At 61.3% G+C, this 57,671-nt stretch carries 51 protein-coding genes (2 of these 51 cut by a window edge); 20 read left to right on the plus strand and 31 right to left on the minus strand.

Going from position 1 to position 57,671, the window contains the following annotated elements; translation table 11 throughout:
• The 3 genes from ctaC to CXQ88_RS09945 form a co-directional block, all read right to left on the minus strand.
• A protein-coding gene (gene ctaC, locus CXQ88_RS09935) for an aa3-type cytochrome oxidase subunit II (RefSeq protein ID WP_104044001.1) crosses the window boundary here: on the minus strand, positions 1-802 show its 5' portion. 71 nt of this gene lie to the left of the window's left edge; only the first 802 of its 873 coding nucleotides appear in the window; the start codon lies at positions 800-802; its stop codon lies off the left edge, out of view.
• Between the two features lie 188 nt (positions 803-990).
• Positions 991-1,380: a HesB/IscA family protein gene (locus tag CXQ88_RS09940; RefSeq protein ID WP_104044002.1), complete on the minus strand. Its 390-nt coding sequence runs from the start codon at positions 1,378-1,380 to the stop codon at positions 991-993.
• Positions 1,381-1,594: 214 nt separating this feature from the next.
• Positions 1,595-3,034, minus strand: a complete 1,440-nt coding sequence (locus CXQ88_RS09945; protein ID WP_104044003.1) for a dipeptidase — start codon at positions 3,032-3,034, stop codon at positions 1,595-1,597.
• A 91-nt stretch (positions 3,035-3,125) separates the two neighbouring features.
• Here CXQ88_RS09945 and CXQ88_RS09950 point away from each other — a divergent pair, with 91 nt between their 5' ends.
• Entirely contained in the window at positions 3,126-3,728 is a 603-nt protein-coding gene (locus CXQ88_RS09950; RefSeq protein ID WP_104044004.1) for a DUF3043 domain-containing protein, read from the plus strand.
• Between the two features lie 126 nt (positions 3,729-3,854).
• On the opposite strand, the gene CXQ88_RS09955 is transcribed toward CXQ88_RS09950, so the two are convergent.
• Complete coding sequence (locus CXQ88_RS09955; RefSeq protein ID WP_104044005.1) at positions 3,855-4,925, minus strand: quinone-dependent dihydroorotate dehydrogenase; 1,071 nt, start codon at positions 4,923-4,925, stop codon at positions 3,855-3,857.
• Positions 4,926-5,016: 91 nt separating this feature from the next.
• On the opposite strand from CXQ88_RS09955, the gene CXQ88_RS09960 reads away from it, so the two are divergent.
• On the plus strand, positions 5,017-6,012 hold the full coding sequence (locus CXQ88_RS09960) for an alpha/beta hydrolase (protein WP_104044006.1): 996 nt from the start codon (positions 5,017-5,019) through the stop codon (positions 6,010-6,012).
• Positions 6,013-6,034: 22 nt separating this feature from the next.
• Here the strand turns inward: CXQ88_RS09960 and CXQ88_RS09965 are convergent, their stop codons facing one another.
• The 3 genes from CXQ88_RS09965 to leuA all read right to left on the minus strand — a co-directional run bounded on the left by CXQ88_RS09965 (position 6,035) and on the right by leuA (position 9,470).
• Entirely contained in the window at positions 6,035-6,877 is an 843-nt protein-coding gene (locus CXQ88_RS09965) for an isoprenyl transferase (RefSeq protein ID WP_104044007.1), read from the minus strand.
• A gap of 2 nt (positions 6,878-6,879) precedes the next feature.
• The gene (recO, locus tag CXQ88_RS09970) at positions 6,880-7,632 is read right to left on the minus strand and encodes a DNA repair protein RecO (RefSeq protein ID WP_104044075.1); all 753 of its coding nucleotides are present in this window, start codon (positions 7,630-7,632) and stop codon (positions 6,880-6,882) included.
• Between the two features lie 98 nt (positions 7,633-7,730).
• Positions 7,731-9,470 carry a 2-isopropylmalate synthase gene (gene leuA, locus CXQ88_RS09975; protein WP_104044008.1) on the minus strand — a complete coding sequence of 580 codons (1,740 nt, stop codon included), beginning with the start codon at positions 9,468-9,470 and terminating at the stop codon, positions 7,731-7,733.
• Between the two features lie 250 nt (positions 9,471-9,720).
• On the opposite strand from leuA, the gene CXQ88_RS09980 reads away from it, so the two are divergent.
• Positions 9,721-11,673, plus strand: coding sequence for a M13 family metallopeptidase (locus CXQ88_RS09980; RefSeq protein ID WP_104044009.1), 1,953 nt, complete (start codon positions 9,721-9,723; stop codon positions 11,671-11,673).
• A 73-nt stretch (positions 11,674-11,746) separates the two neighbouring features.
• Here CXQ88_RS09980 and CXQ88_RS09985 read toward each other — a convergent pair whose 3' ends face one another.
• The 5 genes from CXQ88_RS09985 to CXQ88_RS10005 all read right to left on the minus strand — a co-directional run bounded on the left by CXQ88_RS09985 (position 11,747) and on the right by CXQ88_RS10005 (position 17,247).
• Entirely contained in the window at positions 11,747-13,201 is a 1,455-nt protein-coding gene (locus CXQ88_RS09985; RefSeq protein ID WP_104044010.1) for an LCP family protein, read from the minus strand.
• Between the two features lie 216 nt (positions 13,202-13,417).
• Positions 13,418-14,377, minus strand: a complete 960-nt coding sequence (era, locus tag CXQ88_RS09990) for a GTPase Era (RefSeq protein WP_104044011.1) — start codon at positions 14,375-14,377, stop codon at positions 13,418-13,420.
• Positions 14,361-15,692 (minus strand): hemolysin family protein, encoded by a 1,332-nt coding sequence (locus CXQ88_RS09995; RefSeq protein ID WP_104044012.1) that lies wholly within the window; start codon positions 15,690-15,692, stop codon positions 14,361-14,363. The genes era and CXQ88_RS09995 overlap by 17 nt, the downstream gene beginning before the upstream one ends.
• Complete coding sequence (gene ybeY, locus CXQ88_RS10000) at positions 15,689-16,162, minus strand: rRNA maturation RNase YbeY (RefSeq protein ID WP_104044013.1); 474 nt, start codon at positions 16,160-16,162, stop codon at positions 15,689-15,691. Before ybeY ends, CXQ88_RS09995 begins: the two co-directional genes overlap by 4 nt.
• Entirely contained in the window at positions 16,159-17,247 is a 1,089-nt protein-coding gene (locus CXQ88_RS10005) for a PhoH family protein (protein WP_104044076.1), read from the minus strand. The genes ybeY and CXQ88_RS10005 overlap by 4 nt, the downstream gene beginning before the upstream one ends.
• A 360-nt stretch (positions 17,248-17,607) precedes the next feature.
• Between CXQ88_RS10005 and CXQ88_RS10010 the strand changes: the two genes are divergently transcribed.
• Entirely contained in the window at positions 17,608-18,567 is a 960-nt protein-coding gene (locus tag CXQ88_RS10010) for a GerMN domain-containing protein (protein WP_258061801.1), read from the plus strand.
• Between the two features lie 17 nt (positions 18,568-18,584).
• Here the strand turns inward: CXQ88_RS10010 and CXQ88_RS10015 are convergent, their stop codons facing one another.
• The 3 genes from CXQ88_RS10015 to hrcA all read right to left on the minus strand — a co-directional run bounded on the left by CXQ88_RS10015 (position 18,585) and on the right by hrcA (position 21,590).
• Entirely contained in the window at positions 18,585-19,367 is a 783-nt protein-coding gene (locus tag CXQ88_RS10015; protein WP_104044015.1) for a 16S rRNA (uracil(1498)-N(3))-methyltransferase, read from the minus strand.
• A 2-nt stretch (positions 19,368-19,369) separates the two neighbouring features.
• Positions 19,370-20,497 carry a molecular chaperone DnaJ gene (gene dnaJ, locus CXQ88_RS10020; protein ID WP_104044016.1) on the minus strand — a complete coding sequence of 376 codons (1,128 nt, stop codon included), beginning with the start codon at positions 20,495-20,497 and terminating at the stop codon, positions 19,370-19,372.
• Positions 20,498-20,576: 79 nt separating this feature from the next.
• The gene (hrcA, locus tag CXQ88_RS10025) at positions 20,577-21,590 is read right to left on the minus strand and encodes a heat-inducible transcriptional repressor HrcA (RefSeq protein WP_104044017.1); all 1,014 of its coding nucleotides are present in this window, start codon (positions 21,588-21,590) and stop codon (positions 20,577-20,579) included.
• A gap of 177 nt (positions 21,591-21,767) precedes the next feature.
• Here hrcA and CXQ88_RS10030 point away from each other — a divergent pair, with 177 nt between their 5' ends.
• From CXQ88_RS10030 to CXQ88_RS10040, 3 genes are all read left to right on the plus strand, one after another.
• Complete coding sequence (locus CXQ88_RS10030) at positions 21,768-22,622, plus strand: DUF3097 domain-containing protein (protein WP_104044077.1); 855 nt, start codon at positions 21,768-21,770, stop codon at positions 22,620-22,622.
• A gap of 160 nt (positions 22,623-22,782) precedes the next feature.
• Positions 22,783-23,202, plus strand: a complete 420-nt coding sequence (locus tag CXQ88_RS10035; RefSeq protein WP_104044018.1) for a DUF4870 domain-containing protein — start codon at positions 22,783-22,785, stop codon at positions 23,200-23,202.
• A 60-nt stretch (positions 23,203-23,262) separates the two neighbouring features.
• A complete protein-coding gene (locus CXQ88_RS10040) occupies positions 23,263-23,823 on the plus strand; it encodes a 2'-5' RNA ligase family protein (RefSeq protein WP_104044019.1) in 561 nt (186 codons plus the stop codon).
• Here the strand turns inward: CXQ88_RS10040 and hemW are convergent.
• Together hemW and lepA are read right to left on the minus strand one after the other, a co-directional pair.
• On the minus strand, positions 23,771-25,000 hold the full coding sequence (gene hemW, locus CXQ88_RS10045) for a radical SAM family heme chaperone HemW (RefSeq protein ID WP_104044020.1): 1,230 nt from the start codon (positions 24,998-25,000) through the stop codon (positions 23,771-23,773). The genes CXQ88_RS10040 and hemW overlap by 53 nt on opposite strands.
• A gap of 36 nt (positions 25,001-25,036) precedes the next feature.
• The gene (lepA, locus tag CXQ88_RS10050; protein WP_104044021.1) at positions 25,037-26,890 is read right to left on the minus strand and encodes a translation elongation factor 4; all 1,854 of its coding nucleotides are present in this window, start codon (positions 26,888-26,890) and stop codon (positions 25,037-25,039) included.
• A gap of 173 nt (positions 26,891-27,063) precedes the next feature.
• Here lepA and CXQ88_RS10055 point away from each other — a divergent pair, with 173 nt between their 5' ends.
• Together CXQ88_RS10055 and rpsT are read left to right on the plus strand one after the other, a co-directional pair.
• Positions 27,064-27,600 carry a type II toxin-antitoxin system PemK/MazF family toxin gene (locus CXQ88_RS10055; RefSeq protein WP_104044022.1) on the plus strand — a complete coding sequence of 179 codons (537 nt, stop codon included), beginning with the start codon at positions 27,064-27,066 and terminating at the stop codon, positions 27,598-27,600.
• A 169-nt stretch (positions 27,601-27,769) separates the two neighbouring features.
• Positions 27,770-28,030 (plus strand): 30S ribosomal protein S20, encoded by a 261-nt coding sequence (rpsT, locus tag CXQ88_RS10060; protein ID WP_104044023.1) that lies wholly within the window; start codon positions 27,770-27,772, stop codon positions 28,028-28,030.
• Positions 28,031-28,157: 127 nt separating this feature from the next.
• Here the strand turns inward: rpsT and holA are convergent, their stop codons facing one another.
• From holA to CXQ88_RS10080, 4 genes are all read right to left on the minus strand, one after another.
• Positions 28,158-29,174 (minus strand): DNA polymerase III subunit delta, encoded by a 1,017-nt coding sequence (holA, locus tag CXQ88_RS10065; RefSeq protein ID WP_104044024.1) that lies wholly within the window; start codon positions 29,172-29,174, stop codon positions 28,158-28,160.
• Positions 29,108-30,220, minus strand: coding sequence for a ComEC/Rec2 family competence protein (locus CXQ88_RS10070; RefSeq protein ID WP_104044025.1), 1,113 nt, complete (start codon positions 30,218-30,220; stop codon positions 29,108-29,110). The genes holA and CXQ88_RS10070 overlap by 67 nt, the downstream gene beginning before the upstream one ends.
• Positions 30,221-30,329: 109 nt before the next feature.
• Positions 30,330-30,989: a hypothetical protein gene (locus tag CXQ88_RS10075; RefSeq protein ID WP_104044026.1), complete on the minus strand. Its 660-nt coding sequence runs from the start codon at positions 30,987-30,989 to the stop codon at positions 30,330-30,332.
• Positions 30,990-31,772: 783 nt separating this feature from the next.
• Positions 31,773-32,655 (minus strand): IS5 family transposase gene (locus CXQ88_RS10080; RefSeq protein ID WP_181037464.1). Its coding sequence is split into 2 segments (ribosomal slippage): positions 31,773-32,294 and positions 32,296-32,655, totalling 882 coding nucleotides; the frame shifts between segments, so codons are not numbered across the junction.
• A gap of 797 nt (positions 32,656-33,452) precedes the next feature.
• Between CXQ88_RS10080 and CXQ88_RS10090 the strand changes: the two genes are divergently transcribed.
• Complete coding sequence (locus CXQ88_RS10090) at positions 33,453-34,472, plus strand: nucleoid-associated protein (protein WP_104044028.1); 1,020 nt, start codon at positions 33,453-33,455, stop codon at positions 34,470-34,472.
• Entirely contained in the window at positions 34,469-35,476 is a 1,008-nt protein-coding gene (locus CXQ88_RS10095) for a GTP pyrophosphokinase (protein WP_104044029.1), read from the plus strand. The genes CXQ88_RS10090 and CXQ88_RS10095 overlap by 4 nt, the downstream gene beginning before the upstream one ends.
• 577 nt (positions 35,477-36,053) lie before the next feature.
• Here the strand turns inward: CXQ88_RS10095 and CXQ88_RS21545 are convergent.
• Together CXQ88_RS21545 and CXQ88_RS10100 are read right to left on the minus strand one after the other, a co-directional pair.
• A complete protein-coding gene (locus CXQ88_RS21545) occupies positions 36,054-37,292 on the minus strand; it encodes an MBL fold metallo-hydrolase (protein WP_258061808.1) in 1,239 nt (412 codons plus the stop codon).
• Between the two features lie 42 nt (positions 37,293-37,334).
• Entirely contained in the window at positions 37,335-39,170 is a 1,836-nt protein-coding gene (locus tag CXQ88_RS10100) for a hypothetical protein (protein ID WP_146069184.1), read from the minus strand.
• A gap of 1,356 nt (positions 39,171-40,526) precedes the next feature.
• Here CXQ88_RS10100 and CXQ88_RS21760 point away from each other — a divergent pair.
• Positions 40,527-40,820 (plus strand): helix-turn-helix domain-containing protein, encoded by a 294-nt coding sequence (locus CXQ88_RS21760; RefSeq protein ID WP_181037466.1) that lies wholly within the window; start codon positions 40,527-40,529, stop codon positions 40,818-40,820.
• Between the two features lie 3 nt (positions 40,821-40,823).
• Positions 40,824-42,596, plus strand: a complete 1,773-nt coding sequence (locus tag CXQ88_RS10115) for a DNA primase family protein (protein WP_146069185.1) — start codon at positions 40,824-40,826, stop codon at positions 42,594-42,596.
• A 509-nt stretch (positions 42,597-43,105) separates the two neighbouring features.
• On the opposite strand, the gene CXQ88_RS10120 is transcribed toward CXQ88_RS10115, so the two are convergent.
• A complete protein-coding gene (locus CXQ88_RS10120) occupies positions 43,106-43,357 on the minus strand; it encodes a hypothetical protein (protein WP_146069186.1) in 252 nt (83 codons plus the stop codon).
• 541 nt (positions 43,358-43,898) lie between these two features.
• Here CXQ88_RS10120 and CXQ88_RS10125 point away from each other — a divergent pair.
• Complete coding sequence (locus CXQ88_RS10125) at positions 43,899-45,587, plus strand: hypothetical protein (RefSeq protein WP_146069187.1); 1,689 nt, start codon at positions 43,899-43,901, stop codon at positions 45,585-45,587.
• A gap of 2,385 nt (positions 45,588-47,972) precedes the next feature.
• Complete coding sequence (locus tag CXQ88_RS10130) at positions 47,973-48,950, plus strand: hypothetical protein (RefSeq protein WP_219816312.1); 978 nt, start codon at positions 47,973-47,975, stop codon at positions 48,948-48,950.
• Between the two features lie 365 nt (positions 48,951-49,315).
• Here the strand turns inward: CXQ88_RS10130 and CXQ88_RS10140 are convergent, their stop codons facing one another.
• The 3 genes from CXQ88_RS10140 to CXQ88_RS10150 form a co-directional block, all read right to left on the minus strand.
• Positions 49,316-49,789, minus strand: a complete 474-nt coding sequence (locus CXQ88_RS10140; RefSeq protein WP_104044037.1) for a hypothetical protein — start codon at positions 49,787-49,789, stop codon at positions 49,316-49,318.
• Positions 49,790-50,026: 237 nt separating this feature from the next.
• Entirely contained in the window at positions 50,027-50,449 is a 423-nt protein-coding gene (locus CXQ88_RS10145; protein WP_104044038.1) for a hypothetical protein, read from the minus strand.
• 152 nt (positions 50,450-50,601) lie between these two features.
• Complete coding sequence (locus CXQ88_RS10150) at positions 50,602-51,462, minus strand: hypothetical protein (RefSeq protein ID WP_258061802.1); 861 nt, start codon at positions 51,460-51,462, stop codon at positions 50,602-50,604.
• Positions 51,463-51,715: 253 nt separating this feature from the next.
• On the opposite strand from CXQ88_RS10150, the gene CXQ88_RS10155 reads away from it, so the two are divergent.
• Positions 51,716-52,069, plus strand: coding sequence for a PadR family transcriptional regulator (locus tag CXQ88_RS10155; protein WP_104044039.1), 354 nt, complete (start codon positions 51,716-51,718; stop codon positions 52,067-52,069).
• Positions 52,066-52,470, plus strand: a complete 405-nt coding sequence (locus tag CXQ88_RS10160; protein ID WP_104044040.1) for a hypothetical protein — start codon at positions 52,066-52,068, stop codon at positions 52,468-52,470. The genes CXQ88_RS10155 and CXQ88_RS10160 overlap by 4 nt, the downstream gene beginning before the upstream one ends.
• Positions 52,471-52,523: 53 nt before the next feature.
• Here the strand turns inward: CXQ88_RS10160 and CXQ88_RS10165 are convergent, their stop codons facing one another.
• The 4 genes from CXQ88_RS10165 to CXQ88_RS10180 form a co-directional block, all read right to left on the minus strand.
• The gene (locus CXQ88_RS10165) at positions 52,524-53,327 is read right to left on the minus strand and encodes a hypothetical protein (RefSeq protein WP_104044041.1); all 804 of its coding nucleotides are present in this window, start codon (positions 53,325-53,327) and stop codon (positions 52,524-52,526) included.
• Positions 53,324-54,157 (minus strand): hypothetical protein, encoded by an 834-nt coding sequence (locus tag CXQ88_RS10170; protein WP_104044042.1) that lies wholly within the window; start codon positions 54,155-54,157, stop codon positions 53,324-53,326. Before CXQ88_RS10170 ends, CXQ88_RS10165 begins: the two co-directional genes overlap by 4 nt.
• Complete coding sequence (locus CXQ88_RS10175) at positions 54,154-54,840, minus strand: DUF6308 family protein (protein ID WP_104044043.1); 687 nt, start codon at positions 54,838-54,840, stop codon at positions 54,154-54,156. Before CXQ88_RS10175 ends, CXQ88_RS10170 begins: the two co-directional genes overlap by 4 nt.
• A 190-nt stretch (positions 54,841-55,030) precedes the next feature.
• Positions 55,031-55,363: a hypothetical protein gene (locus CXQ88_RS10180; RefSeq protein ID WP_104044044.1), complete on the minus strand. Its 333-nt coding sequence runs from the start codon at positions 55,361-55,363 to the stop codon at positions 55,031-55,033.
• A 127-nt stretch (positions 55,364-55,490) separates the two neighbouring features.
• On the opposite strand from CXQ88_RS10180, the gene CXQ88_RS10185 reads away from it, so the two are divergent.
• The 3 genes from CXQ88_RS10185 to CXQ88_RS10195 form a co-directional block, all read left to right on the plus strand.
• Positions 55,491-55,823: a helix-turn-helix domain-containing protein gene (locus CXQ88_RS10185; protein ID WP_104044045.1), complete on the plus strand. Its 333-nt coding sequence runs from the start codon at positions 55,491-55,493 to the stop codon at positions 55,821-55,823.
• A 295-nt stretch (positions 55,824-56,118) separates the two neighbouring features.
• Positions 56,119-56,346: a hypothetical protein gene (locus CXQ88_RS10190; protein WP_146069188.1), complete on the plus strand. Its 228-nt coding sequence runs from the start codon at positions 56,119-56,121 to the stop codon at positions 56,344-56,346.
• Between the two features lie 358 nt (positions 56,347-56,704).
• Positions 56,705-57,671: the 5' portion of a DUF4238 domain-containing protein gene (locus CXQ88_RS10195; protein WP_104044047.1), read on the plus strand. Its footprint extends 20 nt past the window's final position; only the first 967 of its 987 coding nucleotides appear in the window; it begins with the start codon at positions 56,705-56,707; its stop codon lies beyond the right edge, outside the window.

A 57,671-nucleotide genomic window follows, 5' to 3' on the forward strand; every position in this document is an offset into this window, starting at 1 on the left:
TGAGCTCATCCAGGTGTGCCTGGAATTCAGCTTCCGACACCACCTTGACGCGGAACAGCATTTCCGAGTGGTACTCGCCGCAGAGCTCGGCGCACTTGCCGTCGTAGGTGCCCTCTGCAGTGGGGGTAAACCGGATGTAGTTGGTCTTGCCCGGGATCATGTCGCGCTTCTGCAGGAAGGCAGGAACCCAGAAGGAGTGGATCACGTCGCGTGAGTTGAGCTCGAGGTCCACTGACTTGTTGACGGGCAAGTACAGCGTGGGGAGCTGTTCCTTGTCGATCGTGTTGCCAGTCAGGTGCGCCTGGACACCAGCCTCGTGGACGTCTTCTTCGATGACGTCGCCGGCCTTGTAGTTGAAGTCCCAGGCCCACTGCTTGCCGCGGACATCGACAACGACGTCGGCGGGCTGTGACCGGTCATCAATGGCCTGCTGGTCACGGTCCGTGAAGTAGAAGAACACCAGAACCATAAAGAGCGGAATGGTCAGGTAGAACACTTCGAGCGGAAGGTTGAAGCTTGTCTGGCGCGGGAAGCCCACGGTGCCCTTACGGCGCCGGTAGGCCACGAGGCACCAAACGATCAGGCCCCAGGTAATGATGCCCACAACCAAGGCGGCGATCCATGAGTTGACCCAGAGGTCCATGATGCGGTCGCTGTTGCTGGTGGTGCCACGTTCCGTGGGCAGCCACCCTTTCTCTACCTCTGGCGAACATCCGGTCAAAACCAACGCGCCGGCAATTGCCAAGCTTGTGATCGTGGTGATCGTTTTGCGTCGGCTGCCGGTTCGGTTCTGCGAACTCACAGACGGCCCTTCCTACTTGTTGCTGCTGTTGTCCGGGCAGCCATCGGCGCCGCGGGCACACTAAAAGTTTTACTACTCGGTGTAGAGCTTACCGCTCCCCCGGGCGTTTCGCCCACACGTCGGCGCCGTGCCTGTCTCCGTTTTGAACGGCAGGAAGCGCGGCGCCGGCGTCGGGCGAAATAACCGGCTTAGTGGAAGGAGTCTCCACAGGCGCAGGAGCCGCCGGCGTTCGGGTTGTCGATGGTGAAGCCCTGCTTGGCGATGGTGTCCTCAAAGTCGATGCTGGCACCGCTGAGGTAGGGAACGCTCATTTTGTCCACAACAACTTCGACGCCGTCGTAATCCCGGACAGCGTCTCCGTCCAGGAGCCTCTCGTCGAAGTAGAGCTGGTAGATCAGTCCTGAGCAGCCGCCAGGCTGCACAGCAACCCGGAGCCGCAGATCCGTGCGGCCTTCCTGCTCGAGAAGACTGCGGACCTTGCCTGCCGCGACGTCGGTCAGGTTGACCTCGTGGACGGGCAGTTCTTCACTGGCCGCGCTGGTGGTCTGGGTGCTGTTCTCATTGGTTGCGGTGCTCATTGGCCTACCTTCTTAGGACGGTCTGGCGGCTCCGCGCCAGCGGTGCCTGCCCCTACGGATTCGGTATGGGCTATAGCTACATGCTACGCGTGGCGCACCTGTAGCTCTAACTCCTGACGTAACCATGGAAGGCCCTTCCTTGTTCCCGCCGTGCCACTTCCGGGCCACTTCCGGGCCACCGCTTCAAGCGCCGCCGTTTGAGTACCGCCGGTTCCTAGAGGCCGTCGTTCAGGCGGGACAGCAACAATGCTTCCGCGAGGATGGCTTTCCGGAAATCGCCAAGGTGCAGTGACTCGTTGGCGCTGTGCGCCCTGGAGTCCGGGTCTTCCACACCCGTCACCAGGATCTGCACGTCCGGGTAGACCTCCGTGAGGTCGGCAATAAACGGAATGGAGCCGCCGATTCCTGTCTCCACTGCCTGAACGCCCCAAGCCTCTCCCAGGGCCCACATTGCCAGCCCGGCGGCGGCCGAAGAAGTGTCCGTTTGGAAGGGGTTGCCGCTTTCTCCAGGCGTGAAGGTGACTTTGGCTCCGAAGGGAGCGTGCATCTCCACGTGCCTGCGGACGGCCTCCATCGCTTCTTCGGGGATCTGCCCCGGCGCCAGCCGCAGGCTGAACTTGGCCCGCGCCCTCGGCAGCAGCGTATTTGAAGCCACGTCCACGGCAGGTGCGTCAAAACCGATGATGGACAGCGCCGGCTTGGTCCAGAGCCGCGATGCAATGCTGCCCGAGCCGGCGAGGCGGACGCCGTCGAGCACTGAAGCATCTGCGCGGTAGTCGGCCTCCGGGAACTCCACCGTCGCATTGTCGAAGGCGACGAGCCCCTGGATGGCGACGTTTCCGTCGTCGTCATGGAGGGTGGCGATCAGGCGGGACAACAGGGTGGGGGCATCCAAAACAGGTCCCCCGAACATTCCTGAATGGACCGCGTGCTCCAGGACCTGGACTTCGATTGTCCCGTCCACCAGCCCCCGCAGGCTTGTTGTCAGGGCCGGAACGCCAACCTTCCAGTTGCTGGAATCGGCGACGACGATGACATCAGCGCGGAGCAGGTCCCGGTGGGCCTCCAGGAAAGGACGGAACGTGGGAGAACCTGCTTCCTCCTCGCCCTCGATAAAGAACGTCACACCGAGGCCCAGGCCGGCTCCCAAAACCTCAGAGGCCGCTGCATAGGCAGCGATGTGGGCCATGATGCCGGCTTTGTCATCCGCGGCGCCGCGGCCATAGAGGCGCCCGTCCTTCTCAACAGCGGTGAAGGGTGCGCTCCCCCACAACCCCTCGTCCCCCGCGGGCTGGACATCATGGTGCGCATAGAGCAGGATGGTCGGCTTGCCGTCCGCGGCAGGCCGGCGGGCGACGACGGCGGGGCCGCCCGGAGTGCCGTCCGGCTTGTCGCAGCCCAGGATTTGCACCTCCTCAAGGCCCGTGGCGCGGAGGAGCTCTGCCACGGCTTCGGCGCTGCGTTCGAGCGGCGCACGGTCGAAACTGGGCCAGGCGATCCCCGGAATTGCGACCAGTTCTTTAAGGTGGGCCAGCGTGGCGTCATATGAGCGATCGATTGCTGCCCGGAGGTCGTCCGTGACGGAATTTGAGTTGAGGCCCAAAGGTGTGGGGCCGTCAATGTTGTCGGGGGTAGTTGTTGCAGATGAGGTCATGGCAAAAACATTACCCTCGTCACATTAAAGGCCATGGCCGCCCCGGCCGCGGGCAGGAGGGCCGGGCCGTCCCGCAAGGTATTCTGGTCAGGTGTTCGGACGTAAAAAGGAAGCGCCCTCGGCGCAGGAAATATCAGACCAGCTGGCTGCGGAAGCTGCGGCACGGCAGAACGGCATAGCCGGCAAAGGAGCCCCCACGCCAACCCGCAAGGCCCAGGAAGCTGCGCGCCGGCGCCCGTTGGTGCCGGAGGACCGCAAAGCGTCGAAGGCTGCCGAGCGCCAGGTCATCCAGGACCAGCGGCTCAAAATGCGCCAGGCCCTGGACACCGGTGATGAGAAGTTCCTGCCCCTGCGCGACAAGGGCCCCCAGAAGCGGTTTACCCGTGACTATGTGGACGCCAGGTTCAGCCTCGGGGAATACCTGATGTTCGGCGCCCTGGTATTTGTCCTGGTATCCCTGGTGGTGCCGGCGTCCAGCGACCTGATGATTTATGTTTTGGGCGGTTTTTGGGTGATGTTCCTGGCCGTCTTCGTAGACGTTTTCATCCTGTCCCGCAAGCTCCGCAAGCGGTTGACCGAAAAGTTCGGTGAGGTGGAGCGCGGCACCGTCTGGTACGGCTCCATGCGCTCCCTGCAGTTCCGGAAGCTGCGGCTGCCCAAGCCGCAGGTCAAGCGCGGACAGTACCCGGCCTGACGTCTTCCTGCGTCCCCCTTCAACAGATAACGAAACCCCGGCGGAATTTCCGCCGGGGTTTCGTTGCAGCTGGCTGGGTGCTGGCTGCAAGCTACGGGCGTGGCCGCTCCAGCGCGCCGGCGCCGCCTAGGGACGCCGGTTCTTTGCCAACTGCCGGTTGATGCGGGATGCCCAGAACGGTCCCTGGTAGAGGAAAGCGGTATAGCCCTGAACCAGGGTTGCCCCGGCATCCAGCCTGTCCTGGACATCCTGCGCTGTTTCCACGCCGCCCACAGCCACCAGGGTAAGGGCGTCCCCGGTCACCTGTTTGAGCCTGCGCAGCACTTCAAGGGACCGCCGTTTGAGCGGAGCGCCGGAGAGCCCGCCCGCACCGCATTTTTCCACCTGCTCCGCCGGGGAAGCCAGCCCCGTCCTGCCGATGGTGGTGTTGGTGGCGATGATGCCGTCCAGCTTCAGGTCGAGGGCAAGACGGGCGACGTCGTCGATGTCCTCGTCGCTCAGGTCCGGGGCGATTTTCACCAGCAGTGGGACGTGGCGGCCCGCTGCCCGGTCCGCTTCCTGTCCGACGGCGGTCAGCAGCGGCCGAAGCGTTTCCACGTCCTGCAGGAGCCGAAGGCCGGGTGTGTTGGGCGAACTGACATTGACCACGAGGTAGTCAGCGGCCGGCGCGAGGCTGCGTGCACTCACGAGGTAGTCCTCCACCGCATCTGCCAGGTCAACCACCTTCGTCTTGCCGATGTTGACGCCGATCACGGGACGCACCGCGGGGTGCCTGCGCTGTAGCCCCGCACGGGCTGCCTTGAGGCGCGGCGCAACGGCGGTGGCGCCGTCGTTATTGAATCCCATCCTGTTGATCACGGCACGGTCCTGCACCAGGCGGAAGAGGCGCGGCTTTTCGTTTCCCGGCTGGGCCTGCCCGGTGATGGTACCCACCTCGACATGGCCGAACCCGAGTTGGCTTAGTGCCTCTATGCCATGGCCTTCCTTGTCGAAGCCGGCCGCAAGCCCGAAGGGCGACGGAAAGGTCAGGCCGAAGGCTGTTGTCTGTAGCGACGGTGCGGGTGCCGTCAGTTTCTCAAGGGCCCTCCCTGCCCCGGAACGGTGCGCCAACCTGATGGCCTTGAAGCCGATCTTGTGGGCGCGCTCGGCGTCCATCCATGAAAAGGCCAGCCTGAAGAATGTGGGATAAACGCGCATGCCTCCAGTCTTCCGTCTTGGCGGGCACACACCAAAATGAGCACGCACCAAAATGACGCACACTGTTCCGCTGGCGGAATAGCATAAAGCCATGGAATGGCAGCGGGACATCTTGGGCGAGGAATTCGAGTCCCATGCCTTCACCGCCGCCGGAGATGACGGTGTGGAGCGGACCGCCACCCTAGTACGGTTCCGGCCTGCCGTAGCTGAAGTCTTCCCCTCGTCCGGGCTCCGCAGGGCGGTCCTCTTCCTGCACGGCTGGAGTGACTATTTCTTCAACGTGGACCTTGCCCGCTTCTGGTCCTCGGCCGGCTATGACTTCTACGCACTGGACATGCACAACCACGGCCGCAGCCTGCGTCCGGAGTCTCCGGGCGGTTACGTCTCGAACCTCGCCGACTATGACGCCGAGATTGACATGGCGGGCCGCCTGATCCGCCAGGGGGGTGTTACCCGTCCGCTCACCCTGATGGGGCATTCAACAGGAGGGCTGGTGGCGGCCCTGTGGGCCAGCAGGCATCCCGGGGCGGTGTCGCAGCTCATCCTCAACAGCCCATGGCTGGAAATGCATGGAAGCGCGCTGGTCCGGCGCGCGGCCTCAAGCATGGTGGGACCGGTGGCCCGCTTCCGGCCCGAGGCTGTGCTGAGGCTTCCGGAACGGGGTTTCTACTGGCGCACCATCAGCAATTCTGCGGACGGGGAATGGTCGCTGGATGACCGCTACCGTCCACCCATGGCGTTCCCGGTGCGCGCCGGTTGGCTCAGCGCGGTACTCGCGGGCCACACCAAGGTGGCACGGGGCCTCAACATCGAGGTGCCCATCCTGGTGCTGCTCTCCCGGGGAAGTGCGAACGGGCTCTTCTGGTCCGAAGAGATGCGGCGGACGGACGCTGTCCTTGACGTCAACGTTATTGCTGCCCGTGCCCTCACCTTGGGGCGCACAGTGACGGTCGAACGGATCGAGGGTGCCCTGCACGATGTGTTCCTCTCCCCCGCCGCCGTGCGCGCCGACGCCTACGCGCGGCTGGCGCGCTGGCTCCGCGCCTACGGGGACCTGGCAGAGGGAGAAAGTCCGCAACAGCCCTGAACGGGCCATGTTCCTGACCGTGCTACTGCGCCGGGCCCGCCCCGTTGACAGGCTTCGCCGCGTCCACTGCGCCGCCATACCTGCGGTCCCGCTGGGCGTATTCTTCCACTGCCGCCCACAGCGTCCTGCGGTCGACGTCAGGCCAGAGGGTGTCCATAAAGACGAACTCGGCATAGGCGGACTGCCAGAGCAGGAAGTTGGAGAGCCGCTGCTCCCCCGAGCTGCGCAGGAAAAGGTCCACGTCCGGAAGGTCCGGCTCATCGAGGTACTTTTGGATGGTGCGTTCGCTGATGGCACCGGGCTTGAGCCTGCCGGCAGCAACTTCGGCGGCAATGGCTGAGACGGCGTCCGTGATTTCCGCCCTGCCGCCGTAATTAACACACATGGTCAACGTGCAGGTGCTGTTGCCGGCGGTGAACTCTTCAGCCTCTTCAAGCTCCCGGATCACCGAGCCCCAGAGCCGCGGCCGCCGTCCGGACCACCGGACCCGTACGCCCCATTCGTCCAGCTGGTTCCGCTGCCTTCGGAGCACATCCTTGTTAAATCCCATGAGGAAGCGGACTTCCTCCGGGGAGCGGCGCCAGTTCTCCGTGGAGAAGGCATAGACACTGACGTACTCAACGCCCAGCTCGATTGCCCCTGCCATGACGTCCAGCAGGGCAGGCTCGCCGGCCTTATGGCCTTCTATCCTCGGCAGTCCGCGCTGGTTTGCCCACCGGCCGTTGCCGTCCATCACAATGGCGACATGCCGGGGTATGAATTCCGCCGGGATGGAAGGTGCCACCGCGCCTGATGAATGCGGGTACGGGGCAACCACCGGCTGGCTGCGCTTTCGGGGTGCGTTGTTCTTTTTTCCCAGGGCCACTGTCAGCTGCGCTCCACATGTTTGAGGGACTTCAGTACTCGTTCAAGATGCCATTGCAGGTAGGCGGCCACCAGGCCGGCGGCCTCCTTGCGGTGCAGGGGCAAGGAAGCATCCGCGGTGGCCCAGGCACCGGTGAGCAGCGCCGCGAGCAGCACCACTGTTTCCGGCGCGGGTGCCGGTGACCCGGGAGGCCGGCAGCCGGGGCAGACCATCCCACCGAGAGGCGCGGAAAAGGCACTGTGCGGGCCCGGCAGCCCGCAGCGGGCGCAATCCGTGAAGCTGGGCGCCCAACCGCCGGTGGCGAGTGCCCGCAGCAGGTAGGAATCAAGGATCAGCCCGGCGGCATGTTCGTTCCGGCTCAGCGACGCCAGGGCGCCGACCAGCAGGTTGTACTGGGCGGTTCCGGATTCGCCGTCGACGTCGGTGAGCTTTTCCGCCGTCTCCGTCATAGCGGCAGCTACGGTGTAGCGGCCGTAGTCGGACGCGATGTCTCCGCCGTAGGCCCCTTTGGCCACGGCCTGGGTGACGATGTCCAGCGTTTTTCCGGATACAAGCTGCAGGTCCGCCACCATAAAGGGCTCAAGGCGCGCGCCGAAGCGGCTGCTGGTGCGCCGGACTCCTTTTGCGACAGCACGGACCTGGCCGTGGTGTTTGGTCAGCAGCGTGATGATGCGGTCCGCCTCACCCAGTTTGTGGGTACGGAGCACGACCGCGTCGTCCCGGTACGCGCGGGAAGCGAAAGAGGGTTGGGCCACGCCTTTATCTTCCCATCCTTTGCGGGCACTGCCCTGCCGGACCATCGGACGGGGTGCCGTTGTGCCGCCGGGCGAATCCGGCGGCACAACCCGATGCCTCAGGCCTGGGCGTCCCGGATCGCCCGGTTCACGGCAGAAATAACAGCCTTCAGTGAAGACATGCTGGTGTTGGCGTCAATGCCGACGCCCCACAGCACGCGCTCCCCCACTGCGCACTCCACGTAGGCGGCGGCCATAGCGTTGCCACCCTCGGAGAGGGCATGCTCACTGTAATCCAGCACGCGCACATCCACGCCGTCTTCACGGAGGATGCTCAGCAGGGCCGCGATAGGGCCATTTCCCGTGCCGGTGCGGCGGACCTGGACGCCGTCCACGGTGAGGGCGGCGTGAAGCGTCATGCCGCCGTCGTCATCGGTCTCAGTGCTGACGGAGCCCAGGGAGTAACGGCCCCACTGTCCGTCCGACTTGCCGGAGGGCAGGTATTCATCCTGGAAAACCTGCCACAGCTGGGCCCCGCTGACTTCGCCACCCACCGTGTCCGTGCGCTTCTGGATAACACCGGAGAATTCGATCTGGGCGCGACGCGGCAGGTCCAGGCTGTGCTCATTCTTGAGCAGATAGGCAACGCCGCCCTTTCCGGACTGCGAGTTGACCCGGATAACAGCCTCATAGCTGCGGCCCAGGTCCTTGGGATCAACCGGCAGGTACGGGACTTGCCAGGTGAAGTCGGAAACGTCCTTGCCGGCAGCGGCTGCATCACGTTCGAGAGCCTCGAAGCCCTTCTTGATGGCGTCCTGGTGCGAGCCGGAGAACGCCGTGAAGACGAGGTCGCCGCCGTAGGGTGAACGCTCGGCGACGGGCAGCTGGTTGCAGTACTCCACGGTCCGGCGGATATCGTCGATGTTGGAGAAGTCGATCATGGGGTCGATGCCCTGCACAAAGAGGTTCAGGCCCAGGGTGACCAGGTCCACGTTGCCGGTCCGCTCGCCGTTGCCGAAGAGGCAGCCTTCAATCCGGTCGGCCCCGGCCATGTAGCCCAGTTCGGCGGCCGCAACGCCCGTTCCACGGTCATTGTGGGGGTGCAGGGACAGGATGATGCCTTCGCGCGGGTGCAGGTGGCGGCTCATCCACTCGATCGAGTCAGCGTAAATGTTGGGAGTGGCCATTTCCACGGTGGCAGGCAGGTTGATGATGACCTGGCGGTCCGCAGAAGCCTCAAAAACGTCGGCGACGGCGTTGCATACCCGCACCGCATATTCGAGCTCAGTGCCGGTGAACGACTCCGGAGAGTACTCGTAGGTCACGTGCGTGTCCACGAGGGTCTCTTCGTACTTTTTGCACAGCCGCGCACCCTGGAGGGCGATGTCCAGGATCCCGTCCTCATCCTGGTTGAAGACCACACGGCGCTGCAGGACGGAGGTGGAGTTGTAGAGGTGGACGATGGCCTGCCTGGCACCCACCAAGGACTCGTACGTCCGCTCGATCAGGTGCTCGCGGGCCTGGGTCAGGACCTGGATGGTGACGTCGTCCGGGATGTGGTTGCCCTCGATGAGCTGCCGGACAAAGTCGAAGTCCGTCTGGGACGCGGACGGGAAACCTACCTCGATCTCCTTGTAGCCCATGCGGACCAGCAGATCGAACATCTTCATCTTGCGGGCCGGGCTCATGGGGTCGATCAGCGCCTGGTTGCCGTCGCGCAGGTCCACTGCGCACCAGCGCGGGGCCTTGGTGATCAGCTTGTCCGGCCACGTGCGGTCCGGCAGCTCAACTTTGATCTGTTCCTGGAACGGGGTGTAGCGGTGGGCGGGCATTCCGGAGGACTTCTGTGCGTTTCGCATTACTATCGGGGCCTTTTCTGTGGTTCTTCTTTGAAAGGGTGGCCGGGCAACACAAACTCCGCAGCGAGGGTGGGCCTTGCGCTAGATCGCGTCTGAGGCCTCGCCGCGGCAGCTAAGAAGAAGAAGCTCTGCACGCACCATTTGAGAGTAACACGGGTGCGTAAGATGAAAGGGCTGTACCGTCCGTTACGTCCACCATGCAGACGCCGACCGGTATTTGTCGACGTCGTCTGCGTAAAAAGGAGCTCTCGTGCCCATTTCGGGGATCGACCTGTCCACCTTTGATAACACCGTCCGGCCGCAGGATGACCTCTACCAGCACGTGAACGGCGCCTGGCTGAAGGCTACCGAAATTCCCGATGACCGGCCCCTTGAGGGCACATTCACCGCTTTGCGGGACGGTTCTGAAATCGCCGTCCGCGACATCATCGAAGAAGCAGCGGCGAAGGGCGCGTCCGCCAGCGGCATCGAGCAGAAGGTCGGAGACCTCTACAACAGCTTCATGGACGAAGCTGCAGTGGAAGCCAAGGGCATGGAACCGGTCCGCCAGCGGCTCGCGGACGTTTTTGCCACCACTTCCGTGACCGACCTGATTGCACTCGCAGGCCGCCTGTTCCGGGCTGATGTAAACGGACTCTTCTACATCTACCCCGCTCCGGACGCCGGCAACCCGGACAGGGTCCTTCTCTACACCGGCCAGGGCGGTCTCGGACTGCCCGACGAGTCCTACTACCGCGAAGAAAAGTTCGCACCGATGGTCGCCGCCTATGGCGCACACGTCAAGACGATGCTTGGCCTGGCAGGCATTCCGGACGCGGATGCTGCTGCCGGGCGGGTGGTAGCACTCGAGACCAAGCTGGCGTCCCACCATTGGGATAACGTCACCCTTCGGGATCCGCAAAAGACATACAACCTGAAGTCCGCGGACGAGGCCTCCGCCCTGTTCCCGCTGCTTCCAACCTGGTTCGACGCCGCAGGAATTGATGAGGAGAAGCGGCAGGAGATCGTGGTGAGCACTCCCCCGTTCTTCCACGGCGCCGCCGGCCTTCTTGAGTCCGAACCGCTGGCTTACTGGCAGGAATGGCTGGCCATGCGGGTTGTCAGCGCCGCAGCCCCCTACCTGTCCTCGGCCTTCGTTGACGCCAACTTCGCGTTCTACGGAACCACCATCAGCGGCACCCCACGGAACAAGGACCGCTGGAAGCGCGGCGTGGGCGTGGTGGAAGGCGGCCTCGGCGAAGCGGTGGGACAGATCTATGTTGCGCGGCACTTCCCCGAAACACACAAGGCCCGCATGCAGGCGCTCGTCGCCAACCTTATTGAGGCCTACCGCCGGAGCATTACCGCCGTCGGCTGGATGGGCGAGGACACCAAGGCCGAGGCACTGCGGAAGCTGGAGGGGTTCCGGGCCAAAATCGGTTACCCGGAGGAGTGGATCGACTACTCCGCAGTGCAGATCGACCCCGCCGATCTGCTGGGCAACGTGGAACGGGCACACAATGCCGACGTCGACCGGCACCTTGATGAGGTGGGCAAGCCGGTGGACCGCAACAAGTGGCTGATGACCCCGCAAACGGTCAACGCCTATTACCACCCGATGATGAACGAAATTGTCTTCCCGGCGGCGATCCTCCAGCCCCCGTTTTTCACTGCCGACGCGGATGACGCCGTGAACTATGGCGGCATCGGGGCAGTCATCGGGCACGAAATCGGCCACGGGTTTGACGACCAGGGGTCACAGTTCGACGGAAGCGGGGCGCTGCGGAACTGGTGGACCGACGAGGACCGCCAGGCCTTTGAAAAGCTCACCGCCAAACTGGTGGCACAATACGATGCACTTTCCCCGTACGCTGCGCCGGGACACAACGTCAACGGACGCCTCACGCTCGGCGAAAACATCGGCGACCTCGCCGGACTTGCCATCGCCTACAAGGCCTACCTGATCAGTCTCGACGGCAAGGAACCCGAGGTCCAGGATGGCCTCACGGGGCACCAGCGCTTCTTTGCGTCCTGGGCAGCAGGCTGGCGGCAGGTGATCCGGACCGAGGAAGCCATCCGCAGGCTGGCAACGGACCCGCATTCGCCCAACGAGTTCCGGACCAATGCGATCGTCAAGAACCTGGACGCCTTCCACGACGCCTTTGAGGTCACCGACCAGGACGGCATGTGGATATCGCCGGAGGAGCGCGTCAGCATCTGGTGACAAACAAAACTGGGGCCCACCGTTGCTACTCACGGCGGGCCCCAGTTTATTTGACGCTTAAAGGCGTCGTTGGCTAGCTGGGCACGATGAGGAACGGGTTGGCCGGTTGGCAAAGGGTGTCCCCGGCTGTCTGGTTGACGACGTCTTTCGGCAGCGCCACCGAGCCGCCGTAAGTGGCACCTGAGGTGAAGTCGGTACCCAGGTAAACCTGGACACCGGACACTGCCGGAGCCAGCAGCGTCTGCGCCGCCGGGATTTTGAGCATCGCCGCAACGTCAACTGCCACGTCCTCGAAGCCGGCGCCATAGTAGACAGCGGACTGTTCCACGGCCGTCGCCTCAAACTGTGCCGCCTGCGAGAATCCGCCGCCAATCAGGGCCTGCAGAATTTCCTGTGCCCGCCCTGGCACGCCGCTGCCGTTGGCCACCGTGACAGGCTGGATCGCCTTGTCGTAGGGCGGCAGCGGAGGAGCCGTCTTACTGGGAGCCGCCGTGGGTGGAGCAGCGGTTTTTGAGGGCGCAGGTGTGGCCGGCGCGGTGGGGTCGGTCAGGTCAATATCCTGCCGCATCGCGGCGAATAACTGGGAGCCGGCCGGTTCGGCGATCTGGAGCCTGTTCGGGTCAATAAGGGCGGGCGTGGTGGGAACCGCCGCGAACGCGACCTTGCTGATGTCGATGTCCTTGAGCCGGTTGCCGATGGTGAGCAGGCTGGGAACTGACGCCAGCCCCTCGTCCACCGTGAGGTTCTGCGTGACGACATCGGCGATCTTCAGCATCTTGCCGGGGTCGGACAGGGTTCCCTCATCTTTGATCTTCCGCGTCAGGGAGGACAGGAACCCCTGCTGGGCCTTGATGCGTCCCAAGTCGCCGCCATCGGCAAATGCATGGCGGGTCCGCAGGAAGGCGAGGGCCATCTCACCCTCAACCGCGGACGTGCCTTTGGGGAGCCGGAGCCCGGAATCGGGATCATGGACCGCGTCACTGATGCATACGTTCACGCCGCCCACTGCCTTGGAGAGTTCCTTCACTGCATTGAAGTCGGCCATCATGAAGTGGTCCACTTCCAGTCCGGTCAGCTGGTTTACGGTGTCCACGGCGCAGCCAATACCGGCCTCGTTCATCGCTTCGTTGATCATCACACCGCTCCGGGCGGGAAAAGTCTGCTTGGTCTCCCCGTCCGTGCACTCGGGAATGTCCACCAGCAGGTCGCGCGGGAAACTGATGACACTGACGCGCTTGTTGTCCTCGGAAATGTCCATCAGCATCATGACGTCGGACTTGCCGTATCCCTTGGAATCGTCCGCGTTGCCGTACCCGGCGTTCTTGCCGTCGCGGGTGTCCGAGCCCAGGATCAGGATCTGCATCCGCCCGGTCGCTTCGCTCACCGGTTCGGCGTTGCCACCGCCCGCATTCAACGGAGCTTTGGAGAGGTTGTTCTGGAGACGCAAAAACCAGAATCCCGCGAACGCTAGGGCACCCACGAGGGCCACCGACAGCACGCCTGTGGTGATTTTCAGCCACAGCGGCATCCTGCGGAAAGGGCCAAGGTGGCGGGCGGCTCCAACGGTGCCATCCTCCGCGTGCCGGAATACCGGTCCCCCAGCTGACACGTCAGCTCCGTTTTCGCGCTTATCGCGGCCTCGCCCCACGTGGTGAACCTTCCTCTAGATTCTGAATTCGGTCCATTTTAGTGGCCCAGGCTGGGAAATCCCCGGACGGCCCCGCGGCCGCACGTCTTTTATTCGTCAGAAGCCCAGCTTGACCAGCTGTTTCGGATCCCGCTGCCAGTCCTTGGCCACCTTCACGTGCAGGTCAAGGTAGATGCGGGTCCCCAGCAGCGCCTCGATTCCCTTGCGTGCGTTCGTGCCTACTTCACGCAGCCGGCTGCCGCCCTTGCCGATGATGATGGCCTTCTGCGACGGCCGTTCGACGTAAAGGTTCACGCGCACATCGAGCAGGGGGCTGTCGTCAGGACGGTCTTCCCGGGGCACGATCTCTTCGACCACCACCGCCAGGGAATGCGGCAGTTCGTCCCGGACGCCTTCCAGCGCCGCTTCCCGGACCAGCTCGGCGACCATAACGGCTTCAGGCTCGTCGGTCAGCTCGCCGTCCGGGTAGAGCGGGGGCGACGGCGGCATGTGGCTGATCAGTACGTCAGCTACGGTTTTGACCTGGAAGCCGTCGGCGGCAGACACCGGAACAATGTCCTTCCAGCCTTCCTCCCCCAGCACTTCCCGCCCCAGCGCAGCGACAGCCAGCAGCTGCTCGGTCAGCGCCTGCCGGTCGACCAGATCCGTTTTGGTGACAATGGCAATGACAGGCTGTCGGCCCACAGCGGCGAGCTGGGCGGCGATGTACTTGTCGCCGGGTCCGATTTTTTCGTTGGCGGGCAGGCAGAACCCGATGGCGTCCACCTCCGCGAGCGTGTCCGCTACCAGGTCGTTCAGGCGCTTGCCCAAAAGCGTGCGGGGACGGTGCAGGCCCGGTGTGTCCACAAGGATCAGCTGTGCGTCCTCGCGGTGGACGATCCCGCGGATGGTGTGGCGGGTGGTCTGCGGCTTGGCGGAGGTAATAGCCACCTTCTTGCCCACCAGCGCGTTTGTCAGCGTGGACTTGCCGGCATTGGGGCGGCCCACCAGGACGGAAAACCCTGCCCGGAAGCCGCCGAAATCCTCGTCGCCTGCGGCCTTATTTTTCTTGCTCACGTGGAACTCCCTGCTGGGTTGCTTCCGCCTCTTGGAGGAGGTCTTCAAGGTCAATGTCTACTTTTGGAACCTGCGCCGCAATGATGTGGCTGACACGGTTCCGGCGGCCCTCAAGCCTTTCGGCGCGCAGCGAAACCCCGTCAACTTCGACGCTGCTGCCGACGATGGGCACACGGCCCAGCGCCTTGGCGAGGAGGCCGCCCACGGTGTCCACCTCGTCGTCGTCGAGCTCGATGTCAAAAAGTTCACCGAGGTCATCGATGCTCATCCGGGCGCTCACACGGTAGGAGCCGTCGCCCAGCTCCACAGCCTCCGCGCTTTCGGTATCGTACTCGTCGACGATTTCGCCCACGATCTCCTCGATCAGGTCCTCGAGCGTGACAAGTCCGGCGGTACCGCCATATTCGTCGATCACGATGGCCACGTGCGTGGATTCCTTCTGCAACTCCCGCAACAAATCGCTGACCTGCTTCGATTCAGGCACATACCGCACCTCCCTGACCAGCGAATCCACCAGGGGCGGCTCCTCATCGGGGGCCAGCTCGTGGAGGACGGCCGCTACGTCCTTGAGGTAGACGATGCCGAGGATATGGTCCGTGTCTTCCCCGATGACAGGAATCCTGGAGTACCCCGAGCGCAGGAAGAGCGACATGGCGCGGCGCAGGCTGGAGCCTGCTTCGATGCTGAGGATGTCTGTGCGCGGCACCATAACGGCCCGGACCAGGGTATCGCCGAAATCGAAGACCGACTGGATCATCTCAGCCTCGGTGTCCTCGATCATGTCCGATTCGCTGGCCCGTTCCACGAGCTCGCGGAATTCCTGCTCACTGAAGAACGCCTCATCACCGCCCGGCGCGCCGGGAGCCGCAGCGCTTCCCAGGGCCACGAGCCACCCCGGAATGGGTCCCAGCACCCAGGTGAGGAAACGGATCATCGGTGCCGTGAAGCGCACAACGGCAGCCGAGTGGAGCCTTCCAAGCTGGCGGGGAGAGACTCCCACGATGACGAACCCCAGTAGGGCCATGATGCCGGTGGCAGCCAGCCCGGCCAGCCAGATGTTGTCGAGCAGGCTGTACAGCAGGACAGCGACAGCGACAGCGGATGCCGTCTCGAACCAGATGCGCCAGAACCGCAGCGCCCGGATGTGAGCCACGGGCTGCGCCAGGATCCGGCGCATGGCGGTCCCGCGGCTTCTCAGGAGTGCTTCTTCAGCGTCGTGCCGCGGGAGGAAGTTGAAGGCGGCCTCAGCCGCCGTCAGTACTGCCGCAATGCCCAGGAAAGCCAAGGCCATTGCGACCAGGAGCAAGGGAGTCACTGTATGGTCTCGGCGGGCGCTTCTTTGCCGGTGAAGCCGGACAGGAGTTCGCGCTGGAGGCCGAACATCTCGGCCTTCTCCTCAGGCTCGGCATGGTCGTAGCCCAGCAGGTGCAGGATGCCGTGCGTGGTCAGCAACAGCATCTCATCCTGCAGCGAGTGGCCGGCGTTCCGGGCCTGGACGGTGGCAACCTGCGGGCACACTGCAATGTCCCCGAGCATGCCCTGGGGCGTGGGCCGGTCCGGAGTGCCCGGAGTCAGCTCGTCCATGGGGACGGACAGCACGTCAGTGGAACCGGGCTCATCCATCAGCTCAATGTGAAGCTTCTCCATCGCGGGCTCGTCCACCAGGAGGATGGACAATTCGGCCTGCGGATGAATGTAAAGCTGTTCGAAGATGTACCTGGATAAAGCAACGAGCTGCGATTCGTCCACCTGGACGCCGGATTCGTTGTTCACCTCAATGCTCACGCGTGTTCCCCCCGCTTTTCCCGGGTTGAGGAATGCTTGACCCGGCTGCGCTGGACGTCATCCCAGACGCTGTAGGCATTGACGATATCGCCCACCAGGCGGTGCCGGACGACGTCGGCCGCGTCCAGAACGGAGAAGTTAACATCATCGATGCCCTGCAGGATCTCTTCCACGATCCGCAGGCCAGAGCGGGTGCCGAAGGGCAGGTCCACCTGCGTGATGTCGCCCGTGACCACCATTTTGGATCCGAAGCCGAGCCTGGTGAGGAACATTTTCATCTGCTCGGGCGTGGTGTTCTGCGCCTCGTCAAGGATGATGAAGGCGTCGTTGAGGGTACGGCCACGCATATAGGCCAGCGGGGCGACTTCGATGGTCCCCGCCGCCATGAGCCGCGGAATCGATTCCGGATCCATCATGTCGTGCAGGGCATCGTACAGCGGACGCAGGTAGGGATCGATCTTGTCGCTCAACGTGCCGGGAAGGAAGCCAAGCCGCTCCCCCGCTTCGACTGCCGGGCGGGTCAGGATGATCCGGCTGACTTCCTTCTGCTGCAGGGCCTGAACCGCTTTCGCCATTGCCAGGTAGGTCTTGCCGGTTCCGGCGGGCCCGATTCCGAAGATGACGGTGTTGGCGTCGATGGCGTCAACGTAATTCTTCTGGTTCAGCGTTTTCGGTCGTATGGTCTTGCCGCGGCTGGACAGGATGTCGTGGGTCAGCACATCCACGGGATTCTGCAGGGACTGGGTACGCAGAAGGGCCACGAGCTGCTGCAGCACGGCCGGGCTGATGACCGTACCGCGCGCGACGAGTCCGCGGACCTCGTGCAGGAGCCGCATGATCCGCGGCACGTCCGCCGCCGGACCGCTGATGGAGAGCTCGTTTCCCCTGACATGGAAATTGACGGCAGGGAATTGTTCTTCAATGAACCGCAACGCCTCGTCGTGGCTGCCCAGCGACTGAACCATCTGGTCGGAATTGTCGAAGAGGACTACTTCGGTACGGACGCCGGGAAGTGTGTGGGGAAACTCCCCCGCTGCGCCCTCGCCGGTGACAAGCCTGCGCTTTCCGTTAGCTGATTCAGTCATAGTACTGGCCCGCAGGCCTGTGATCCCCTCGATGTCGAAACAATAGCTGTTGGCTGGTTTGCGGCGGCTGCTGCCGTCGCTTCCAGCGGTACCTTCCATCCTACGCCAGCAGGCACTGCTGACCCCATACCGCATCACCACGCTGCCGTCCGCTCCGGCACGGGCACCACGCCTGTTCCCGTCATTAGGTATCAACTTCATATCGGCCTCATATCGTTCCAGTTGCAGTTGGACGGGTCAGCGCATCCCGGCGCGCCTGCTTCCCGGGGCTGTGCAATGCTGGAAATCCAGCCGAATGCTGGAACACCAAGGCCGACCGGGGATCGGCCTATCCGACCAGGAAAGGACAGGGCAATCAAGTTGCCGGAAACCGCAGCGCCCCGCCGCGCCCGAGGAGCCTTCAACGGCGCCCGTTCGGCGGTCCTTGCCGGTCTCCTGGTGGTAGTCCCTGCCCTTGCGGGCTGCATCGCCGAACCGGGCCCGGCCCCCACGGGCATCCCGTCCGCCAGCCCTGCCGGCCCGGGAAACACTTCCGGTGCCCCATCCACAAGCGCACCCCTGGAGACCACCCAGTCCTCCAATAAGGCACCCGTCTACTGGATCGGCGGCAGCGACAGCAATGTCTTCCTTTACCGGGAATTCCGGGACGTTCCCGAGCAGGAGAATCCCGTGACGCGGGCCCTGCGCGCAATGATGTCCGAAAAGCCGCTGGATCCCGACTTCTTTACGCCGTGGCAGAATCCCAGCCAGCTGGCCACCTCGATTTCCGGCAAGGACATCATCACGGTGGATGTCTCGGAAGATGCCTTCAACAGCAACCTTGACGCCGATATGGCCGCCCGGGCCATCCAGCAATTGGTGTATACAGCAACCGCTGCTGCCGCGAGCTCGGGTCTGATCGACTCCGGGCAGCAGATTCGCGTCCGGATCCTCGTGGACGGACACACTGACTATGTCGCCTTCAACCATGTTCAGCTGGGCTCCCTCATGGCCCGCACCTCGGGACTGGTGGCTCCCGTCTGGATTATCGACCCCCAGGAAAACGTGGAAGTGGGCGACGGCAGTGTCAAGATCACCGGGCGAAGCACCGTGCCGGGAGGCAAGCTCCGCTGGCAGATCCTGCGGTCCGAAGCTGACGGAAACAAGACGCCCTTCCTGACTGGCGAAACAACGGCAGCCGCGGACCCGGCCCAGGCGGGGGTATTCACCCTCGCCCTTACCCTGCCCGAGGGTGATTTCGAGCTCCGGGTGGCCCAGACCTCAAACCCGGAGGGCACGGAGGACGGCAGCGAAGACACCCGGAGCTTCAGGGTCCGCTAGCTCCCGCTGTTGCTGGCTCAGAGTACCGGCGCGGCCCAGCGGCCCAGGACGTCGCTGGCAAGAACGACGGCGGCAGGACCGGCTGTTGATGACCGCAGCACATGGTGCCCCAGGAGGGCCGTCACGGCACCCTGGCCGCACAGCCGAGTCACTTCACGCTGGCTGATGCCGCCCTCGGGTCCCACGATCAGGAGTACTTCCCGCACCCCTTCTGCAGCGCCCGTTTCCAGCCATGTTTCGAGGACAGCACGCAAGGGGCGCACGGCGTCCTCGTGCAGGACAACGGCCAGGGCTGCCGCCTCGACGGCGGTGGCGAGGCCGGCGGTGTCGACGGCGGTCCGCACCTCGGGGATCCAGGCACGGCGGGCCTGCTTGGCGGCGGCGGTGACAACGGACTGCCACTTGGCGTGTGCCTTGGCTGCCCGGTCACCCTTCCAGCGCACGATGGAACGTTCGGACTGCCAGGGGATAACGGCATCGATCCCCAGTTCGGTGGCCGTCTCGATGGCGAGCTCATCCCGGTCGCCCTTGGCCAGGGCCTGTACCAGCACCAGCCTGGTGCGTGGCCGGTCCTCAACAGCCACGGACGCGCATTCCACGTCAAGCCCCGAGGAGGAAGCGGCCGTAACCTTGCCGCTCATCCGTGTGCCGGCGCCGTCCACGAGGTCCACCGCCTCGCCCGGGGCGAGCCGCTTAACCGTGACCGCGTGCCGCGCCTCGGGTCCCTCCAGGACAAAAATCCCTCCCGGCACCATCCGGTCCAGGGACCCGGGCGCAGTGAAAAAGACGGGGTTGCTCACCGCTACAGGTTACCGAGCCGGTCCCGGAGCTTGGCGAACATGCCGCCGCCGGCAGCAAGCTTGCCCTCCGTGATCTGCTCGCCGCGGAGTTTGGCGAGCTGGCGCAGCAGGTCTTCCTGCGCCGCATCAAGCTTCGCAGGCGTCTCGACCTGGAGGTGGACCTTCAGGTCACCGCGGCCGTACCCGCGCAGGTGGGTGACGCCAAGGCCGCGCAGGGTGATGATCTCTCCAGACTGGGTGCCGGGCTTGACGTCGATTTCCTGGGCTCCGTCGAAGGTTTCGAGGGTCACGTCGGTACCCAGGGCGGCCGCCGTCATGGGGATGTTAAGGGTGGCGTGCAGGTCGTCGCCTTCCCGGACGTAGGTGGCGTCGTTGTTGACGCGGATCTCCACGTAGAGATCGCCGGCGGGGCCGCCGGCGGGACCGGCTTCGCCCTGGCCCGAGAGCTGGATGCGTGTCCCGGTGGCGACGCCGGCGGGAACCTTGATGGTCAGGGAACGGCGGCTGCGGATCCGGCCCTGTCCGCTGCACTCGTTGCAGGGGTCCTTGATAACGGTTCCAAAACCTTCGCAGGTGCCGCACGGAGCGGCGGTCATGACCTGGCCGAGGATTGAACGCACGGCCCTCTGGACCTGGCCGCTGCCGCCGCAGATATCGCAGCGCTCGGGGTGGGTTCCGGGCTGGCAGCACGAGCCTTCACAGGTGGGGCAGACCACCGCCGTGTCCACTTCGAGCTTCTTGTTGACACCGAACACGGCGTCGCGGAGCTCGATCCGGACGCTGATGAGCGCATCCTGCCCGCGCCGGACCCTCGACGCGGGGCCGGTAGTGCCGCCGGCGCCGAAGAAGGTGTCGAAGATGTCCTGGAAGGCGAAGCCCTGCCCGGCGTACGCTCCCCCGCCGAAGCCGTTGTCCGTGCCGTTCTCGTTTCCGGTGGTGTCATAGACCCGCCGCTTCTGGGGATCCGAGAGAACTTCATAGGCATGGGTCACTGCCTTGAAGCGGTCCGCAACATCCTCACCGGGATTGACGTCAGGGTGAAGGGTCCGGGCCAGCTTTCGGTAGGCCTTCTTGATCTCTTCCCCGGTGGCATCCGGAGCGACTCCAAGGACTTCGTAGTGGCTGCTCAAAGTTAGTATCTCTTCCTTGTTGTTCTGCCTGCAGTCGAACTGCATACACTGCTGTGCGCCCTTGGGCGCTGTACTGCGGTCAGGGTCCCAAAATGCGTGACAGGTAACGGGCCACAGCCCTGACTGCCGCCATGGTGGTGGGGTAGTCCATCCTGGTGGGACCCAGCACGCCAATCTTGGCCACGCTGTCCGGGCCATAGCCGGTAGCGACGACGGATGCCTCCGCCAGGCCATCGTATGGGTTTTCACGGCCGATGCTCACGGCCACTCCGCGGTGGTCCTGTGCCATCTCGCTCAGCAGGCGCAGCATCACCACCTGCTCCTCGAGCGCCTCAAGCACCGGGCCGATGCTCAGCGGAAAGTCAACATTGGAACGGGCCAGGTTGGCCGTGCCGGCCATCACCATGCGGTCTTCCCGGCTGCTGAGGGCCAGGCCCTCCAGCCCGTGCGCCAGCGCCTGGGCTGCCTGCCGCTGTCCGGGGGCGACGCCGGACACCACTGCGGGCAGTGACTGCCCAAGCTGGGCCAAGGGAGTCCCTGCGAGGCATCCAAGAAACTGGCCGCGCAGCGCAGCGATGGCGTCGTCCGCGAGGTCCTGCCCGACGTCGATGACCCGCTGTTCAACCTTGCCGCTGTTGGCAATCAGCACCACCAGCACCTTCCGGGGGGCAAGGAGGACGAATTCGATGTGGCGGACCAGTGCTCGGTTACGGTGGGGATACTGGACGACCGCCACCTGGTTTGTCAGCTGGGACAACAGCCGGACGGTGCGTTCCAGGACGTCGTCAAGGTCATCCGCGCCTTCCAGCAATGACTGGATAGCCCGCCGCTCCGCCTGGGACAGCGGCTTCACGGCGGAAATCTGGTCGACGAAGAGCCGATAGCCCTTGTCCGTGGGGATGCGGCCCGCGCTGGTGTGCGGGGCGGTAATCAGTCCCTCATCCTCAAGCGCGGCCATGTCGTTGCGGATGGTTGCGCTGGAAACGCCCAGATGGTGACGCTCCACCAGGGCCTTGGACCCCACGGGCTCGCGGGAGTGGACGTAGTCCTCCACGATGGCCCGCAGTACTTCCAGTTTGCGTGGCTCGCTCACACTCCACCTCCATCAAGGGTTCAGGGCAGCCGTTCCGCCCGCATCGTGTCTCTACAGGGGTTAGCACTCGACATGCCTAAGTGCTAACAGTCTATTATGACTCGCCCCGTTGTTAGCATTGGTACCGCTCAGGCGAATTTCCGGGCCATGATCCAGCACGAGGCGGAGTGTGATTCGATGCATTACCAGAACTGGGGAGCCCAGGACCTGTCCGCGCCTGCCCGGGCGCAACTGCCCGAGGTGCCGGTGGAGCGTGGCATGGTGCTGGAGGACGTCCAGTCCGGGTGGGTTGGTGCGGTGACCCGGGTGGAGAAATCGGGAGGAATGCACGTGGTGGCCCTGGAGGACCGCCGCGGCAAGTCCAGGTCCTTCCGGCTGGGCTTCGGGTTCCTCCTTGAAGGCCAGGCAATCCGCCTGATGCCCCCGGCCCCGCGGCCGGCGGCGGGCACGGGCACCGCCGCCGGCAGGACGGCGTCGGGATCTGTCCGTGTGGCAGGGCAGCGAGCACAGGTTGCCAAGGCGAGCCGCATCTGGGTGGAGGGAAAGCACGACGCCGAACTTGTCGAGAAAGTGTGGGGCGATGACCTCCGGGTGGAGGGCATCGTCGTCGAACCCCTCCACGGCATTGATGACCTCGCTGCTGCCGTGGCCGATTTCAGGCCGGGGCCGGGCAGGCGCCTGGGAGTGCTCGTAGACCACCTGGTGCCCGACTCGAAAGAGTCCCGCATCGCCGAATCGGTGATGGCCTCCCCCGGAGCTGCGGGGAATGTGCTGATCGTGGGACACCCCTACGTTGACGTGTGGCAGGCCATCCGTCCGGCTGTCCTGGGCATCGAGCAGTGGCCGGTAGTGCCGCGCGGCCAGGACTGGAAAACCGGCGTCCTCGCAGCCTTCGGCTGGCCGCACGAGACCAAAGAGGACATCGGCCTCGGGTGGCAGAAGCTGCTGGGCGCCGTCCGCAGTTACGCCGACCTGGAGGCGTCCTTGCTGGGCCGGGTGGAAGAAGTCATTGATTTCCTCACCGTCCCCTAATCGTCAAGCGGGCCTGACTAACGCGCTCCCCGCCGGTGGGTGAGGTCAGGCATAACCGCTGCACCCAGTATTCTTGGTACAGCGGTGTCTGCCGATCGCAGGACCCGCAGCAGACATGGCACTCTTAGTCAGCACCATTGCACTTTAGAAGGAACAGACTGTGGCAGAAAACGCACGTGATCACAGGGATAGCCAGGGCGGCCAGGGCCGTTCGGAGTACCACGGCGTTCCGGCGAATGCTCTGCCCCTGACGGCCAGCGAAGACCGGCAGTGGGCCACCCTGGCCCACTTTGGCGGCATTTTGGGTTGCGTTCCTTCGCTGCTGATCTACCTGATCTTCCGTGACCGCGGCCCGTTTACGGCGCAGGAGTCAAAGGAAGCGCTCAACTTCAGCCTGCCGCCCACCATCGCCGCAGTGGTCGCCAACATCCTGGTCTTCGTGCCGGTGATCGGCAACATCTTTGCCGTCATCGCCACACTGATCTGGATCGGCCTGACCTGCTTTTCGGTGGCCGCCGGCATCCACGTCAACAAAGGCCAGCCGCACCGTTACCCGTACAACCTGCGCTGGATCAAGTAGCGGAGGGACGCTCCGAGCCTTCCGGAAGATCCAAACGCCAGCGTCCGGCAAGATGGGTGCATGCGCAGCGTCGAGTTGACCTTCGGGGAATCCACTGATTCTTCAATCAGGACGGATTGGGCCCGGCTCTCGGAAGCCGGCCTGCCGAGCCTCGCCACGCACACCTCACCGAGCAATAGGCCGCACATTACGCTGGCGGCAGGCAACACGCTGGACACAGGGTCCGTACAGGATCTGTGGAGCGAACTGCCGCTGGGCATCAGGTTTTCCGGTTTAGTGGTCTTCCCTGCCGGCCCCGGCAAGTACGTGCTGGCCCGTCTGGTTGTGCCGGCGGCCGGATTGCTCCGACTGCACGCACGGCTGCATCAGCAGTGCACAGGCTCCTATGAAAACACTTTGCCGGACGCCTGGACACCGCACGTCACCCTCGCGCGCCGGATCCCCGGCCACCTGCTCGGACCCGCCATGGATGCCTTGGACCGGCGGACAGAAGGGCTATGCATCGAGGCGCGCCTCTGGGACAGCTCCACCAGGACCACCACCACCCTTGGCGCGGCTCCCCGCAAGTTTAAGCGGGAAGCACTCGGCGGACCACCGCGTCCGCCAGAAGCCTGCCTTTGAGGGTAAGGACGAGCCGTCCCCGGAAAGCTGCGTGCGGCTCCACCAGTCCGTCCGCGATCAGGCTTGCGACCTGGTGGCGGCCTTCGGCGCCAAGGGCAGAAACCTCAAGGCCGGACTGCAGGCGCGCCTCGAGCATCACCCGCTCCACGTTCCGGGTTTCCGGATCCAGCGTTTCCCTGCCGGCAGCGGGCGACAGTCCCTGCGCCAGGCGGCCGGCATAGGCGGTGGGGTGCTTGACGTTCCACCAGCGGACTCCCCCCACGTGCGAATGCGCGCCGGGGCCGATCCCCCACCAGTCATCGCCGCGCCAGTAGGCAAGGTTGTGGCGGCACGCCTGCTCCGGGGTGCGGGCCCAGTTGCTGACCTCGTACCAGCCGAGACCTGCTTCGGTGATCATCTGGTCGGCAAGCTCATACTTGTCGGCGTGGTCGTCGTCATCGATTCCGGGGACTTCACCTCGGCGGATCTGGGCGGCGAGCTTCGTGCCGTCTTCCACGATCAGCGCGTACGCACTGATGTGGTCAGGCTCGTAGGATAGGGCGGTCTCCAGCGAGCACCGCCAGTCGGCGAGGGATTCCCCCGGTGTTCCGTAGATCAGGTCCAGGCTGACTGCGAGGCCGGCGTCGCGCGCCCATTGGACCACCTGCGGGACCCGGCTGGGCGTGTGGGTACGGTCCAACACCTTGAGGACGTGAGGGACGGCGGACTGCATGCCGAAGGAGACCCGGGTGAAGCCAGCGTCCTTGAGGATGGCGAGGGATTCGGGCGTTACGGAATCGGGATTGGCCTCCGTGGTGACCTCGGCGCCGTCTTCAATTCCCCATTGCTCGATGGCCCTCCGGAGGATCAGTGCGAGATCATCCGCGGGAAGCAGGGTGGGGGTGCCGCCGCCGAAGAACACAGTGCTCAGCTTTCGGGCGGGAAGGCCGGATTCGGCCAGCACTCGGGCCGCCATCGACACCTCCGAGGCAGCCGTGCCGGCATACGCGTCCTGGGAGGCGCCGCCGCCGAGCTCAGTGGCAGTGTAGGTGTTGAAATCGCAGTAGCCGCAGCGCACCGCGCAGAACGGAATGTGCACGTACAGGCCGAACGCCCTGTCCGTCGAACCGTCCACTGCCTGGGCAGGCAGCAGACCGTCCGACGGCGCCGGGTCGCCGAGGGGAAGAGTGCTAGGCATTGCAGGGGCCTCCGGTGTTGCCGGACGCGATGTTCACTACTTCTTGGCCTTGTCCTTGGACTCGTCGGTGGTGAGCGCGGCGATGAAGGCTTCCTGGGGAACCTCGACGCGGCCCACCATCTTCATGCGCTTCTTGCCTTCCTTCTGCTTCTCCAGCAACTTGCGCTTACGGGAAATGTCGCCGCCGTAGCACTTGGCCAGGACGTCCTTGCGGATTGCGCGGATGCTTTCCCGGGCGATGATCCTGGAGCCAATGGCGGCCTGGATGGGCACCTCGAACTGCTGGCGTGGAATGAGCTCGCGCAGCTTGGTGGTCATCATGACACCGTAGGAGTAAGCCTTGTCGCGGTGTGTGATGGCGGAGAAGGCATCCACCTGCTCACCCTGGAGCATGATGTCCACCTTCACCAGGTCGGCCACCTGCTCGCCGTCAGCCTTCCAGTCCAGGGAACCGTAGCCACGGGTCTTGGACTTGAGGATGTCGAAGAAGTCGAAGACGATCTCGGCCAGCGGCAGGCGGTACCGGATTTCCACCCTGTCCTCGGACAGATAATCCATGCCGCCCATAACACCGCGCCGGCTCTGGCACAGTTCCATGATCGCGCCGACAAATTCGTTGGGGGCCAGGATGGTGGCCGACACCATCGGTTCGCGGACCTCGGAGATCTTGCCGGAGGGGTATTCGCTGGGGTTGGTCACGTGGACCACCTTTTTATCCTCCAGCGTTACCTCGTATTCCACGTTCGGGGCGGTGGAGATCAGGTCCAGATTGTACTCACGTTCGAGCCGCTCGCGGGTGATTTCCAGGTGGAGCAGTCCGAGGAAGCCCACGCGGAAGCCGAAGCCCAGAGCGGCGGAGGTTTCCGGCTCGTACACCAGGGCGGCGTCGTTGAGCATCAGTTTTTCCAGCGCATCACGCAGCACGGGGTAGTCTGTGCCGTCCAACGGATACAGGCCGGAGAAGACCATCGGCTTGGCATCGGCGTAGCCGGGGAGAGAATCGGCGGCCGGCTTGGCGAGGTTGGTGACGGTGTCGCCCACTTTGGACAGGCGGACATCCTTCACACCGGTGATGAGGTAGCCCACTTCACCGACGCCCAGGCCCTTGGAAGGGGTAGGTTCCGGGGAGCTCACACCGATCTCAAGGAGTTCGTGGGTGGCCCGGGTGGACATCATCTGGATGCGTTCGCGGGGGTGCAGCATCCCGTCCACCACGCGGACGTAGGTGACCACACCGCGGTAGGTGTCATAGACAGAGTCGAAAATCATGGCGCGGGCAGGGGCGTTTGCATTGCCCTCCGGGGCCGGGAGGTCGCGGACGATTTTGTCCAGCAGCGCTTCAACGCCCATTCCGGTCTTCCCCGAGACACGCAGGACGTCCTCCGGGTCCCCGCCGATGAGGCTGGCCAGTTCCGCCGCGTACTTCTCGGGCTGGGCGGCCGGGAGGTCAATCTTGTTCAGGACCGGGATGATCGTGAGGTTGTTTTCCATCGCCAGGTACAGGTTGGCGAGGGTCTGGGCCTCAATGCCCTGCGCTGCGTCGACCAGGAGGATGGCTCCTTCGCAGGCTGCCAGGGAGCGGGATACCTCGTAGGTGAAGTCCACGTGGCCGGGGGTGTCGATCATGTTCAGCGCGTAACTGGTGCCCTCGAGTTCCCACGGCATGCGGACAGCCTGGGATTTGATGGTGATGCCGCGCTCACGCTCGATGTCCATGCGATCCAGGTACTGGGCCTTCATGTCGCGGGACTGCACGACGCCGGTGAACTGCAGCATGCGGTCGGCCAGGGTGGACTTGCCGTGGTCAATGTGCGCGATGATGCAGAAGTTCCGAATGATGGCCGGATCTGTCGCGGCGGGCACCGGGGCGGTGCGGGCCATGGGAGACACGCAGGGTCCTTACTGTTGGCATTCACGCGGCCGCCGCCAGGACGCACCGAGGGCACCCTGCGGACGCACCGCACATTTGAACCTCAAGTGTCCCACGTCCGGGCCTGTGGCACTGCATTACGGGTCCCTTGATGTTCCACCCCCGCGACGGCAGGCGGCGCTAGGGTTGCTGGATGGTTATCAACTTCCGTTCCCTGGCAAACGCCGTCAAAGCCGGCATGCGCGCACTGCAGAAGGCCGGCAGGGGCGCACCCGCCGGCACCTCCGGTCCAGCCCGCGGCGCGCCCTCCCCTGCCAGTCCGGGGAACGGTCAGTACCCCGGCGACTTTCAGCGCCCCTTCACCATCCGTTATGCGCCGCAGCAGGACGACGCCGCGGATCCGGGCGAAGTGGTGTGGGCCTGGGTCCCTTACGAGGAGGACTACACGCGCGGGAAGGACCGCCCGGTGCTGCTGGTGGGACGCAGCCGCGGATATCTCCTCGGGCTGATGCTCACCAGCAAGGACCGCGTCCCCGAGGCGGGGGCATCAGCTGACTACGTGGATATCGGCGCCGGAGGGTGGGACCGGCAGGGGCGGCCCAGCGAAGCCCGGCTGGACCGCGTCCTTCAGCTCCGGCCGGACAGCATCCGCCGGGAAGGTGCGGTGCTGGACCGTGCTCGCTTTGAAAAGGTGGCTGAAGGGCTCCGCCGGCGACACGGTTGGAGCTAGCTTCCCAAATGGCCAGCCCTGCGTCTGACCTGCTATTCTTTATAGCTGTGTGTCCGTGCAGGTCGACGGCCACTGATGGTTGGCCGCCATAGGTATCCCCACGCCGCTCAGTCAATGGCCAATCTGAAAGCCCTCTAGACCATTTCCGCATTAAAAAGAGAGTTCACACGTGGCGAATATCAAGTCCCAGAAGAAGCGTATCCTCACCAACGAGAAGGCACGCCTGCGCAACAACGCAGTCAAGTCTGAGCTGAAGACGGCCATCCGCGCCGTCAACACCGCCGTTGAGTCCACGGACAAGGATGCAGCTGCTACTGCCCTGGTTGCTGCCAGCCGCAAGCTGGACAAGGCTGTCAGCAAGGGTGTTCTGCACAAGAACAACGCAGCGAACCGCAAGTCGGCGATCTCCAAGAAGGTCAACGCACTGTAAGGTTTCCAGTTCCTTGAACTGATGGTTGTGGCCGGTACCGGTTGGTACCGGCCACACATCTTTAACCACCGGGGTCCGGTTTTGTCCTAAAGGCCCGGGATTTATCGGTCTGGCCCGGCGTAGCGGATTATCTGCCCTGGACGGACATGGCGATGACCGTGACCGCATGTTCCACGGCGTAGACGGGATCGCGGGACAGGCCCTTGACCTGGGCGTCGGCTTCCGCGGTGGCCTGGATGGAGCGGACCAGGCCTTCCGGCGTCCAGCGTCGGACGTCCCGCTGGGCCTGTTCAACGAGCCAAGGCTGCATCCCGAGGTCGGCGGCGATCTGGGCTGAAGAACCCGAAGCGCCTGCCACGCGGGCCACCGTCCGCAGCTTTGCCGCCAGCGCGGCGACCAGCGGAACGGGATCGGCTCCCGTGGCAAGGGCATGGCGAAGAGTGGACAGCGCAAGCGGGCCGTTTCCTGCCATGGCAGCGTCGGCGACCTTGAACGCTGTGGCCTCAATCCGTCCGCCGTAGTAGCGGTCAACGATGTCGGTGGTGACCGTCGTGCCGGCATCCGCGATCAGCTGGCTGCATGCCGCGGCCAGCTCCGAAAGGTTCGCTCCGACTGCGTTGACCAGCGCCTGCACGGCGTCCTGCTCGATCCTCCGCCCGGCCCCTTTGAACTCGGAGGCAACGAACGCCGCCTTGTCCGCGTCCTTTTTGAGGGGCTGGCAGTCCACAACCGGCCAGCCGCCCTTTTTGATCGCGTCGAGCAACTTCTTTCCCCGAACTCCCCCTCCGTGCCGCAAAACCAGGACCGCGTCCGACTCCGGGTGGCCGAGATACGCAAGGGCGTCGGCCAGGAAGGCGTCGTTCATCGATTCGACAGCCTCGACTTCGATGAGCTTGCTTTCGCCAAACAGGGACGGGCTGACCTGCATGAGCAGGGTCCCCGCCTCGTAGGCCGCGGCGTTGATGCGGCTGACCTCAACGTCCGGGGCGGCTGCCCGTACCTCTGCTCGGACCCGGTCCATGGCCCTGATGCCGAGGTACTCTTCAGGTCCGGTGACCAGGACGACCGCAGCCGGGGTTACGTCCCGCCAGGTGGGACCGCTTGACGCCGGCGAACGGGTTGCACGTTTCTGCGCAGCGGCCATCGGGGCTTCCTTCCGGAGAGTTTTGTGCAGTATCCCAGCCTGCCATGTCCGGCGGCCCGGTCCAAGCCAGGACCGAGCTTCGGCAGCACTCGCGGGGCGGACCTGCGCAGCGCTTCCCGGCTGCAGTGCTGTAACCCTCCGGCCGCGTACCGCTCGAGCATTTCGATCAGGGAAACGGTGCGTCGGTGCGAAGCCACCACAAAGCGGACGAGCCGGTGCGGGCGGACTACGGCGCACACGGTCACGAACGTCAGCACCGACAGAAATAACATGGTCAGCCCGCCAGCCACACCCTCGGGCCAAGGAAGGGCTGCGCCGGGAAGCTGCGAGGTGAATCTTGCCGTCGCCGCCACTCCCGCGCTGAACGTGCCCGCCACGGCGATCAGGGCGGTTCCTGCCCACGGGGCCAGAACTACCAGGGGCACGGCAGCCGTTCCCAGCAGTGTCACGGGCGCTACGAGTGGTGATGCCACGACGTTTGCCAGCAGCGAGTAGGTAGAGAACTGGGGCTGCAGCACAACAATCACTGGTCCGCAGAGCAATTGTGCGGACAGGGGAACAGCCACTGCCGCGGATGCCCAGCGCGGGATGAAGGCGGGGGTCCATGCCATGATGCGCTGGCCGAGGACGATGATTCCCAGTGTTGCCAGGACGGACAGGAGGAACCCGAAACTTGATCCCAGCCCGGGGTCGATCAGCAGTAGGCCGATCACGGCAAGGCAAAGGAAGCTCAGGCCGCGCCCGGACCGGCCGCCAGCCAGGGATACCACTGCCACGGCTCCCATAAGCGCCGCCCGCAGGACGCTCGCATCCGGCCCAACGAGCAGCACGAACAGCCCGAGTCCTGCTACTGCCAGCACAGCGGCAGGCAACCGGGGTAGTCGGAATCGTCGGCACAACAGAAGCAGCGCGCCGAGGACGAGGCTGCAGTTTGCCCCAGAGATAGTTCGGGCTAGAGGTGGGTCTTGATACACCCCTTCGACGGCCTGATTCGGAAAAAAATTTTCAGTTGGAAATGTGCAGCGCGCGATGCGCGCTCGGGGCATGGTTGGACGTCGGGCGCCAGAGCACCTGCCTCACCATGCCATTCCACCTCTCCCGCTCTGCGCAGACGGGAAAGTTTGCCATGAGCAGCACCGCCGCACGCCCAGGTAACTAGGAAATCCTGTCGAGGTAAGCAGACAACCTCTCGTTTGTCTGGGTCATTCCCCGCGGAATTGTGAACTCCTCGAAACTCGCGGCGTCACCTGTCACGAAAGGTAAACCATCGGCGCGATTCTTTATTAGCATTTCCTGTGGTATTCCGGAGATCGGGCGTTGGTCAAGCTGGACAAAGAAAATCAATCCGCCCATCATCATTCGATATAGGTTGACGCCGAACTTGCGATCCGGGCTGGGAGCCCGGTAAGCGAACACGTCCCCATCGTCGTCGTGTTTCAGGGGACGCACAACGAACGCATCAATCTCTGGAGGTACGTCACTGTTCTGATCAAAGATGAATGATCGCAGCACATCCTGGTATCTGCCGAGCGTTATTTGGCCGTTTGCCTTCGTAGTCAGGCTGTACTTGTACAGAATTCCTGCACAGAATCGCAGGATCTTGATGTTGTCAGTGTCTGCTATGACCTTCGTCTTCCAGCTAGTGTCTGATCCCGTCTGTCGGATTGCCTGGGCGATCCGGTGAGCGTACTGCTCATATCCGCCAAGCTTTCCATCACATTTGCCACATAGAATATCTTTATCCCAAACCCCGGACTGCGAGACTTCATAACTCCCCGCCTTGGTTACCGAGGCTGCGTGGGACTTTCCAGTCATTACCTCCACACAGAATGCGCGGGGAATTAGGTGCGCCTTGATCAATGCATCTGACCCACAATTGTTGCAATTCATGTACGACAAGTTTCTCTTTCTGGTTGTCGGAGTGAGGTGATCTTCACTGTGTTGCAGTCGCTGTCTGACGTGACCATAATGTCATCCATACCGTGATTTCCGCCCCCGATGTGAGCAAGGCAGTCAAGCTCAGTATCTCGAAAAGTGGGGCACTTGTTCTGATGGGGCGGACTGAGCGCCACAGATGATACGGACAGGCCTAACATTGCGCTCAGGGACCCCACAACCCACGCCTCCTAGTGAGGGCGGGGCTTGTGTGGTCGCTCGGCGGGCGTTACTTACCGAGCAGTTCGCAGCCGAGAAGCTTACGGACACTTTCTGCTTCCAGGGAGGGCGAGCATGATCAACGCTCATCTAGGCTGGGCTTTCAATTTCCCAATGCTGCACTGCTTATTCAGTTGGCCGTACTTTCGGTTACCCTAGTTCAGAAGAATTACGCCGCATTGCAGAAGATTTTCATCTGGACTGCCAGATTGCGACGCACGTCCTCGACAGCAGCGTGCCCATGTTCCTGTCCCTCGCGGGGTCCCTTTACTCGTTCCTGTTCCAGGAGTTTAGCCAGGTCAAGGGTGCTCGCCCCGGCTAGTTTCGCGGTGTATTCAGCCACCAGTTCGAAGAGCGCTTGTCCCTGCTTGGCCCCGAAGTCCAGTTTGATTCTGCGGCCGTTTCCAGCGACATAGGCCCTTACGGCATCTAGGGCGTGTCTCCTTATTGGCGTAACCAGATGACTACCGCGTAGAGGACGACGCCGGCACGGTAGGTCAATGCGAGTTTGTCGTAACGGGTGGCGATGCCGCGCCATTGTTTGAAGAGACTGAAGGACCTTTCGACGGTGTTGCGTCGTTTGTAGGTCTCGGAGTCAAAGTTGACGGGGCGTCCGCCGCGTGAACCGCGGCGTTTGCGGTGTCCGATCTGGTCAGAGGGTTCCGGGATGATGGCTTTGATGCCTCGTCCGCGCAGTAGTGATCGGTTCGCACGCGACGAATAGGCCTTATCTCCCATCACGGCATCGGGGCGGGTTCTCGCGCGGCCGCCGCCGACGCGGGGAACCCGGACTGCTTCCATGACAACAGGGAACATGGGCGAGTCGCCGCCCTGTCCGGGGCCAAGAATCATCGCTAGCGGCCGGCCTCTACCGTCGCAGGCGTGGTGGATCTTGGTGCTCAGTCCGCCCCGGGAACGGCCTATCGCGTGGTCAGACGGTTCAGCAAACAGTTTCTTGTAATTCGGGAGTTCCCCCTGTGGAGCGGGGAAGGTTCGTCCCGTGCTGGTGGGCTCGGTTGATGGTCGAGTCCACCGACACGGTCCAATCGATCAGCCCGGCTGCGTCCGCTTCGGCCAGAAGCCTCGCATGGATCCGATCCCAGGTCCCGTCGGAGGCGAAACGGCGGTGCCGCTTCCAGACCGTTTGCCAAGGACCGAACTCCGCAGGCAGGTCCCGCCAGGCAATGCCGCATCGGTACCGGTAAATCATGCCTTCAATGACCTGGCGATGGCCCCGGAACGGGCGTCCCCGCCGCCCGTCAGAACATGGCAACAACGGCTCGATCCGGGACCACTGATCATCACTCAACAGAGAAGTTCGCGACACCCCTCAAGCATTCCAGCCGGCCGGCCGCCGATTTAGGAGCCACGCCCTAGGTCAGTGATGAGCCGGTCGACAATATCTGCATCAAGGTCCCCGTCGCGAACCGCCTTTAAAGTATTTGCTCAACGATGTGTTGTAGGTTGCTACGCACTCCGGTTCAGGGGGCTTTGTTTGCTTGGATCCTCTTCGCGACTATGGCTACCCCTCCGGCGACCGCGCTGCCGCAAAGATTGCCCCGCCGATAATCATGGCGGGCTTGGCGGGCACCAACTTAACAGCCGCTTCAGAACGTTCCAAGAGGGTCTCCACAAAGCCAGGAGCCAAGGGCGCATCGTCCAAATACGTGACATTAAGCCCAGTTGTATCGCGAATAGTCCCACCCCATCGCACAAGCGAGCCACTGTCCAGCCCTGCTTGGATCGCCGCCGGAATCGCCAAGGTCACACTGGTCACTGGTCGTCCTGCACTGCAGGGGCATAGTGCCCCGGTCGGCTTGAAATGTAGGGGTGGGTAGCTGATGGCCGACGTCAGGGTTGATTTACCCATAACTAGCAGCGCACTGCAGTTAGGCTAACACCCGGCCGTAGCGCGCGGCTTCCAAGTGAGCGGAGACGAGAAGGGCCGACAAATCCTGAAGTCCGCCGGCTGAAAACGTCCCATGCGGCTAGACTTTCGGGCTCCTGGTCCAGTCGTCGAGTTGGATACTCGTGGATGGTAAGTAAAGATAGGCAAAAACTAGTTCGTCCCTGGGGGTCACCGCGTTGCCTAATTACAGCTCGCTAAGTCTGGCATCGGTATTCATGCACGAGATTGCGCTTCATGAGCGCAATGGCGAAAAGCGTTTCGAGGCGTTGCTGACCGACATTCCGGTTGAATTGGAGGCTCGAGACTTGGGCTTCCTGACGGACAGGTTCAGCGATGCACTCGAGAAGCGTGCGTTGAGCGTGGTTCCTAGTGACCAGGTTGACAGTCCTTCACCGAGCGCGGTCTTCGAGCATCTCCGATCAGCCGATCTCAAGGGCTTGAGTCAGCTCCTTGTAAATCGCCTAGTCGATTCTCAGCGACTTAATGCCAAGACCGGCCTTTTGGTCGTTGCAGACGCCGAATTGGACGGTTCGCCCGGCGTGCTCATCGCCAAAGTTGAACACCAAGAAGCCATGCAGGCTGAAGCTACTACCCTCGAAGGTGGGCTGCGTAGCATTTCCATAAAGAGGATTCCTGATCTCGTCTTCGGTGAGCAAACGAGGATTTATAAGATCGCCGTACTGCTGGAGACTGATCAGAATCCGGTCGGCGTAGACGGATTCCTAGCCGATATCCAGAACGGAGGCGGCTTTGCCAACTACTTCTTGGGCGAGTTTCTAGGATTGAAGTTGGCCGATGAGCCAGAGGTACTCACGGAGCGCTTCCTCGACAAAATGACGGAAGCCATTCATCAGAGCAGCCTTGACGCCGACGAAAAGATGGAAGCCCAGGCGGCTCTAGCTGTCGACATCAAGAGCAACTCACCCTTCATGGATGCCGAAGCCTTCATCCGCAGCCACATTCCTTCTAGTCATCAGCAAGACATCAGGGCCGCGGCCTCTGCGCGGGGTGTCCCCATGATGAGCTTCACTAAGGACTCTAAAAGGATTAGCGGCCGGCTTAACAATTTGCGCATAAATCTAGGTGCCGAGATTTCTCTAGTTGCACCGCCGCACCAAATCGGAAGCCAGGGGCAGGTGCGCGTTGTGCGCGACTTCTCGTCGGACAGTGAACTCTATGACGTCACTATCAAAGGCGTCCCTCTAGATTCCGTCACTAATTCTCGTCCACGATGAGCATCCCGGCTGCCGAAATTTGGACACCTGAGCGGACCTTCAATCTATATCTTACCGCTCTAACGGAATACGAATCGGCAATAAAGCAGATTCATACGCGAGTTGAGTCCGCTCTGGCTTCGTGTGGGTTGAAGCCACACAAAATTGAATCACGATACAAGGACCCTCTGAGCTTGTTCGTAAAGCAGGGTACGAAGAATTACGTTACCCCCTGGACAGACTGTTCTGATCTTCTTGGCGTCAGGGTCATAGTTCAGCTTTTCTCGGACAAGGCGAAAGTCCTTCAAGCCATCGAGCAAACGGACGATCTCGATATTCTAGAAGTCGATGACAAAGAACTTGATCGGGATTATAAGGAGCTCGCCTACGCGGGGCTACACCTCGATGTGCGCTGCAGTGGGATAACGACGTCACTTTCTGATTCTCTAAGATGTGAGGTTCAGGTTCGAACGGTCGCGGAGCATACGTGGGCGGAAATTGAACATGAATACATCTATAAGGGTCCAGGGCTGATCCCCAAAGAGACTCAACGGCAGTTTGCCAGGGTTCTCGCTTTAGTTGAGCTGATGGATATTGAACTCGATAGGGGCGTAAGAACTGTGTCTGAGCTTGACTCGTTCTCCATCTTGCGATTAACAAGGCTCCTATCTCAGTCCGCTCATGATCTCGGGTGGGGTCGCGGCAGCCATCATCTATCCCTGCAGAACGTTGAGGAGATATGCCATCGGACGTCAATTAGGCCCACGGATCTTGAGCAGATGACCTCCAGCTATATTTCCGAAAAGAAAGCTGACCTTGACGCGATGCAAGAAAAGATCGGTCCAAGATCAGCGTACTTTGACGTCAGGATTCACCTTTTGGCAGCACAACCAGAAGCGCTACTGATAGCAGCCCTTCTAAATGACAACGCATATAAACTTGCTACGGACATGCAACAAAGCGATCTATATCAACAGATTGTGCCGATTGCTCGCGTTATGGGAAAACGGTCTCAGTTTTCTTAAATACGATTACCAGGCAGTAGTCGGCTTCGCAGATGGCAACGAATTGCAGAATTTGCTCGCGACGCGGTATGAGACTCGCATCTTCTAGATAGCCCACGTCAACAGGGGTACGTAAGAGATGCAAGCCAGCAAAGGATCCCTAATGGTATGCGCAGTCCAGAGTTAGTGCAGCGCTAACGCCATCGCTTCTGATCTCGGTTCGGATAGCTAACAAAGCAGTTCAATCGGGTGACTGGACCCGAGCGTTGAATCGGTGAAGTGGTTTGGCCTTCACGGGTAAGGATTGAGAAAATCAGGCTTTCATTCCAGGTCTTCCCCATTGAAAGGGGATCTCCCTACACAAGACCTTGACGTCATGTAAGCCGTGAAAGTTAAGCAGCTGACTCAGGCTGCCAGCATCACCTTTTGGCTGTTTCAGTGGCAGCCATCTGGTTGCCCACACCTTTGGATACTTCGCTCTCGTAGGACGGTTTGGGCGCCAATAAAAATACTGCTTCCCGTCGAGCGGTCACATTTAGGTTTCTAGATGCAAAACGCCGCACCTCAACATGTACTACTTCACCAGGCAGATCAGTTCCTAAATGAGGGCAACTATCGGAAAAGCTCGTTCCAGGTAAAGATCTTGTGAGGATATCTCCTCATCAGTATCGTGCTTAAATGGTTCACCACCGCAGATAATTTCGTGGTTGCGGGCCTTCAGTGCCTCGACTAGCTCTGCTTTTGGGATTGATTCTTGCCAGCGCTTCACTAGGCCCCACGGAAGAAAGGCGACTGCTCCGGACCTCCAAACCTCCTCTACGAACTCTCGTGGCGTACCATTGTGGGATCCGTGATGCCCGATTTTGTACATGTTGACGTCTGCGAGCAGAGACCGGTTCTCCTTTAGCGCCAGCACATGTGCCCACGCGCCATGCTGTGCGTCACCTGGAAACAACAGTTTTACTCCGCCTATTTCCACGACGAATATCAGACTTGTATTGTTAACTGATCGTTCAAGAATCGACGCGACATGACTAATTCCCTCATAGTAAGAGAGAGTCCTTAGCGCAAGGGATGCCTTTTCCTGCCTTAGGTGAATCGGTACATATCTGGAGGAAAGCGAATACTCCGGCGAAAATAAAGATTCCGCTGCTCCAACACCGCCGGCGGCTACGCTTGACTGGTGATCAAAGCGTAACCACCCAGCACTGGAAGGAGGATTCATTGCTTTTATCGCATCCGGGTTGCGAGATGGACCCAGTACGTGAATCGTGCCGCCCATACCATCGATCGGCACTCGTGTAACATCCTGACCGACTATAGGGAAGTAGCGCGTTTTAACGTCGCTATTCTTGAAACGTTTACCGTTTTTCCCGAGAAGCCTATCTGCCGCGTCCTGGTTACGAAGAGAATTTACGACTAGATCATAGGCGTGCGCAATGGGCCCCGGCCATGAATCAGACGAATGCCCACCTTGTAACTGGTTTATAACGGCATTCAACCCGATAGCTGCAGAGTCCTGGGCTTCCCGCAGTCGGATCGCATCTACGTCGGACTCGTCCTCCACAAACGGGAGCCAAACCTCACCTACGCTTACATTTTCCCAATCGTCTAATGCGAAACCCGCTATGTGGTCCGCGTGGTGGTGCGTTGCGACTAGAACGTCTATATGAGCGCGGCCTTTTTCGGTTATATCAGAAATAAGCGCCGGAACAATTTCCTTCATAGAGTGCTTCTGTCCCTGATTATGGACACCACAATCAACGAGCATGCGCCACACTTTTTCTGGGCGTCGAATTGTCACAAGAAAGCAATCCCCAAAACCCACATTGTACATGCGGACGAAAACGCAGTCTTTTGGCTCTGTCACGTTATCCTCCTACAACTCGGCTTGATGAAGGGCAGCAAACATTGTCCCTTTCGCAGACATTGCGCCTCCCCACGTAAACCGCGGATCCCCATAGGAAAGTTCTTGGGCATATTCTTTTATTGACTCGATTCGTAGTTGAGCTGCAAGGCCGTAGCGTCTCTCCCAGTATCGGCAGTCATCTCTGAGCTCCTTCAGCGGAAGGGGCTTTGATATTATATGCTTCACCCGCCCATCAGCACCAGCAATCAAGGTGACTCCTGACCACACAGCCGTGCGGCTGTTTGCATCTAGGGTTTGATCTTCGAAATCTCTCCTTCGCTGTATCAGCTGGACAGTAATCTCAGGGTGAGCAAGACGATCTTCTGCCTGCCGAAAAGCTACGTGAATTCCTTCTAGTTTCACCGCATATGCTGGATCTAGGCCGAGAGCCAGGGCATTTGCTTCTCCCCAATATTTCAAAGCCCCCTGAAGGTTATTCAGTCGTTCTGATTGGTTTGTCTCTTTAACCTCGGCGGCGTCTGGATCCAAGTCCATAGTGGCTGCAAGTATTAGGCCAGGCAGGTCAATATCACGAGCATCATTGAGGTTCATTGCAGAGTCAGGGGTAGGCCAGGCGAGCGACTCATCCGATAATGACGAAACACCAGACGGAACGATGCCACGGCGTCTAAATGCCTCAACAAGATTCCCGCGGAGGCGAAGCTGGTCATCGGGATATAACGCGCTGTCCGCGGTGACAACGGCTCTTACCACGTCACCAAACGTCACATCTAGGACCGGAAGATAATCGAACGCCCGCACAACCATCCCGAGAATACGATCAGCTGTCTGAGCTGCCTCCTTTGCGATTCTTCCCACTAAGTCGGGGTGCAGGCGCCCGGCTGGAACCACTCCGGATCCGCCGGTCGCTATTCTTAGCAGGTCGGCGATAGCGTCCTGATAGCTATCGAGATAAGCATCAAAGACCGCAGATACGAAACAAGCTCCTCGATCATGCGGTTCGGTTGCGTTGCGGAAAGCTTCAGGGGTTCTTGCTGACCCGATGGCTGATCGAAGAGCTTTCCCCCTTCCGGAAGATTGACCGAACTCCATCGCGAGGTCGAGCAATGCCGTATTCCTTGTGAGGTCCCCCTGAGTGGCAGTTACAGCTTCGTATAAGACGTCCTTGTGAACAAAATGCTGAAACAGAGCCACAAGATCAGCGAAAGCTTCGTGGCAGGCTAAAACATCAGGATTGGTTGGTTCTGAGTACCGTTTCCTCAACCTGTGAATGATCGCGTGGGTAACTTCGTGCGCGATAATGTCACTTGACAGACAGCTGAATATCATCTGGCCCGGGAGATTGGCGCCAGGATCGTTCTTGTGGGCCCGGTAGTAACCGAAGAGAACGGCACGGCGCTGGGGATCGAAGAAGGCGTTTTGCCCCTCGAAAGCATGTGGCACTAGCCGCAGCAAATTTTTGCTCCTCCACCGGAAGCGCCGTCCCATAAACTTCTCGACTCGTTCCGCGACGCTCATAGCGACGGCGTAAACGACCTGTTGATGGGTTCTAGGGTCGCCCTCTGAGGGCCGCAACCCGTCTTGGGCCAGTATCCACGGGTCGTTTAAATCCACTGGGGAGTACCACTCGTTTGACTGGGCGTTGTAGTCGATAACTTGAAAGAGCTCGCCCTGTGGACCTGGCAGCAGCTCAGCCTCGAAGGGGATGTCGATATGAAGAAACTTTCCCGACAGCCTCGTTGACATGGGATCGAAAGCGTAGGTACGCAGTCGCCTCCGCTGGGGTTTGGGGATGTTGAGCTTTGGTGATGTTGAGGCTGATTGCAAGTCCGGTACACGTCCCATGGTGGGAGCTTACATTCCTGTATGGAATGAGCCACGTAAGACGTGGTGGGTCCGCCCGTTTGCAAACCTGGGGTGCAACAGACCATCCTGGGCCCGGAGACCGCTGCTTCCTGCACTAACGGGGTCGGGACTACTGGCCGCCCTTGGCTACAGTCCGCCGGCACCCTTCCACTCTTCTGGCTTCACCCGCTTGATACTGGACGAATGTGCCCACCCAATGTGGGTATGTACCTGACGAGTCGAGCCATTCAATCAGGCCGTAGTTGCGGGTCCACCCCACTGCCTTGCCATAGATGCCGCCCACGTACACCAGGGGCCGCCCATACTTCGGGAACTCCCTGATGGGAGCCTGATCATCAATCGGACGGCTTTCTTCAGCGTGGATCCTGGCGAACATGCGCTCTGAGTCCTCCGGACTACCTCGCTTCATCACGCAAAAGAGTATAGAACACATGTTCGAATAAATCTGAGCCGAGAAGCTAGGTGCCGGACGGTCATGCATCACCGCACCGTTGCCGGCCATGGTCGGCGACAGGGTTGCACAAGGGTGACTGCCGGCGCGAGCTACTCTTCCCCGGCTACGACGTGTCGCACACCGGCCCTGACACTGGTGTGCGACAGGATGTGCAACACCAAGTGCGACACGAGATTTAGTTGATATCTGAGCATATTTGTTCAAAGTGTCGCACCGTAGCACAGATATAAGAATATTTTAGGAAGCTGTTATGGCAGCATATTGCAGGCGCCAGATAGAACTTCAAGAGATGTGCGACAGTGCGACAGCGCAAGCTTTTCCTTGATTTATCAATACAAATCGAGTCGCACCCGCCCTTGTCTAACTGTGCGACATGAGCGCGTCCTCCCATTCTCCTGAGATCGCATGTGCGCCGTTCCGCAGGTTGGCTGGCGGCAGTATTGGCAGCAGTCCCTAACCGTTCCGAATTAGTGCCCTATCGGCGCTGCGCCTATCAAACTTGATCGCCCAGATGATAATGTTTTGATATCTGGAATTCCCAGATGCGCAACTGAACATCAGGTCATGCTCGTCGGCAGGCGGCGTGGCTGAAAAATAGTGCAGCCCCTGATAGGGGCCAGGTCAGCGCGTCGGCAGGTGCGTTGACTGGAAACATAGTGCAGATGCACCTCTTATAGATGCATCACGTCACGATCGCTGGCAGGCATTGTGGCGGGAAGATCATGCGGGCCCTCGTGGCCAGGTGCAGACGCTGGCAGGCGTGTGTACTGAAAAGATTATGCAGGCCGGTGTGGCCAGGTGAATGCGTCGGCAGGCGCGTGCACCGAGAGCTCGTGCAGATGGCTTCGTGTTGTGCTCCCATCAGCACCTTGGAGCATCAAATGCCTGCCGTTACCCGACTAGATTTGAACGCCGCCGCCGAATGCAGTGGCCGCAGCGTCATCACCCTCCGCCGATACATCAGGACCGGACGTCTCCCCGCTGTCAAAGATGGACGCAAGGTCTACGTCACCAGGACGGATCTTGACGCCGCCGTCGCACCCACCCCGGTCGCCGCTTCGGACAATGAGCTGAAGAATTGGGCGCGGCGTATGGCCGCTGCCGCCCCGCCATTCAGGCCGGAGCAGCGGGACATCATCGTTTCGACCTTCACCTCGGCTCTCGGAGGTGCCTAGATCGTGACGGCAAAAGAAAACCGCCCCGTCGATGACGAGGCGGCTCATATAGCGTTTGGCGGCGCTGATGATGACGATTCTAGCAGCTTGTTCCTCACGCTCGATGAAATTTTCGTCGAATGCGCCCGGAAAACTTGTGAAAGCGTCGGGAGTGTTCCTTTTCATAAGCTCGGTGCATTATGTGTGCGGAAAACTGAGGAACTGATCCAAAAGCAAAATGCCGTCAGGAAAGTAGCGGGAATGAGAGCGCTGCAGTACTTCCATGCTTTACAGCCGGTACAGGCTGCAATCATTCTCGATGCTGCCTCTTCCATTCGAACCGTCACGCCTGGCGGCACCGAATCAGATGATGGGCTCGGATTGGTCGCCTTTTATCAGGAAGAAGGTGATTTCGCCGGCGCTTACCGGCGCTCAGATCTGGGCCTTTTGGATCAACTGGCGGGCAAGCTACGCCCAACCGGAGATCGCAACTGGCACAAAGAAGTCGAACGGGCATTACGCCGGCAAGTGTTAAAGGAACCTGAGCTGATAGACCCGGATGAGCTGCCGATGAATGACTGCTGGTACAACTACCGCACCGGCCAACGGACCCCCTTCAGTCCTGAGCGTGTGACGCTGTCGAAGTTTGCAACACGACTGCCCCGGACGGCGCCTGCGGTGCCGGAGTTCGTGAATGAGGACGGGACCGTCTGGAACGCGTGGGACTGGTTCTGCGAAGTTATCCCGGACGAAGGCACTCGTACGTTGATCCTGCAGGTCATCGGTTTGTGCCTGCGCCCTGCAGTTGACTGGCGCGTCCTCGTGTACTTCATCGGGGACGGCTTGAACGGCAAAGGCACAATCCTTGAGCTGATCCGGGCGATCGTCGGCTCGCACCTGGTGACCAGTATCCCGCCTAGCAAATTCGCGGATCAGTTCGCCCTCAGCTCGGCAGTCGGCAAGCGGCTAAACCTGGTGGATGAAGATGACGTGGGCAAGTTCATCGAGAACGCTGCGGTACTCAAGCAGGTGATTTCGAGAGACCCCATACTGCTCGATCGCAAAAACAAGGATCCAATATCGGTGCAGTTGATCATGAGCACTATTGTGAGCCTGAACGAGTTTCCGAAGCACAAAGACAAGACGGAAGCTATGTACGACCGGCAGGTGTTCATCGAATTTCCCGAACGCTTTGCGGGAGGGAAGAAGAACTCTGCAATCAAGAACGATTACGTCAAACGGACCGAGGTGCGCGAGTGGTTCGCATATATGGCACTCGTGGAGCTGCCGGCATACCAGAAGCTCAGTGAGCCGGAGAGTGTCGCGAAGGCAAAAGCGGACTTCCGGGCGGACTCAGACAAAGTCGTGGCCTTCTGGGAGGAGTACGGAGACGGCTTTGAACGCGACTTTCTTCCCTTCGACATGCTGTATCAGCTCTACGTGGCACACGAGAAACGTGTGAATCCCACAGGCCTGCCCGAAAAAATGAGCGTCGTTACCGCGCGCCTGAAGAAGCTCGTTGCCCCGGACGAATGGGTGGTACCGGTTGGAGGTAACGGCAAGGACAAAGAGTTGACCATCGCCCAGTGGATTGTCGGTCCCGAACCGGCACTCGGGGAGTTCGACCAAGTGCTCCAGGTCAAGGAATGGGATTGGGACCGATACGGCGGCAACGGCATTGGTGACAACACCCTATGGATGAAGAAGAAGCGGAAGGCGCGCGGCTTCGTGCGACGCTCCGCCTGGGAATTGCACACCACCACCCGGACTACTCCATACCTGGCCCGACGCCCTTGACGCCATCACGCATGGACGGTTGCGGGAACAGTGCCTCGGCGGATACGTGCCGCATGCTCCAACTGCCTATCGGTGACGAACAACGTGTGCGGCGCTGTTCAAGTGCCCTTTGACCGTTAGAGCGCCGCTGAGAAGCACCCCCACGAAATCGTGCGGGGTGCTTCTCACCGCTGGCCCGGCATGCAGGCATTTGCCGCGACCGCATCATACTTCTAACTGCAAGACCAGGTCAGGGGATAATGCTCTACCGCAGCCAATGGAAACTAATAGCAGGAGAAGGCTGATCCGTGCCCGACGGCAGAAGTGGGCCCTTATGCAGGCTGGGACTGGCCCGAACCTCCGGACAGCCGAAATTTAGGACCTGCGGCATTTGGGGCTGAGGAGATCAACGGAGTCTCTCTTGCTTCACTGAGAATGATCCTGACGGACCATAGGCGGCAGTTTCATCTTGGACAGACGCTTGACCGTCGGGGAGGTTTCACGTACCAACTGCTCGTCCAAAGTGACCTTTAGACGTGCAGCAGGATTTCGCGACGCAATGACTCGAACACACGTTCTTTGCTTGGCCGGTCGTAATTCCCCCGATGGAGTCCCTCTTGCTTCGCTCTGGCTTCGCCAAAAGAATCATCCGAATGGACTGTAGGCGGCAGTGCCATCATGGACAGACGCTTGACCGTCGGCGAGGTCTCGCGTCCCAACTGCTCGTCCAGAGTGACCTTTAGTCGTGCAGTCAGGATTTCGCGACGCAACGACTCGAACACCCGTTCCTTGTTTGTGGGGTCGTACTTCCTCCGGTGGACCATCCGTTTCCCCCTTTCGGTCCTCTGTTTTCATGATCACCTGAAATGTGGGCGTCGTCTAGCCGCCCGCGGTTACTGCCGTTGTTGCCAATTCCTTCAAAAGCTCCCCAGGACGCGTCACATTTGGAACATCCAGCTTAATAATTCGAGGAACCCTGTCAGCAGTTCCATATTTGAGCAATCAACTCATAAACAAGCCGACTCCCCCACTGTTTGCTATACCTAGCCGCTCCAGGCTCCTCTGTTGATCGACGGCCGAACTGCGTGGTTTACAACGGGACTTCCATTGATTGTGATTCGCTGAGTGTCCAGCCGCTTCTAGCTTGGCTGCGTTCCCTGATGCTGGTCCCGCTCGTCCTCGGGGTCTACTTTCACCCCATGAACATTCAGCGGGCAGCAATTATCAGTCCCCACAACCGAAGGCAGTCCTGGGCCACAATCGTGTTGGCCTGCGAAGTTGCACAGAATTTCGGAAGCACCACGTGCGTCGTCGTGATCCCGCATGAGTAAAGCGAAAAACAAAGGTCGTGACAGGACGGTCAAACCTCCCGTCTTTGATGCGGCCCCCTTTTTGGCTCAGGACCCGAATCTAAGGCCAGCGCTTCGACCGGAGGATTCTCCGACAGACCTCATGCTGCGCGGGTTCGGCCAGGCCGAAATTCTCGAACGCACCGGGGTGGATGTCGGCTACAACGGACATTCGCTGCGTCGCTTAGGCAAGGGTGTCGACCGTCTGCAGTACAAAGTGGAGCACGTTGCTGGCCGTCTGGGGGAAACGCGTGTTTCAGCAGCGATACATGCCTATGCGGCAGGTGCATCGAAGAATGAGACGTTGGCGCTGCTAGGCCTTTCAGGTGAAAACACAGTCATCCTGAAGCGGCTTTTCAGCGAATTGGGCCGTGCGGCTGATTTCGCTTTGGCCGACACATCCGCACGGCGGCGCACCATGCGGGCGGGAATGCTCGCCAAATATGGCGTGCCGAATCCGTTTGAATTGACCGCGTTTCAGCGATCGGCGGAACAGACCCGCCTTCAGCGGTACGGCGGCAAGTACACTCTTTCAGCTGATTCGACGTTGGCCGCCACAGCTCGGGCGAGTTTTACCCGGCGCATGACAGACAAATCCTTCGCTGATGACCTGCGGGGTAGGAAGACCGCTGCGACGTTTGCACGTTACGGAGTGAAGTTCCCCAGCCAAAGCCCGGAGATTCAGGTAAGGACACGTGCGACAAGCCAGAACCGCTACGGTGTGGACCACGCGTCCCAACGGCCTGAGGCCCGTCTTCGGCAGGCGGCTCTCACTCTGGCAGACGGCAAACGGCGTGCCGCGAAAGCCCGTCAGACCAATTTGCGCCGTTTCGGAGTGGAACATATTTCCCAATTACCCGAGAACCGCGAGCGACAGTCGAAACTTATGTCGAAAAGCTATGCGGAGCGCAGTATGAAGGCACGTGTTACGACTCTCCGACGGTTCGGGGTTGAGTACGCCTCGCAGCGGAAAGAAAGACGCGAAGAGCATTCGTTATTCATGAAAACGAACGCTGCGGAGTTCGTCACGCGGTCGCGAGAGACGAGCTTGCAGCGCTACGGGGTGGTCAGTCACGCCCAGACTGAGGAGCGGCGTAGGGGTCAATCCCGACGAATGCTCGACCCGAGACACCAGGAACGCATCAATGCAGCCAAGCGTGCCAACAACTCCTTCAATTCCTCAAGACCAGAGGAAGACCTCTACCTGTTGCTCACAGGGCACTTCGGTGAACATGACGTGCTGCGCGAGTACCGCGAGCAGCGTTACCCCTACCGGTGTGACTTCTACATTCCGTCACGGGACCTGTTCATAGAGCTCAACGGGACGTGGACCCACGGTGGCCATTGGTTCGAGGCGAGTAGTGTCAACGACCGCCAGCTTGTAGAAGTATGGCAAAAAAAGAACACCGACTTTTACAAGACGGCCGTCGTCCAGTGGTGCGAACGGGACACGGCAAAGCGTAGAGCTGCTGCCATCCGGCAACTGAACTACGCGACGTTTTGGAACAGCAGGACTCTCAACGATGCTCGGTTCTGGTTGTCGACGGGAGCACCGGACAGCTTCGATTGGGAGAGGGAGTACAGCTGGTTGCCTGTAGGTGTAATGCCTGCAACTAATCATCCTCAGCGAATCGGCAACGACTGTGCGCTTCATCTCGCGTGAGTTGCTCTTCTTTACAAAGCAATCCATATCGCGAAAACCCTGGAGAACGATTACGGGAATCATTTCAGCATTCAAGCCTTCGCACAGGTCATCAGTTGGGCAGCAACCTGGCAGCAAAGTTCTGGTGCCAGGTTGCTGCCCAACTGGAAAGTGAATCCATTGCTCGTCCGACCCGTTCACGCGTTCGGTACTAGGTCAGTTTGAACATCATCTTCGTAAAAGACAGTGCCTAGATCGGGCGACTAACCACTTGGGAGGAGAGGTCATACCGAATCAAAAGACCCATGTGAAAGTGAAGCCGACCGGTGCCTCCCGGCAGCTCACACAGCACCTGTCGCCAGGAGCCGCGAGGCGTCTGTACTGGCTTTCCTCAGAGACGCCTCGGACAACGTCACAGGAGGGGCACCCCAACGACGCGCAGCGTTGGTGGGGCAAGGGAGCGCAGCGAGTGCAGTAGGGGCCCGGAGCGCAGCGGAGGGTGAGGGAGCGAAGCGACCGAAGGGATGTCGGCTGTGCCGACCACCGAGCGAAGCGAGGTGCCATCCCCCCTTATGCCCTTTCTCTGTTTCCCACGCATCTGGAGCTTTAGCGGAAGATCGGGGGGATTTCTGCTGGCGTATCAGCGGAAAGACGTGTCCACTCTGTTGTTTCCACCCCCATCTATTTACTGTCAACGCGTTGACACTGGGGGGAAACTGGTACGTCTTTTCGCGGGTTGAAGGCACTTTGCTGTCCACGCGGTTTTGAGGTGCATGGCACCGCGTGGACACAGTGTTGCGAAGCAACGTCAAGGGGTCTGCGACGAAGGAGTGGACACCGTATGAGCCTTCATAGGTGACGCAGTCACCGTCTACCTTCCTCGACGTCAGCAGGGCGCTGTGACGCAGGAGCAGCGGTTCCATACGAGGTGCCGACGGAGGGGCCTGCTGAGGAACGAAGCCGGCCGTGGAGGCGGTAGCGAGGTCAGCTGCGCAGCAGCTGTTCAGGTGTTGGCTCTGGCTTTGCATATCTGGTTTTGGAAGCCCCGCAGGGGTCGCTACAGACGCCCTCACTCTGTCGCTGCTGTCTGGTTCCGAAGGTCGATGTGGCACCGCTCCAGGATCGTCCCGGGAGCACTTCAACACCATCCAGGCAGTCAGCGCAGGCTTCCTGGTGGCACCGCCGCCGGCGGCTGCGTGGGCTGTTCCAGACACGCTCCCAGAGTCGCTTCAACACAGCTGCCGCTGTAATGCTCTGCTCGTCCCGGAGAGCGCTCCGAAAGACCAGCCCCGGGATCCATCACAGAGCTGTTCCATGCCCCGGTCCATCGGTGTCGTCGGGACTGCGTTTGCTCCTCTCCCCCTGGGCTGTGGGACTTGTCCCATCAGCCCGTCAGTGGTGCCTACCGGGGGCTGAAACAGACCCATGACACAGTGTCCCGTTGTCCTCACTGTGCCTTCCGACCCTGCATCAACGGGCATAGACCAGAAGCTTGTTGAAACCCCTGGAGAGTCCTCACAGGGGGTGGTTGGCGGCTGTCATCTGACTGGCCTCCCCTCCTGCATCGCCCCGGGCTAACCCAATCTGCTTCTTGGCTCACCAGGTGGTTCGGGGGCTCTCTGACACACGGTTGTCACGAGTAAACATAGAGATCCGGATCTGCTTTGGGGGCTCTATGTTTACTCGAGGGAACCGGACTCCCGGACCACCTGGTGAGCAGTGGGGCTTTGCGCCAGTGCATCGCCAACCACCCCCACCCCTGGCTCCTTTTTGACTCCCTGCATCTGCCTCTGCATGGCGCTCGTCAGAGCGCCGGCGGCAAAAAAATAGCAGCCCGAAGGCTGCAAAGTTTGGGACACTTGTGACCAGATATTGGCCACAAGTGGCCAATATGGTGCGCTGAGGGGGCAGGAAATGATCCACCAAAGCAGCGGACCTTCTGAACTGAGGGCTGGATGGCGCCCGAAAACTGCCGCTGGCCGGTTTCTGGTCAGAGACCGCCCATTTTCTGCCCAGGATCATCCCTCATCCAGCCCAGCAGTTAGTAGGCGGTCATAATCAGGCCGGTTCTCGGTCAGGAACCACCCGGAGTTGGGCCAAAAGTGGGCTTGGCAATGGGAAAGGCGCCCAATTGTGGCCACACTATGGCCGGAGGAAGCCCGGTATTAGCCGTGACCGGGCGGGGGCGTGGGCGATGATAATTCCATGGGGAAACTATCGCGCAGGCCAAATCGCCGGAATCGTCACGCTCCAAAGCCCCCTCGCTCGGGCCTGATCGTCACGGTTGGAGCCAGCCCGGGCAGACAAAGGAACGGCGAACCTTCCTTACGGAACGAGCTGCAACTGGTGCGCAGCTCCCTTCTCTATGCAGACCACGTGGATCTTGTTGCTCCCACCGTCGGGTGGATGCGTACTCTTACTCCGTTACTGACCACGGATCCCGAGGATCCCTGGCGGACCATCGCTGGTTTGCCCCCGGAGACGCTGGAGCGCCTGGGCGTCACCGGCATCACGCTCACGCAGTTCAAAGCCCGGATGCTCCAATTTGCCAGGTCGAACGATCAGGATCCAGAACGCCTCGAAGCTGAGAAAGGGTTCCAGAAAATGATCATCCTCGGAAAGCAGCAGGCGACCAAGGTCTGCGGCAGCCCCGAAGCGCTGGAGCTGGACATGGCACTGGAGAGCGGTGCGGTCACCCTCATCAGCGACGGAACCCGTTTGGAGGACAGCGTCGACCAGCAGGTCGAGTGGTTCCGCAGCCGCCTTAGCCAGGCCATGGATGCCCCGGGCTCCACGGTCCTACTGGATGATGTCACGAGTGAGTTCCTGCGGCAGTCAGAACGCTACGCCGATGGACTCTCTCCTGTTGCTGAAAGCCGGACAAGCCGAGCAGCCGTAGGGGCTGGCCTAGTGGAACGGCTTCCGACCTTTCCCGAGGCTCGGATGCAGGATGTTCTCGAAGCCCGCGAGGAACTCGCCGAAGGACGGGCGTCCTACAGGGTGTCCGTGAAGGAACTGGCAGCCAAGCTCAAGTCATCAGCCCTGGAGCCGACTCTTCCCAGCGAGATCGATGAGCTGTGGCACGACACAGTTCAGCCGGCGCTGAAGGATCTGCGGAAGACGGTGAGCACATCGCGTATCGCGTGGAAGGCGGGCAAGCGGCTGGTCACCGATTTGGGCGGCCTGCCCTCAATACTGGTGGCCGTCGTTGGGCTCGGTGAATTGGCAGCAGCCCTGCCCAGCGCGTCTTCGGTGACGGCTCTTGCTGGCCGTGTAGCGGCCGCAGGGGCGCAGGAAGTCTTTCAGGCCCGGGCCGAAGTTCGGCAGCACGATCTGGTCTATCTGCTGGACGTAAACAGGAAGCTTGGGAACACGTCCTTCTGATCATTAGCTCCGCACGCTGCGGCACACAAGCGCTGCTGCTTTACGTGGCTGAATTAGGGCTGTCTTCAACCAGGGCTGGACCACTGATGTTCACACCAGTCTGTGGTTCCGGCCCGTGTCTGCGCAGACTCTCCTCAAGACACACTTCGTACCAAAAGACAGCCCCCAGCTCGGGCACGGGAGTATCAAGGTTCCGGTAAAGAGCATCCAGCAGCCTGGCCAGTTCTTCGTTGGACAGGGCGGGGATCACCGCATCAGGGCCTCGTGGATCGTCGATGACTCTATGAAGCTGCGGGTCTGATGCTGGTTGGCTGGCCGTGAGAGCGTCCGGATCCCTCTGCCGGCTCCGCCGGAACACGCTTCGTCTACATCCGGCCCGCGGTCAGGTCTGCATCCGTGTTTGGATCAGCGCGGTTGGCCTTCAGTTCCTCGGTGTTCACCCATGGTTCCGGTTTGGATGCCTGCATGGACCGCCACACAGCTGCCCCGGTTCCTGCGGCGGCGATTCCTGTAATTAACCACCAGATCCGGGACGGGGATTTCCTGGTCTCGATCGGCGCCGGCGCAGCAGCCCTTGGCCCGACCCGCTTCAGTTGTTCCCGGACCTTGGGAGTCATCGTCTCCACCTCGCCGGCAAGCTCGTCCGCCAGCCGCCTCAGCAGCACCTGGAGCCGCGGGGAGGCTGTTTCGATGCCGGTGTCCAGCCCGGCTACCGCTCGCTGGAGGGCAGCCTGGACCCCGGGGGTGGCCCATTCCCTGCCCTTGGCCAGCTGCGACATGAGGTTCTCGGAAAGACGATGAACCTGCTCGGTTTCCGTCAGTGCTTTTGCTGTCCGCATTGGTGCCTCCTGTGGGTGGTGGTGGGGACAGACTAGGCGCATCGGATCAGCCTGGAAAGAGCCGCTGCCCCCGTAAAGGCTCCCTTTGTGGACAGCCAAGCACTAGCAGCGCAGCCTTGCGGCAGCAGCAATGGCCGCGTGAGTCCGGCTGCCCGGGTCGTGGCGTGTCTCCACCTCAAGGACCTCAAAGCCGGCGTCCTGCAACATGCTGGTCATATGCACAGTCACCGCTTCACTCTAGTTACCGGTCGGCTTTGGAGTGGCTGAGTTCGGCATGCAGAACATCTTCCCGTCGGTCCAGAAGCCGCCGTTGATGCCGTGGAGAGGCACATCCTTGCCATCGATGTGAAGCGTGGCATCCCCCATCCTGTCGTATTTCGAGTTATCGAAAGTCAGCTCCACGCTGCCGTCAGGAGAGGTGCACCTGTATTCGACGGTCCAAGGGCTTACGTCCTCGCACCTGTTGAGCTTCTGCGTCATACCGTTGTTGTTGACGTACTCCCAGTCTTTGTCCCGATACTCGCCGACCTTGATCACGGAGTGCGGAACAGCAAGGGCATCTTCGCGCGTGAACGGCCGCTCGTCGCAGGACGAGGCCGTCAACGAGAGCATTGCCAGGGCGGCCAAGCCAGCTGTTGTGGCGCTGCGATGCAATCCCACCTGGGCACCCCTCTTACTCGCCCAGCCCGGATAGCCCGGGCAGCCATAATGCTAACCTGCGGCCGCTCGGTACCAGGCAGCGCCCCTGAGACGACCATAGGGCGCGTGTCGAGTTACCAGTGTCGGTGTTCCCTCGGGATAAGAGGTGCTGTCTATTTGCAGGAGTAGTCGTAATCGAGTCCGGCCGACACATACTGGGTGACTGTTACCGGGCTCCCGGGAGTCAATCCAGGCAGAGAACAGTTCGACTTCGCTCCCCGCAGTGTCTTGGCACCTGCAAGCCAGCTCGGCAGCCCCGTGAGGGGGCTGCTTGATGGAACGGTACCGGCGATGGTTTTCCATTGAGAGCTAGTCGAGTAGATCCCGACACCGGCAGTGTTGTCCTTGAAGTACTTGACCATCCCTTCAAGGGTCGCCCGGTTCAGGGCTGTGCTGTTGTCTGCGCCGGTTTGCCAGCTATTGCCTGTCTCCACATCCAGCCACCAGAAATAGGTTTCGGGATTCGGCACGCCTCGGATATTGGCGGCGTCATAAGCCTTTGCGTAGCCGTACATGTATGAGCATTCGAAGTTCACTGGGCCTTCAGTTGCGCCATCGGGCGCCCGGCAGTCCCCGTAGGGGTTTAGGACTTCTACGCCCCCCTCAAGGGGGTAGATGTCGGACGCCGGCCACCAGGAGCCCTCATGCCCCGGGTTGGCGGTGTTTACGTATAAAGCAACTGCGGGCTGGGAGGACCTCCCTGTAGCGCCAGCGGCCCAAATGAGTTGGTCTTCAAGGCAAGGGTTGGTGTTATTGGCCAGTCCGCCGGTGACGCCCACGATCGCGAATGCTTGCGGGGCGGGAAGGTCCTTGTTGCACTGGGGCCACGAAACGTCGTTGCCCAGACGATCCTTATCTGAGCTTGGCGGAGCAGCTGCGGCCGGAGTCATTCCTGCGGCCACTAGTCCAAGGAGTGCCAGGACCGTGCATGCTGTCTTCATCCCGTTACGGGCCCGTGCGCTGAAATTTTTCATCGTTGGTTCCTTTGGATTCTGCACGAGGCGTCTGTCTGGTAGCTCGGGTGGTAAGACTTTACGCTCGGCCACCAAGGGGTGAAAGTGCGCGGGGCCCCCTATTTCGGTCCGAATAGAAAGGGGGGATGGCAGGACTACGCCTTGATTCGTAGACCAGGTATCAGCGAAGACTGTCGGAGGCACTGCGCAGCCCAATCCTCACACGCAAGAGACCCAGATTGCGCAGCTACTTAGTTAGTGACACTATCTATCTGTGAGTGACATTGAATTCGACCAGGAGCTGACCCGTGCGGCGCTTCCGCAGGCAGTGCTCGCGGTGCTCAGCCACGGAGAAAGTCACGGCTACGCCATCGCCGAGGTCCTTCGTCAGCACGGCTTCACGCGCATCAAAGGCGGGACGCTGTACCCGCTCCTGAAGAGACTCGAAGACCAGAGCCTCGTGGAGCACACATGGCAGCACGACGAGTCCGGCCCGGGCCGTAAGCAGTTCACACTCACTGATCAGGGCCACCAGGAATTGGAGCGGTCAGCGACAGCCTGGCACCGAATGAGCCAGACCCTCACGGCACTCACCAAAATCCAGACGACCCGACAGGAACAACCATGAGCTACGAGCGAAGCCTGACTTTCAACCTCAGAGTGCGCGGGCTGTCTGAAGTCGAAATAGCCGAAGCCCTCGATGAGGTCCGGGCCCACGAGGCGGCCACAGGGGCGCCGCCGCAAGAGGAATTCGGCACAGCCGAGGAGTATGCCAAGCAGTTCCCCAAGAAGAAGAGGCGCACGCGGGGACAAACCATCACGACAATCAGCACAGCCCTGGCGGGGGCTTATGTTCTGCTCGCGGTCATCCTGATGCTCGTCTTCAGAGTGGACATCCGCGATTTCGTCGGACCGGTCACGCTCCAGCCGGCCGCAGGACTTGTCCTGGTTGGTCTGCTGGCAGGATTCCTGACTGATTACTTTCAGCCCGTGCAGCGCTCCAGCGCTGCCCGCTCAGCAGTTCGCTAGGTTTGGGGCCAGACCTTCCTGCTGCGCGTTCACCGAGGTCCGCGACTTCACTTCTATCGGTGTTTCCTCGGGATTAAGCCTGCCAGCGATGCCAGGCCGAAGATGCAGAACAGCACTCCCAGGAAACCCGCGATCCCGTCACTTATCGGCCCGGTAGTGAGAAAGGCGCCGAGGCCAAGAGCCGCTGTCCCGCCGCCGAGGCGCCACATGCGGTTCGACTTCGTGTTCGACTGGTATCTGGAAACCCTATACTTCCGTCGCACTCCCTGACTGTTTGCTGACGGAAGTTCAGTCGCGGATGGCCCCTCGACGACGCTGCCGGATTCGTCGACCCATTGGCCGGCGCCTGTTTCCGGGCAGTTGGCATGCACGTTTGCGTCGATGGCGGCGAAGTCTGTTGTGTGTACCCGGGGCATCATCTGCCGAAGGTTCACCCCGAACTCCACGCGCCCGTCTGCCCAGTAGGCGTCGTAGCGGACCAGGCGCACCGGCCGGTGCAACCATTTTGAGGGTCTGATGAAAGCCGTCGCTCGAACGGCAACAGGCTGGTCTACGGTTTCGGGCATGAACCAGGACCGCCCACGGCGCAGTGCAGTACCCAACTGTGTGACTGCATGGTGTGACTCAGCGGTTCCGACGTCGGAGAAGGAGCCATTTCCTCCGTACAGTGAAAGTGCGTCTGCGGCAGCTGCACGAAGAGCACCTGCATCCGTGACACCAACGAACAGCGCGTCGAGCCAGTCGGCGGTGCGGTTCCGCTGCTCGTCGTGCTCTGATCGGGCAACAGCGCGGACTTCCGCAATCGCGGAGATGATTTCATCCCGAACTGCTTCGACGGTCTTTGGCTGGTTAGTCACGGGTTGCTCCTACAACTGGTTCTGGCTGTTTTCTGCGTTTGCTTCTGCTCGACCCGCGGTCGGCGCTTCCGCCTGCGTCGCCGACCGCCTTGGCCGGCGAACGGCGGTCGTGGTTCGCCGAACTTGGGGCCGCTCCAGTACCTGCCGCCAATCAGAATGCCGGCGAGGGCGCCGTAGGCCCAGACGTGCGGAAGAGCCAGCTGATCAGTGGCACCGCCTACAAAGCCCAACGCCAGGAACCCTACAGGTATGGCAAAGAGCGACAGGTATTTGACCTGCACCGAGGTGACGAACCGGAACAGGGCCCATCCACCAACAACAGCGATGCCGAGGACCGCAGCAACCGGAACCGTGGGCGACTGGTACACAAGGTGAGCGCCGCCCAAGCCCAGCAGCACGAGCGCGCTGACGGCGTTGATCAGCACAAGTTGCCACCCGCCAGTGAAGCCTTGACCGTCTGCGGTGCGCTCCCTCTTCTGGTTTACTGCTGATCCGGCGCGGTCGCCGAACCATGCGGGACCCCCGGCAATTGCGCCAATGATGAAGCCCATGAACCATGGGGCAGCAGCAGGCACACCCAGGTCGTCCTCGACCGCCAGGAAGGACAAGTAGATCAGCAGGAACGATGCGTACATGGCCATAAAGGCCCGGCCGGAAGCTGTGACGACACCGGTCAACAGCACGCCGTACCCGACTGCCATCACAAAGAACGGCAGCGCCTCAAGGAGTACGTTGCGGGCAAGCCAGAAAAACACCGCAGTCAGCGCTGCGATGAGGCCAGGGTAGAAAAACCTCGCGTACCAAACTTCCCCGAGAGCCTTCTTGTTCACCTGCGGCCCGCCCCTCGCCGCACACCAAGTCCCTGGTCTTTCCCGTACCGCCACAGCACCACGTCCATGATCCGCAGCTCAGACAGTGGCAGCTCCACTTCTGAGAGCCGGTGAATCTCCGCGAGGCGCTCGGGCAGGCCTGTGCCGTCTGTCAGGAGCCGATGCCAGTTCATCCACTGGCCATTGGAGCTGCGCTTGCCAATGACCTGGCCGATGACCTCATCCCAGATGGGAATCAGGTGGGGCCGCTTCCTGGCCATGATCTTGCTTGCGGTTGTGGCGCCGATTCCCCAGCGGTTGCTCTTCGTGCTGCGGAGTTCCTTCCAGAGCAGGGCGGCAGGGCCCTGACCGGTGAGCAGCGCTGCTGCTTTTTCGCTGCTGAGGCTGCTTAGAGGCACGTTGGTGGGGATCTGCTTCAGCAACTTTGTGATGCGAGCTGCTGTTTCCGGTTCAGCGAGTCCCACCATGGCTTTTGCCGGAACGGTGACGCTGAGCATGGATACGGCTACGGCATCGCTGTCCGTAATGACATCTCTGCTTGCTGTGTCTCCGCGGCCTGCCCACTCATCGAAGTAGCTCCCAGTGCTGAGAAGCCCCTTCTTATCGTGTTCGCGGTAGTAGCGATGCAGCAGCTTGGCGGCCGCTTTCACATTCTGGTCGCTCAGGATGTCGGGTAGATCCACAATGCCCCTCCAGCTCTCACAGGCGCACTGCTGACGTACGCCATGTCGCTTCGTTGACGGCGTGCGCCCAGAAACAGTTGCGAAGCATGGGGTCAGGTCGGTTGCTCAAGGCCTCGCCCGGGAGCAGACTCCCCCTGCCACTCGAACCAGGGCGCCACGAGTTGTCTGAATCTGGATGGATCCTGGCAGGTCAATCGTTAATCAGGTCAAGAACGTCGTCCACCTCGACACCCCGAATCAAGTCCAGCTCAAGCGGGTAACCGTCCCATGAGTTTTTGGTCTTCACATCGACCAAGGCATTGATGACTTCATTTTCGAGCGCCTCGGGGTCTTCCATGCCGATGCGCTTACCCTCGGCGTTCAGGATGACCCCCGCGTAAAGATAGGGGGCGTCTGTCTCCACGTCGTTGACGTGTATGTGGGCATGTGTGGCGCCGGGAACGGCACCGCGTAGTGCGGCCGCTATCTTCGGAACCAGTTCGTCCCGCAACTTGATATCGAATTCCGGATTCCACCAAGCCATGACCCCACCCATCACTAGTCGCCTCGCGGGTTCGTCCGCCCCCGTATCAGCACCCTATCGCGACTCAGGACCGCGACCGTCTATTTTTGTCCAGCAGCACGATTAGGATCAGACAGCAGGGGGAACCATGGAATCCGAATTGGATGCTGGGGACATGGAGATGACCTCGAAGGAGGCTGCCGCTTACCTGAGCGGCCAGGTCGGTTTCGAGGTGAGCACAAAGTTCCTCCGGAACCTCCGTTACATCAGCCGGGGTCCGGTGGTCGAGAAGCGCGGCTCCCGCTTGGTCTACCGAAAGTCCACCCTGGACGCCTTCCTCACTGAGAACGGCACTGACCCAACAGCTTGGTACGCAGGCATGTGGCGAGAAGTTGCGGGCCAGCTGTGCGCCATATCTGAAGCGACCGGTGACAACGGGTTCAACCCGCATCGAGACCCTGGAGTAGCGCGACCCGCGTGATGAATGGGACCCTGACGACGCGTAGGAAGACGCGTAGTAAGCAGGCTCAGGCCTGCAACGGCTCGTCACAGGCCTTGCAGGCCTTCCGGACGCCAACGCTGGTCTCCTCGATGACCAGCAGCCTCTTGGGGTTCTCATCCACGCATTGCCCCACGGAGTTGCACCACGTATACGCGCTGCTTGGCAGGTGCTGGGTAGTCAGCCAGCTGCCGCCACTCCCCTCCTTACAAGAAGTCTGTAGACGACCCTGATACATCAGGTAACAATGAATGCACGATGAAGGACGGTGGAAGCGATGTCTGAGCGAAGAAAAATCAGCCCGGAAGTGATGTTTGCCCGGCTCCGCCGCAATATCCTGCTTGCACAGCTGAAGGTCAGCCTCGACGAAGAACTGAAGCGTCCCAGCTCACCGGCGCAGAAGAGATTGGCAGAGATGAAGCTGCCACCGATGAGGTCCGGCTACCGCCATGTCACGGTTGGTACGAAGAGCAGCAGCACCCAGCAGCAGAACGAATCTCTTTAGTCTCAGTCATCCCCAGCGCAAGACGAAGTCCCAGCGGTCACGCTCATGCCGACCGCAGGACTTGTCCTAGTTGGTCTACTTGCCGGTGAATTGGCAGCTCCACTTCCCAGCGCGACTTCGGTAGCAGCTCTCGTTGGCCACGTAGCGGCCGCAGGCGCCCACATTCCAGGCCCGCCAGGCTGTTCGACAGCATGACCTAGTCTCTCTGCTGGATGTGAACAAGGAGCTTGGGAGCACACCCTTCTGATCAAAAGGTCATGCATCCTCGCCGCATGTCGGCGAGGGGTGACGATCTGTCCAGAGGGAGCAGGGACAATAGTCACTGTTGCAGTGGGGATCAGGGGAAGGCACGGTCAAAATGGAGGTCAGCAAGCGACATCACACGGTTCCAAACTTTTATTTGAAAGGCTTCGGATCCACTGATAGTAAGCCGAAAATTGGTGCGGTCAGCCTCGATGACGGTAAGCGACTTGTCATGCCCACCAGTAATGCGACCGTCCGGAAAAATTTCTACGCGTTAGACGGCCATCCTGATGGGGCTGACGTGTTTGAGAAGGAATTGTCCCGGATCGAAGGCGACGCATCCGCCGTCATCCGGAAGGCCGTAGAGGGCGCTTGGTCGCTGTCCCGGGAAGATCGGGAGATTCTGGGGACTTTCCTGACCTTCCAGTTCCTCAGAGGACCCGACACCAGGGCGTGGATGGATCAGACGCAAGGGACTGTGTTGTCCAAGGTGATCACGCAAATGGGCGCAGAGGGTGTTCGAAAGACGTTGGCCCGGTCAGACAAAGAGGTCAGCGATGAAGTGCAGAATCGGCTGATCCAGCAGGCAGTAGAACCGGATGGAATAATCATGAAGACTACTCCTGCAGGCCACATTCGCCACATACTCGAACTTGTTCCCGAACTGGTGCGCTATTTTGTCGGGCGTCCCTGGGTTCTCATCAGGTTCAACCGCAAAAAGCTGTTTACGTGCGATACGCCGGTCGCGCTCGTCCGTGATCCGGAACAGGAGGACGTATGCGCTGGTGTGGGTCTTATGACAGCCTGGGGAATATCGATCCCGCTCACCCGGGAAGTAGGACTCCTCCTGAGCAATCCAATGGCACTAGTTGAGGAGGCAGCTGACCGGAAAACACCGAGGGAGCTGCTGGAAGATGTGATAAGCGGGCGGTATGACCACGAGCAAGCGGGTTCAACAAAGATGGCCCAGCTTTTCAACAGCCATACGATCGCTAACGCCCGCAATTGGCTCTTTCACCATCCCGACGATGCCGACCTGGTCCCAGACGAGCTGCCCGGGCCCCGCAACCGGGAAGTGGAGT

The sequence above is a fragment of the Arthrobacter sp. ZGTC412 genome (assembly GCF_002929215.1).
Classification (GTDB): domain Bacteria; phylum Actinomycetota; class Actinomycetes; order Actinomycetales; family Micrococcaceae; genus Arthrobacter.

Coding starts and splice junctions, on each gene's coding strand:
- CXQ88_RS09940 (WP_104044002.1), bottom strand. CDS start 1,380: ATGAGCACCGCAACCAATGAGAACAGCACCCAGACCACCAGCGCGGCC.
- CXQ88_RS09945 (WP_104044003.1), bottom strand. CDS start 3,034: ATGACCTCATCTGCAACAACTACCCCCGACAACATTGACGGCCCCACA.
- CXQ88_RS09955 (WP_104044005.1), bottom strand. CDS start 4,925: ATGCGCGTTTATCCCACATTCTTCAGGCTGGCCTTTTCATGGATGGAC.
- CXQ88_RS09960 (WP_104044006.1), top strand. CDS start 5,017: ATGGAATGGCAGCGGGACATCTTGGGCGAGGAATTCGAGTCCCATGCC.
- leuA (WP_104044008.1), bottom strand. CDS start 9,470: ATGCGAAACGCACAGAAGTCCTCCGGAATGCCCGCCCACCGCTACACC.
- CXQ88_RS09985 (WP_104044010.1), bottom strand. CDS start 13,201: ATGCCGCTGTGGCTGAAAATCACCACAGGCGTGCTGTCGGTGGCCCTC.
- CXQ88_RS10005 (WP_104044076.1), bottom strand. CDS start 17,247: ATGACTGAATCAGCTAACGGAAAGCGCAGGCTTGTCACCGGCGAGGGC.
- CXQ88_RS10030 (WP_104044077.1), top strand. CDS start 21,768: ATGCATTACCAGAACTGGGGAGCCCAGGACCTGTCCGCGCCTGCCCGG.
- CXQ88_RS10040 (WP_104044019.1), top strand. CDS start 23,263: ATGCGCAGCGTCGAGTTGACCTTCGGGGAATCCACTGATTCTTCAATC.
- hemW (WP_104044020.1), bottom strand. CDS start 25,000: ATGCCTAGCACTCTTCCCCTCGGCGACCCGGCGCCGTCGGACGGTCTG.
- CXQ88_RS10055 (WP_104044022.1), top strand. CDS start 27,064: ATGGTTATCAACTTCCGTTCCCTGGCAAACGCCGTCAAAGCCGGCATG.
- holA (WP_104044024.1), bottom strand. CDS start 29,174: ATGGCCGCTGCGCAGAAACGTGCAACCCGTTCGCCGGCGTCAAGCGGT.
- CXQ88_RS10070 (WP_104044025.1), bottom strand. CDS start 30,220: ATGCCCCGAGCGCGCATCGCGCGCTGCACATTTCCAACTGAAAATTTT.
- CXQ88_RS10075 (WP_104044026.1), bottom strand. CDS start 30,989: ATGACTGGAAAGTCCCACGCAGCCTCGGTAACCAAGGCGGGGAGTTAT.
- CXQ88_RS10090 (WP_104044028.1), top strand. CDS start 33,453: ATGCACGAGATTGCGCTTCATGAGCGCAATGGCGAAAAGCGTTTCGAG.
- CXQ88_RS10095 (WP_104044029.1), top strand. CDS start 34,469: ATGAGCATCCCGGCTGCCGAAATTTGGACACCTGAGCGGACCTTCAAT.
- CXQ88_RS21545 (WP_258061808.1), bottom strand. CDS start 37,292: ATGTACAATGTGGGTTTTGGGGATTGCTTTCTTGTGACAATTCGACGC.
- CXQ88_RS10100 (WP_146069184.1), bottom strand. CDS start 39,170: ATGGGACGTGTACCGGACTTGCAATCAGCCTCAACATCACCAAAGCTC.
- CXQ88_RS21760 (WP_181037466.1), top strand. CDS start 40,527: ATGCCTGCCGTTACCCGACTAGATTTGAACGCCGCCGCCGAATGCAGT.
- CXQ88_RS10125 (WP_146069187.1), top strand. CDS start 43,899: ATGAGTAAAGCGAAAAACAAAGGTCGTGACAGGACGGTCAAACCTCCC.
- CXQ88_RS10130 (WP_219816312.1), top strand. CDS start 47,973: ATGCGTACTCTTACTCCGTTACTGACCACGGATCCCGAGGATCCCTGG.
- CXQ88_RS10140 (WP_104044037.1), bottom strand. CDS start 49,789: ATGCGGACAGCAAAAGCACTGACGGAAACCGAGCAGGTTCATCGTCTT.
- CXQ88_RS10150 (WP_258061802.1), bottom strand. CDS start 51,462: ATGAAAAATTTCAGCGCACGGGCCCGTAACGGGATGAAGACAGCATGC.
- CXQ88_RS10160 (WP_104044040.1), top strand. CDS start 52,066: ATGAGCTACGAGCGAAGCCTGACTTTCAACCTCAGAGTGCGCGGGCTG.
- CXQ88_RS10180 (WP_104044044.1), bottom strand. CDS start 55,363: ATGGCTTGGTGGAATCCGGAATTCGATATCAAGTTGCGGGACGAACTG.
- CXQ88_RS10185 (WP_104044045.1), top strand. CDS start 55,491: ATGGAATCCGAATTGGATGCTGGGGACATGGAGATGACCTCGAAGGAG.
- CXQ88_RS10190 (WP_146069188.1), top strand. CDS start 56,119: ATGTCTGAGCGAAGAAAAATCAGCCCGGAAGTGATGTTTGCCCGGCTC.